General features: G+C 71.1%; 50 protein-coding genes. 28 read left to right on the forward strand and 22 right to left on the reverse strand.

Annotation, left to right across the window (positions count from 1 at the left end; genetic code table 11):
• Both ACWD3I_RS45475 and ACWD3I_RS45480 read right to left on the reverse strand, forming a co-directional pair.
• Window positions 1–570 (reverse strand): maltotransferase domain-containing protein (locus tag ACWD3I_RS45475; protein WP_365414149.1); only part of this gene is annotated, 570 nt, incomplete at its 3' end.
• A gap of 71 nt (window positions 571–641) precedes the next feature.
• The gene (locus ACWD3I_RS45480; RefSeq protein ID WP_365414147.1) at window positions 642–941 is read right to left on the reverse strand and encodes a DUF5133 domain-containing protein; all 300 of its coding nucleotides are present in this window, start codon (window positions 939–941) and stop codon (window positions 642–644) included.
• A gap of 226 nt (window positions 942–1,167) precedes the next feature.
• Between ACWD3I_RS45480 and ACWD3I_RS45485 the strand changes: the two genes are divergently transcribed.
• A complete protein-coding gene (locus tag ACWD3I_RS45485) occupies window positions 1,168–1,653 on the forward strand; it encodes a pep a2 (protein WP_365414145.1) in 486 nt (161 codons plus the stop codon).
• Between the two features lie 26 nt (window positions 1,654–1,679).
• Window positions 1,680–3,797, forward strand: coding sequence for a glycogen debranching protein GlgX (gene glgX / locus ACWD3I_RS45490; RefSeq protein WP_451084392.1), 2,118 nt, complete (start codon window positions 1,680–1,682; stop codon window positions 3,795–3,797).
• Between the two features lie 27 nt (window positions 3,798–3,824).
• Here glgX and ACWD3I_RS45495 read toward each other — a convergent pair whose 3' ends face one another.
• Window positions 3,825–4,628, reverse strand: a complete 804-nt coding sequence (locus tag ACWD3I_RS45495) for a VOC family protein (RefSeq protein WP_365408447.1) — start codon at window positions 4,626–4,628, stop codon at window positions 3,825–3,827.
• A gap of 159 nt (window positions 4,629–4,787) precedes the next feature.
• Between ACWD3I_RS45495 and ACWD3I_RS45500 the strand changes: the two genes are divergently transcribed.
• Window positions 4,788–5,120 (forward strand): ANTAR domain-containing protein, encoded by a 333-nt coding sequence (locus ACWD3I_RS45500; protein WP_365408444.1) that lies wholly within the window; start codon window positions 4,788–4,790, stop codon window positions 5,118–5,120.
• 10 nt (window positions 5,121–5,130) lie between these two features.
• On the opposite strand, the gene ACWD3I_RS45505 is transcribed toward ACWD3I_RS45500, so the two are convergent.
• The gene (locus tag ACWD3I_RS45505) at window positions 5,131–5,922 is read right to left on the reverse strand and encodes a SigB/SigF/SigG family RNA polymerase sigma factor (RefSeq protein ID WP_365408441.1); all 792 of its coding nucleotides are present in this window, start codon (window positions 5,920–5,922) and stop codon (window positions 5,131–5,133) included.
• Between the two features lie 267 nt (window positions 5,923–6,189).
• Here ACWD3I_RS45505 and ACWD3I_RS45510 point away from each other — a divergent pair, with 267 nt between their 5' ends.
• The 4 genes from ACWD3I_RS45510 (at window position 6,190) to ACWD3I_RS45525 (ending at window position 8,975) form a co-directional block, all read left to right on the forward strand.
• Window positions 6,190–6,636: a MarR family winged helix-turn-helix transcriptional regulator gene (locus tag ACWD3I_RS45510; protein WP_365408439.1), complete on the forward strand. Its 447-nt coding sequence runs from the start codon at window positions 6,190–6,192 to the stop codon at window positions 6,634–6,636.
• A complete protein-coding gene (locus ACWD3I_RS45515; RefSeq protein ID WP_365408435.1) occupies window positions 6,633–7,463 on the forward strand; it encodes an ABC transporter ATP-binding protein in 831 nt (276 codons plus the stop codon). The genes ACWD3I_RS45510 and ACWD3I_RS45515 overlap by 4 nt, the downstream gene beginning before the upstream one ends.
• On the forward strand, window positions 7,423–8,268 hold the full coding sequence (locus tag ACWD3I_RS45520) for an ABC transporter permease (protein ID WP_365408432.1): 846 nt from the start codon (window positions 7,423–7,425) through the stop codon (window positions 8,266–8,268). The genes ACWD3I_RS45515 and ACWD3I_RS45520 overlap by 41 nt, the downstream gene beginning before the upstream one ends.
• Before the next feature lie 191 nt (window positions 8,269–8,459).
• On the forward strand, window positions 8,460–8,975 hold the full coding sequence (locus tag ACWD3I_RS45525; RefSeq protein ID WP_365408429.1) for a hypothetical protein: 516 nt from the start codon (window positions 8,460–8,462) through the stop codon (window positions 8,973–8,975).
• 38 nt (window positions 8,976–9,013) lie between these two features.
• Here the strand turns inward: ACWD3I_RS45525 and hemC are convergent, their stop codons facing one another.
• The 6 genes from hemC to ACWD3I_RS45555 all read right to left on the reverse strand — a co-directional run bounded on the left by hemC (window position 9,014) and on the right by ACWD3I_RS45555 (window position 14,752).
• On the reverse strand, window positions 9,014–9,949 hold the full coding sequence (hemC, locus tag ACWD3I_RS45530) for a hydroxymethylbilane synthase (RefSeq protein WP_365408426.1): 936 nt from the start codon (window positions 9,947–9,949) through the stop codon (window positions 9,014–9,016).
• A gap of 48 nt (window positions 9,950–9,997) precedes the next feature.
• Window positions 9,998–10,825, reverse strand: coding sequence for a nucleotide exchange factor GrpE (locus ACWD3I_RS45535; RefSeq protein ID WP_365408423.1), 828 nt, complete (start codon window positions 10,823–10,825; stop codon window positions 9,998–10,000).
• 38 nt (window positions 10,826–10,863) lie between these two features.
• A complete protein-coding gene (locus ACWD3I_RS45540) occupies window positions 10,864–11,883 on the reverse strand; it encodes a questin oxidase family protein (RefSeq protein ID WP_365408420.1) in 1,020 nt (339 codons plus the stop codon).
• A gap of 100 nt (window positions 11,884–11,983) precedes the next feature.
• Window positions 11,984–12,760 carry an NPP1 family protein gene (locus ACWD3I_RS45545; RefSeq protein WP_365408417.1) on the reverse strand — a complete coding sequence of 259 codons (777 nt, stop codon included), beginning with the start codon at window positions 12,758–12,760 and terminating at the stop codon, window positions 11,984–11,986.
• Window positions 12,761–12,904: 144 nt separating this feature from the next.
• Window positions 12,905–13,885, reverse strand: a complete 981-nt coding sequence (gene ligD / locus ACWD3I_RS45550) for a non-homologous end-joining DNA ligase (RefSeq protein WP_365408414.1) — start codon at window positions 13,883–13,885, stop codon at window positions 12,905–12,907.
• 129 nt (window positions 13,886–14,014) lie between these two features.
• Window positions 14,015–14,752 (reverse strand): SDR family oxidoreductase, encoded by a 738-nt coding sequence (locus ACWD3I_RS45555; protein WP_365408411.1) that lies wholly within the window; start codon window positions 14,750–14,752, stop codon window positions 14,015–14,017.
• Window positions 14,753–14,866: 114 nt separating this feature from the next.
• Between ACWD3I_RS45555 and ACWD3I_RS45560 the strand changes: the two genes are divergently transcribed.
• Window positions 14,867–15,547 carry a TetR/AcrR family transcriptional regulator gene (locus ACWD3I_RS45560; protein WP_365408408.1) on the forward strand — a complete coding sequence of 227 codons (681 nt, stop codon included), beginning with the start codon at window positions 14,867–14,869 and terminating at the stop codon, window positions 15,545–15,547.
• Between the two features lie 4 nt (window positions 15,548–15,551).
• On the opposite strand, the gene ACWD3I_RS45565 is transcribed toward ACWD3I_RS45560, so the two are convergent.
• Both ACWD3I_RS45565 and ACWD3I_RS45570 read right to left on the reverse strand, forming a co-directional pair.
• Window positions 15,552–16,220 carry a response regulator transcription factor gene (locus tag ACWD3I_RS45565; RefSeq protein WP_365408405.1) on the reverse strand — a complete coding sequence of 223 codons (669 nt, stop codon included), beginning with the start codon at window positions 16,218–16,220 and terminating at the stop codon, window positions 15,552–15,554.
• Window positions 16,217–17,449, reverse strand: coding sequence for a sensor histidine kinase (locus ACWD3I_RS45570; protein WP_451084390.1), 1,233 nt, complete (start codon window positions 17,447–17,449; stop codon window positions 16,217–16,219). The genes ACWD3I_RS45565 and ACWD3I_RS45570 overlap by 4 nt, the downstream gene beginning before the upstream one ends.
• Window positions 17,450–17,714: 265 nt before the next feature.
• Between ACWD3I_RS45570 and ACWD3I_RS45575 the strand changes: the two genes are divergently transcribed.
• From ACWD3I_RS45575 to ACWD3I_RS45605, 7 genes are all read left to right on the forward strand, one after another.
• Window positions 17,715–18,935, forward strand: a complete 1,221-nt coding sequence (locus tag ACWD3I_RS45575) for a cytochrome P450 (RefSeq protein ID WP_365408399.1) — start codon at window positions 17,715–17,717, stop codon at window positions 18,933–18,935.
• Entirely contained in the window at window positions 18,929–19,612 is a 684-nt protein-coding gene (locus ACWD3I_RS45580; protein ID WP_365408396.1) for a TetR/AcrR family transcriptional regulator, read from the forward strand. Before ACWD3I_RS45575 ends, ACWD3I_RS45580 begins: the two co-directional genes overlap by 7 nt.
• 58 nt (window positions 19,613–19,670) lie before the next feature.
• A complete protein-coding gene (locus tag ACWD3I_RS45585; RefSeq protein WP_365408459.1) occupies window positions 19,671–20,309 on the forward strand; it encodes a response regulator transcription factor in 639 nt (212 codons plus the stop codon).
• Window positions 20,310–20,592: 283 nt separating this feature from the next.
• On the forward strand, window positions 20,593–21,798 hold the full coding sequence (locus tag ACWD3I_RS45590) for a cytochrome P450 (RefSeq protein WP_365408393.1): 1,206 nt from the start codon (window positions 20,593–20,595) through the stop codon (window positions 21,796–21,798).
• Window positions 21,799–21,851: 53 nt separating this feature from the next.
• Window positions 21,852–22,046, forward strand: coding sequence for a ferredoxin (locus ACWD3I_RS45595; RefSeq protein WP_365408390.1), 195 nt, complete (start codon window positions 21,852–21,854; stop codon window positions 22,044–22,046).
• Window positions 22,043–23,212, forward strand: a complete 1,170-nt coding sequence (locus ACWD3I_RS45600) for an NAD(P)/FAD-dependent oxidoreductase (RefSeq protein WP_365408387.1) — start codon at window positions 22,043–22,045, stop codon at window positions 23,210–23,212. The genes ACWD3I_RS45595 and ACWD3I_RS45600 overlap by 4 nt, the downstream gene beginning before the upstream one ends.
• A 130-nt stretch (window positions 23,213–23,342) precedes the next feature.
• Complete coding sequence (locus ACWD3I_RS45605; RefSeq protein WP_365408384.1) at window positions 23,343–23,858, forward strand: MarR family winged helix-turn-helix transcriptional regulator; 516 nt, start codon at window positions 23,343–23,345, stop codon at window positions 23,856–23,858.
• Here ACWD3I_RS45605 and ACWD3I_RS45610 read toward each other — a convergent pair.
• Window positions 23,816–24,985: an MFS transporter gene (locus ACWD3I_RS45610; protein ID WP_365408381.1), complete on the reverse strand. Its 1,170-nt coding sequence runs from the start codon at window positions 24,983–24,985 to the stop codon at window positions 23,816–23,818. The two genes, ACWD3I_RS45605 and ACWD3I_RS45610, sit on opposite strands and share 43 nt — an antisense overlap.
• A 54-nt stretch (window positions 24,986–25,039) precedes the next feature.
• On the opposite strand from ACWD3I_RS45610, the gene ACWD3I_RS45615 reads away from it, so the two are divergent.
• The 4 genes from ACWD3I_RS45615 to ACWD3I_RS45630 all read left to right on the forward strand — a co-directional run bounded on the left by ACWD3I_RS45615 (window position 25,040) and on the right by ACWD3I_RS45630 (window position 29,109).
• The gene (locus tag ACWD3I_RS45615; protein WP_365408378.1) at window positions 25,040–25,789 is read left to right on the forward strand and encodes an AraC family transcriptional regulator; all 750 of its coding nucleotides are present in this window, start codon (window positions 25,040–25,042) and stop codon (window positions 25,787–25,789) included.
• Between the two features lie 71 nt (window positions 25,790–25,860).
• Entirely contained in the window at window positions 25,861–26,241 is a 381-nt protein-coding gene (locus ACWD3I_RS45620; protein ID WP_365408375.1) for a DoxX family protein, read from the forward strand.
• Window positions 26,238–26,705, forward strand: a complete 468-nt coding sequence (locus ACWD3I_RS45625) for a peroxiredoxin (protein WP_365408372.1) — start codon at window positions 26,238–26,240, stop codon at window positions 26,703–26,705. Before ACWD3I_RS45620 ends, ACWD3I_RS45625 begins: the two co-directional genes overlap by 4 nt.
• A gap of 64 nt (window positions 26,706–26,769) precedes the next feature.
• A complete protein-coding gene (locus ACWD3I_RS45630; protein ID WP_365408369.1) occupies window positions 26,770–29,109 on the forward strand; it encodes a SpoIIE family protein phosphatase in 2,340 nt (779 codons plus the stop codon).
• On the opposite strand, the gene ACWD3I_RS45635 is transcribed toward ACWD3I_RS45630, so the two are convergent.
• Both ACWD3I_RS45635 and ACWD3I_RS45640 read right to left on the reverse strand, forming a co-directional pair.
• Window positions 29,110–29,547, reverse strand: a complete 438-nt coding sequence (locus ACWD3I_RS45635) for a cupin domain-containing protein (RefSeq protein WP_365408366.1) — start codon at window positions 29,545–29,547, stop codon at window positions 29,110–29,112.
• A gap of 93 nt (window positions 29,548–29,640) precedes the next feature.
• Window positions 29,641–30,471: an aldo/keto reductase gene (locus ACWD3I_RS45640; protein ID WP_365408363.1), complete on the reverse strand. Its 831-nt coding sequence runs from the start codon at window positions 30,469–30,471 to the stop codon at window positions 29,641–29,643.
• Between the two features lie 98 nt (window positions 30,472–30,569).
• On the opposite strand from ACWD3I_RS45640, the gene ACWD3I_RS45645 reads away from it, so the two are divergent.
• Complete coding sequence (locus ACWD3I_RS45645) at window positions 30,570–31,631, forward strand: LacI family DNA-binding transcriptional regulator (RefSeq protein WP_365408456.1); 1,062 nt, start codon at window positions 30,570–30,572, stop codon at window positions 31,629–31,631.
• Here the strand turns inward: ACWD3I_RS45645 and ACWD3I_RS45650 are convergent.
• Genes ACWD3I_RS45650 through ACWD3I_RS45665 form a run of 4 tightly spaced genes read right to left on the reverse strand, consistent with a single transcriptional unit; the run spans window position 31,594 to window position 36,198 of the window.
• Window positions 31,594–32,979: a glycoside hydrolase family 32 protein gene (locus ACWD3I_RS45650; protein WP_365408360.1), complete on the reverse strand. Its 1,386-nt coding sequence runs from the start codon at window positions 32,977–32,979 to the stop codon at window positions 31,594–31,596. The two genes, ACWD3I_RS45645 and ACWD3I_RS45650, sit on opposite strands and share 38 nt — an antisense overlap.
• Entirely contained in the window at window positions 32,976–33,830 is an 855-nt protein-coding gene (locus tag ACWD3I_RS45655; protein ID WP_365408357.1) for a carbohydrate ABC transporter permease, read from the reverse strand. Before ACWD3I_RS45655 ends, ACWD3I_RS45650 begins: the two co-directional genes overlap by 4 nt.
• Before the next feature lie 14 nt (window positions 33,831–33,844).
• Entirely contained in the window at window positions 33,845–34,792 is a 948-nt protein-coding gene (locus tag ACWD3I_RS45660; RefSeq protein ID WP_365408354.1) for a carbohydrate ABC transporter permease, read from the reverse strand.
• Window positions 34,789–36,198 carry an extracellular solute-binding protein gene (locus ACWD3I_RS45665; RefSeq protein ID WP_365408351.1) on the reverse strand — a complete coding sequence of 470 codons (1,410 nt, stop codon included), beginning with the start codon at window positions 36,196–36,198 and terminating at the stop codon, window positions 34,789–34,791. The genes ACWD3I_RS45660 and ACWD3I_RS45665 overlap by 4 nt, the downstream gene beginning before the upstream one ends.
• 159 nt (window positions 36,199–36,357) lie before the next feature.
• On the opposite strand from ACWD3I_RS45665, the gene ACWD3I_RS45670 reads away from it, so the two are divergent.
• Genes ACWD3I_RS45670 through ACWD3I_RS45680 form a run of 3 tightly spaced genes read left to right on the forward strand, consistent with a single transcriptional unit; the run spans window position 36,358 to window position 39,550 of the window.
• Entirely contained in the window at window positions 36,358–37,914 is a 1,557-nt protein-coding gene (locus ACWD3I_RS45670; protein ID WP_365408348.1) for a glycoside hydrolase family 32 protein, read from the forward strand.
• A gap of 41 nt (window positions 37,915–37,955) precedes the next feature.
• Window positions 37,956–38,528: an AAA family ATPase gene (locus tag ACWD3I_RS45675; protein WP_365408345.1), complete on the forward strand. Its 573-nt coding sequence runs from the start codon at window positions 37,956–37,958 to the stop codon at window positions 38,526–38,528.
• A 50-nt stretch (window positions 38,529–38,578) separates the two neighbouring features.
• On the forward strand, window positions 38,579–39,550 hold the full coding sequence (locus tag ACWD3I_RS45680) for a TauD/TfdA dioxygenase family protein (protein ID WP_365408342.1): 972 nt from the start codon (window positions 38,579–38,581) through the stop codon (window positions 39,548–39,550).
• 48 nt (window positions 39,551–39,598) lie between these two features.
• Here ACWD3I_RS45680 and ACWD3I_RS45685 read toward each other — a convergent pair whose 3' ends face one another.
• The 3 genes from ACWD3I_RS45685 to ACWD3I_RS45695 form a co-directional block, all read right to left on the reverse strand.
• The gene (locus ACWD3I_RS45685) at window positions 39,599–40,300 is read right to left on the reverse strand and encodes a response regulator transcription factor (protein ID WP_365408339.1); all 702 of its coding nucleotides are present in this window, start codon (window positions 40,298–40,300) and stop codon (window positions 39,599–39,601) included.
• A 176-nt stretch (window positions 40,301–40,476) separates the two neighbouring features.
• Window positions 40,477–40,917 (reverse strand): cyclic nucleotide-binding domain-containing protein, encoded by a 441-nt coding sequence (locus ACWD3I_RS45690; protein WP_365408453.1) that lies wholly within the window; start codon window positions 40,915–40,917, stop codon window positions 40,477–40,479.
• A gap of 146 nt (window positions 40,918–41,063) precedes the next feature.
• Complete coding sequence (locus ACWD3I_RS45695; protein WP_365408337.1) at window positions 41,064–42,800, reverse strand: SulP family inorganic anion transporter; 1,737 nt, start codon at window positions 42,798–42,800, stop codon at window positions 41,064–41,066.
• A 206-nt stretch (window positions 42,801–43,006) separates the two neighbouring features.
• Between ACWD3I_RS45695 and ACWD3I_RS45700 the strand changes: the two genes are divergently transcribed.
• The 5 genes from ACWD3I_RS45700 (at window position 43,007) to ACWD3I_RS45720 (ending at window position 46,293) form a co-directional block, all read left to right on the forward strand.
• Window positions 43,007–43,636 (forward strand): DoxX family protein, encoded by a 630-nt coding sequence (locus ACWD3I_RS45700; protein ID WP_365408334.1) that lies wholly within the window; start codon window positions 43,007–43,009, stop codon window positions 43,634–43,636.
• A 149-nt stretch (window positions 43,637–43,785) separates the two neighbouring features.
• The gene (locus tag ACWD3I_RS45705; protein ID WP_451084391.1) at window positions 43,786–44,691 is read left to right on the forward strand and encodes a universal stress protein; all 906 of its coding nucleotides are present in this window, start codon (window positions 43,786–43,788) and stop codon (window positions 44,689–44,691) included.
• A gap of 12 nt (window positions 44,692–44,703) precedes the next feature.
• Complete coding sequence (locus ACWD3I_RS45710) at window positions 44,704–44,865, forward strand: hypothetical protein (protein WP_365414192.1); 162 nt, start codon at window positions 44,704–44,706, stop codon at window positions 44,863–44,865.
• A 5-nt stretch (window positions 44,866–44,870) separates the two neighbouring features.
• Window positions 44,871–45,773 (forward strand): universal stress protein, encoded by a 903-nt coding sequence (locus ACWD3I_RS45715; RefSeq protein ID WP_365414190.1) that lies wholly within the window; start codon window positions 44,871–44,873, stop codon window positions 45,771–45,773.
• A gap of 16 nt (window positions 45,774–45,789) precedes the next feature.
• Window positions 45,790–46,293 (forward strand): flavodoxin domain-containing protein, encoded by a 504-nt coding sequence (locus ACWD3I_RS45720; protein WP_365414188.1) that lies wholly within the window; start codon window positions 45,790–45,792, stop codon window positions 46,291–46,293.
• Window positions 46,294–46,412 lie beyond the last annotated feature (119 nt).

A 46,412-nucleotide genomic window follows, 5' to 3' on the forward strand; every position in this document is an offset into this window, starting at 1 on the left:
CGGCAGCACCTCCGAGACGGTCACCAGATCCCGTAGCGGATACCGCGCCAGCACCGCGTCCACCTCCGGCGTCAACGCCCCCGCAAGCCGCGCCGAGATCGACAGCGAATCCTCGCGCAGCGCCTCCGCGGCGGCCAGTACCAGTCCGCGTCCCGTTTCGTCCGGCACCCCGGCCGCCGCCCGGAAATAGAGGTCGGCGCCCTCTTCCAGCACCAGGCCGACGTCGATGCCGGCCGGAATCTTGATGCCGGCGCGGTGGCGCCAGGTGGCGATCGGGTCGCTCCAGGCCTCCACGTGATACGTCCAGTGGCCCAGGGCGGCGGGGGTGACATCGGCGCCCCAGCGGTCGCTGCCGGGGGCCAGTTCACGCATCGGCGTCCAGGGGCCCGGGCTGCCCTCGGGGTCGGTGAGCACGACGTTGGCGGCGACCGCGTCATGGCCCTCGCGGAACACCGTGGCGGTCACCTGGAACGTTTCCCCGACGACCGCCTTGGCCGGACTCCGGCCGCCGTCGACGAGTGGCTGGACGTCCCGTACCGGGATGCGGCCGATGGTGGTGCTGGCACTCATGGGTCTCACCTCCGCCGTGCTCGAGGCCGGGCCCGTGGCCCGGCCGGGGATCGAAGCTGCGCCGGAAGGGACTACCTCCCCGCGGGGGTACGCACGAGCCTCACCGGCGGACCCCGCCTGGCCGAGGCGGTCGTGCACACCTGCTCGTCCTGCTCGCTGAGGTAGGAGACGGGGTTCGTGCGCAGATAGCGCTCGGCGGCGTCCGCGGCCTCCCGCGCACAGCGCTTCCCCATGAGCACGCACAGGGTGTAGCCCGAGTCCTCGAAGGATGCCCGCGCCCCGAGATCGGCGGGGGAAGCCAGCATCACGCGTTCCCAGGCCCGGTAACGCCGCAGTTGCCGGGCGACTTCGGCCTTGGCCGGTAGCAGCATGGCGCCGTTCACCTTCCATGGAGAGTTTCACTCATGGTGCACGGGTGACGACGCAGCGTCTTGTTGGTTCTTCAACCATCTCGGCGGTCGCTCGTGTTGCACGAATGGCGTAGCACTCCCACAGTTGAGGTGACTCAGAAGCGATCACTGCTCACGCTCCGCTTTCGGGGCTCGTCCCGCCGGGGCGAGGAGGGGCGGGAGCTTCGCCGGTGAGGAGCCAACGACGATGAAGACCGCAGTCCCCCGCTACTACCACCTCGATGTGGAAGTCACCCCGGAACGGGTCGGCCAGGTCAGCCGGATTCTGGCCGCTCACCTCCGGTACTGGGACCTCGACAACCTGGTCGAGCCTGTCTGCCGCGGTGCCGAACTGCTGCTGAAGGCCATCGACGAGCACGCGACCGACAAGTTCACCTCGATCGAGATGTGGTGGAACGGCCAGCACCTCATCACGGCCGTCGGCGACAACGACCGCGATCTGCGCCCGGACCAGGATCTGCGCGGATGTCTGGAGCACATCGCCGCGATGAGCGACGGCTGGGGGTGCTGCGCCACGGACACCGGCAGCAAGGTCATCTGGTTCTCGCAGCGCGCCAGGGCCGGCGGACGTGTGCCGCTGGTGCCGACGGCGCCGGTGCCGAGCGTGCGCGAGGTGCTTCAGGTGCCCCGCGAGGAGCCGGTCGTGGGCGGCGTCCTGGAGGATGCCCGGTGACCGCAGAGCGCCGTCGCAAGGCAGGGGTGCCCGTCTGGAGCGGGCACCCCTACCCGTTGGGTGCCGACTTCGACGGGCAGGGCACCAACTTCGCGCTGTTCAGCGAGGTCGCTGAGTGCGTCGAGCTCGTCCTCGTCGAGGACGACGGCAGCCATCGCAGCGTTCCCCTTGCCGAGGTCGACGGCTTTGTATGGCACTGCTACCTGCCCGGGATCGGGCCGGGGCAGCGTTACGGCTACCGCGTGCACGGGCCCTGGCACCCGGAGCTCGGCCACCGCTGCAACCCGGCGAAGCTGCTGCTCGATCCGTACAGCCGGGCGGTGGACGGGCAGGTGGACGATCATCCCGCGCTGTACGACCCGGCCGCCGACAGCGCCGGACACACCATGCTCGGTGTGGTCACCGACCCGTTCTTCGACTGGGGCGAGGACCGTCCGCCCCGACGGCCCTACGCCGACACCGTCATCTACGAGACCCACGTCCGCGGTCTGACCCGTACCCATCCCGACGTCCCTGCCGAACTCCGCGGCACCTACGCCGGTGTGGCCCACCCCGCGGTCGTCGACCATCTGACGTCCCTCGGTGTGACGGCGGTCGAGCTGATGCCGGTGCACCAGTTCGTGCAGGACGGTGTACTGCAGGGCCGTGGCCTGTCCAACTACTGGGGCTACAACACGATCGGCTTCTTCGCCCCGCACAACGCCTACGCCGCCCGGGGCACCCGAGGCCAGCAGGTCAACGAGTTCAAGTCCATGGTGCGGACACTGCACGCGGCCGGCCTCGAAGTGATCCTGGACGTCGTCTACAACCACACCGCCGAGGGCAACGAGAAGGGGCCGACGCTCTCCTTCCGGGGCATCGACAACGCCTCCTACTACCGACTGGTGGACGGTGACTGGGGGCACTACTACGACACCACCGGCACCGGGAACAGCCTGCTGATGCGGCACCCCTACGTGCTCCAGCTGATCATGGACTCGCTGCGCTACTGGGTCACCGAGATGCACGTCGACGGCTTCCGCTTCGACCTCGCGGCCACACTGGCCCGGCAGTTCCACGAGGTGGACCGGCTCTCGGCGTTCTTCGACCTGATCCAGCAGGACCCGGTGATCAGCCGCGTCAAGCTGATCGCGGAACCGTGGGACGTGGGCGAGGGCGGCTATCAGGTGGGCAACTTCCCGCCCCTGTGGTCGGAGTGGAACGGCAAGTACCGGGACACCGTGCGGGACTTCTGGCGCGGCGGCGAACACACGCTCGGCGACTTCGCCTCCCGGCTGACCGGCTCCTCCGACCTCTACCAGCACAGCCGGCGCCGACCGCGGGCCAGCGTGAACTTCGTGACCGCGCACGACGGCTTCACCCTGCGCGACCTCGTCTCGTACAACGACAAGCACAACGAGGCCAACGGCGAGGGCAACCGGGACGGCGAGAGGGACAACCGGTCCTGGAACTGCGGGGCGGAGGGCGAGACCGACGACGCGTCCGTGCTGGAGCTGCGCGCCCGCCAGCAGCGCAACTTCCTGGCCACGCTCCTGCTCTCGCAGGGCATCCCCATGCTCTGCCACGGTGACGAACTCGGCCGCACCCAGCGCGGCAACAACAACGCCTACTGCCAGGACAACGACGTCTCCTGGATCGACTGGCGGCTGACCGGCGAGCAGCGCGACCTCGCCGACTTCACGCGGTACGTCATCGGACTGCGCGCCGCCCACCCCGTACTGCGCCGCCGGCGCTACTTCCGCGGGGAGACCGTGACGCACGCGGGGCAGCCGCTGCCCGACCTCGTGTGGTTCGCGCCGGACGCACGCGAGATGACCGACGGGGACTGGCTGCGCTCCGACGCGCACTCCGTCGGGGTCTTCCTGAACGGTGACGCCATCGCCGAACCTGACCCCTGCGGCCGGCCCGTGCTGGACGACTCCTTCCTGCTCCTGCTCAACGGCTACTGGGAGCCGGTCGCCTTCCGGCTGCCGGAACCGGCGTACGGCGAGTGCTGGACGACCCTGATCGACACCGCGGAGCCGAAGGGCGTCCCCGACGAGACGGAACACAAGGCGGACTCGACTCTGACGGTCGATCCCCGCAGCCTGGTCCTGCTGTCGCGGCCCCCGGCGAATCCGCCGCGGACCGCAGAAGCTCCGTAGCGACGGGCGAGCGCGCGCCGGTCAGGCTCAGTGCACCCGGCGCGCCGTCACCGTGAACCGCGCGCCGTCAGGATCGCGCAGCACGGCCTCGTCGCCGCCCTTCGACAGGACACTGCCCCCGTGCTGCTCCGCGGCACGGGCGCAGGCACCGACGTCCGAGACGGCGAAGTGCACCTGCCAGTGCGGCCGAATGGTGGGGTCGGGCGCCGCACCCAGCGCGCCCGACTCGATACGGGCCACGATGTCGCCCTCGCTGCGCAGCACGACCTCGCCGCCCTCGTAGCGGACCTCGCAGCAGCCGGGACGGTCCGACGCCCAGTCGAGGATCTCGCCGTAGAAGATGGCGGCGTCGAAGGCATCGCGCGTGTGCAGTCTGATGAAGGTCGGGGCCGCGCGGCGCCATTTCCCCCAGTTGGCGACGAGCTCCCCCTCCCAGATCCCGAAGGTCGCCCCGTCCCGATCGGCCAGCAGCGCCGCCCGCCCGGGCGGGAAGGAGAGCGGTCCGACGGCGGCCGTGCCGCCCCGCTCCTGCACCCGAGCCACGGCCTCGTCCGCGCTGCGCACGGCGAAGTACGGCGTCCACGCCACCGCCATCTGCCACATCGTGGCGACCGCGGCGATGCCGGCCACCGGAGTCTCGTCCACCACGGCCATCCGGAACCGGTCGCCGAGCTTGGCCGGACGCCATTCCCAGCCGAGGACGGCCGTGTAGAACGCCTCGGCGGCCTCCTGGTCCCGGGTGGTCAGGCTCACCCAGCAGGGGGCGCCGAACACGGCGTGCGTGGAGACGACGTCCGTCGTGCCACCGGGTCGTCTGGTGTCGTGATTCATTGCAGTCGCGTCCTGGTCTCGCCGGCCGGCAGCCACCGGTCTCCTAACAGTGTCCAACCGGAACCGCTCCGGGCGCTTGTCGAGTACCCGGCGGACGTGGCCGAAACGAGCGGTGTGTGCCCGGTGGCACTGGGCCGGTCGAGTGAGCAGGATGGTGGGATGACCGCGGGACAGGATGACCCTGGTGACGAGGCGGGCCGCATTTTCGAGCTTCAGGAAGAGGTCGAGCAGCTCAAGGAGGCCGTCGCCTCGCATGCCGTCGTGGACCAGGCCATCGGCATGATGGTGGCGCTCGGGCGCGTGACCCCGGACGAGGGCTGGATCGTGCTGAAGGACGTCTCCCAGCGCACCAACATCAAGCTGCGCAACGTCGCCGATCTGATCCTGATCTGGGGGCGGAACGGGGAGCTGCCCCCGGAGATCTGCGCCGAACTGGAGGCGGCCCTGGACCGCCACGGGCCGGCGCAGATCCCGGAGGCACCGCCGGAGTGACCTTCCGGCATCACCGGATCTCGGCCAGCAGCTCCTCACGGATCCGGTGGAAGCAGCCGCTGAGGAGGCGGGAGACGTGCATCTGGGAGATGCCCAGTTCCTCGGCTATGCGGCTCTGCGTCATGCCCTGGAAGAACCGCAGATAGAGGATGGTCTGCTCGCGCTCGGGCAGGGCCCGCAGACAGGGGCCCACGGCGACGCGGTCCACGACGACGTCGAAGCGGGGGTCGGGGGTGCCGAGCGCGTCGCCCAGGGCGTACCCGTCGGTGCCGGGCATCTCCGCGTCCAGCGACAGCGCCGAGAAGCACTCCAGCGCCTCCATGCCGGTGCGCACCTCGTCCTCGCCGAGCTGGGCGCACTCGGCGATCTCGGCGACGGTGGGGGCCCGCCCCGCCGTGGTCTGTGACAGCTCCTTGAGGGCGGCACGCACCCGGTTGCGCAGATCCTGGACCCGGCGCGGTACGTGCAGCGTCCACATGTGGTCGCGGAAGTGCCGTTTGATCTCGCCGGTCACGGTCGGCACGGCGTACGCCTCGAAGGCGTGGCCGCGCGCGGGGTCGTAGTGGTCGACGGCCTTCACCAGGCCCAGGGCGGCCACCTGGTACAGATCCTCCAGGGACTCGCCGCGGCCCTTGAAACGGACTGCTATCCGCTCGGCCATCGGCAGCCACAGTTCGACCAGCTCGTCCCGGAGCGCCTTGCGTTCCGGGCCCTCGGGCAGCGTGGCGAGGCGTTCGAAGGAAGCGGCGGTGTCGGGGGCGTCGTCGTGCGGATGGTGCTTCGTTCTGGTGGTGACGCGCATCGCGCGCACCTCCCTCAACGGTGCTGGGTGACAGACACCGTGGGAGTCACGCGCGCGGACCTGACGGAGGGCACCGGGGACGACTCCCACGGACGTGCCTCCTGTCCGAAGCACTGACAGGCGAATGCCCGGTGGAGAAGGTTCCAAACAATTCAGGACAATTCACTCGGAAAGCTGCACGGACCGAATCCGTTCGCATTCTCAGCGTGAGAGGCCTTGACCGTTCCTTGGGGCCATTACCTCTGCTACAGAGGTAATCTCCGTGGTGTGGAACAGGAGACCTTCCCGGAAGAGCTCGCCGACGCGCTCGTCGGTGTCCAACGGCTGATCCGGCGCCGGCTGCGCCGCGAGATGCCCGCACCGCAGCTGCGCGGCGCCGAGGTCGAACTGCTGCGGCTGGTCGTGGACCGGCCCGGGATCGGTATCTCGGACGCCGCCAGGGAGCTGTATCTGGCGGGCAATTCGGTGTCGACGCTCGTCAACCAGCTGGCCCGGCAGGGCTACCTGGTCCGCGAGACGGACCCGGCAGACCGGCGTGCCGCCCGCCTGATGCCGACTCCCGCGGCCGAGGCACGGCTCAGCGAGTGGCGCAGACGCCGCGCCGACCTCGTACGACACCAGATGGCCCGGCTCGACGAGGCCGACCTGGAAACCCTGGCGGCGGCGATCCCGGCCCTGCGCCGTCTGGCCGACAACCTGGGGGAGGAACCGTGACACAGGACGCCGTCACCTGCACCCGACTCGTGTACGCCTTCGGTGACACCAACGCCGTCGACGGGCTCGACCTCACCGTGGCCGAGGGCGAGGTCTTCGGACTGCTCGGTCCCAACGGCGCCGGGAAGACCACGGCGATCCGCTGCATCACCACCCTCCTGCCGGTACCGGCGGGCATGGTCCGTGTCTTCGGGCACGACACCGCCGGGGACCGGATGGCCGTACGGCGGCTGCTCGGCTACGTGCCGCAGCAACTCTCCGCCGACCAGGGCCTGACCGGCCGCGAGAACGTCGCCCTGTTCGCCCGCGTCTTCGACGTGTCCCGCCATGAGCGCGCCGCCCGCGTCGCCCAGGCCCTGGGCGCCGTCGACCTCACCGACGCCGCCGACCGGCTCGCCAAGACCTACTCCGGCGGCATGGTCCGCCGCCTCGAACTCGCCCAAGCCCTGGTCAGCGCGCCCCGTCTGCTGATCCTCGACGAGCCGACCATCGGACTCGACCCGATCGCCCGGACCGGTGTGTGGGAGCACATCAACGCCGTCCGCGCGGCCACCGGCATGACCGTGCTGGTCACCACCCACTACATGGACGAGGCCGACCAGTACTGCGACCGGGTCGGCCTCATGCACCGCGGCCGCATCCGCGCCCTCGGCACGTCACAGGAGCTGCGCCGGGGACTCGGTGAGCGCCGGGGCGCCCGGGCCACCGACCCGCTGCCCACGCTGGAGGACGTCTTCCGCGACATCGCCGGCAGTGGACTCGACGACCAGTCAGGAGACTTCCGCGATGTCCGAAGCACCCGCCGTACCGCAGGCCGTGTCGGCTGACCGGATAGGCCTGCTGCTGAAGCCGCCGCAGCCCCGCGCGGGCTGGCGGCTGCTCCCCGCCCGGGTCGGCGCGATGTGCGCCGTCGAGTTGCAGAAGCTGCGCCACGACCGCACCGAGCTCTACACCCGGGCCGTCCAACCCGCCCTGTGGCTGCTGATCTTCGGCCAGACCTTCACCAGGATCAAGGCGATCCCCACCGACGGCATCCCCTATATCGACTATCTGGCGCCCGGCATCATCGCCCAGTCCGCGATGTTCATCGCCATCTTCTACGGCATCCAGATCATCTGGGAACGGGACGCCGGCATTCTCAACAAGCTCCTCGTCACCCCGACCCCGCGCTCGGCACTGATCACCGGGAAGGCGTTCGCGGCCGGGGTGAAGTCCCTGGTCCAAGCCGTCGTCGTGATCCTCATCGCCGCCGTGCTCGGCGTCGCCCTGACCTGGAACCCGCTCAAACTGCTCGGCGTCGCGGCCGTCGTCGTCCTCGGATCCGCCTTCTTCTCCTGCCTGTCCATGACCATTGCCGGCATCGTCCTCAGCCGCGACCGGCTGATGGGCTTCGGCCAAGCCATCACCATGCCGCTGTTCTTCGGCTCCAACGCCCTCTACCCGCTGTCCGTCATGCCCGGCTGGCTCCAGGCCGTCAGCAAGGTGAACCCGCTCAGCTATCAAGTGGACGCCCTGCGCGGCCTTCTCCTCGGCACGCCCGACCATCTCGCGCTCGACTTCGCGGTGCTGTTCGTCGCCGCCGCACTGGGCATCGCCGCGGCCTCGTCGCTCCTCGGCCGTCTCGCGCGCTGATCATGCTCATGGACGTGATGTGCGGCACGCCCGCCGGGCGCAGTGCGCCCCCCGTCGGCGAGTTCTTCCTGCGCACGGCTTGATCACTGATCAAAGGGGGTGAACCCGCTGGCCACAGCGCATTCCGCTCATTTGACAGTGCACTGAGCACACAGATAGGAAGCAGCTCTCTGAGGGACAAGAGGTGGATTGTGTACGAGCCGAACGTGGTCGGGGACTGGCAGGAGTACGACGAGCTTGCCGGCCTGCGTGTCCGCGTCCACGGGCTGGAAGCCTCCGAGCCACCACGCGGCCGGGACGACGCCGCCGAGGGACTCACGTACTTCAGTGTCCGTGTGACCGTCGAGAACCGCGGCGGCCGGAACTCCACCATCCACCTGGAGGACGGCCAGATCGATGTCCGGGTCGGCCCCGACGGCGAGAGCGCGTTCATCGACTGGCGCAACTCGCAGTTCATCGAGGGCTTCGACGTCTACCCGCTGCGCCGGGCCACCGCCGTGCTGTACGCGGCCGGCCCCGAGGCGTCCCTGAGCCTGGTCGACGTGCAGATCCAGCTGCGGGTCGACGACGACTGGGCCGACCGCCGGCTGTGGGCGGGCGGCATCGGTCTGCAGGAAGGCGCCGTCCAGGCGGCGGCCGGCCGGGAGGGCCTGGCCCACCAGGTGAGCAACTTCCTGCGGGACCAGGCCGAAGAGGGCACCGCCTGACGGTCGGTGCCCGTTGCGGGATCAGTGCGGATGTCGCCTCAGTGCGGGATGCCGTCGATGATCTCGCGGGCTCCCTGCCGCAACAGTGCCACCGCGACCGAGGTGCCCAGCGTGGCGGGGTCGAGCCGGCCCGCCCACTCGTGGGCGTTCAGCCGGGTCTTGCCGTCCGGGGTGAACACACAGGCCCGCAGGGACAGTTCGCCCCCGTGGTCCACGCGCGCGTACCCGGCGATCGGGCTGTTGCAGTGGCCCTGGAGCACATGCAGGAACATGCGTTCCGCGGTGGCCTCCCGGTGGGTGTCCGGATCGCCGAGCCCGCTGACCGCGTCGATCAGCTCGGTGTCGCCCTCACGGCACTGCAGGGCCAGGATGCCCGCGCCGATCGGCGGCATCATCGTCTCGGGGGAGAGGACCTCGCTGATGACGTCCTCGCGGCCGATGCGCTCGAGGCCGGACACCGCGAGCAGCAGCGCGTCCGCCTCTCCGGCCGCGAGCTTCGCCAGCCGCCGGTTGGCGTTGCCGCGGAACGGCACGCACTGCAACTCCGGATGGGTGGCCGCCAGTTGGGCGACCCGGCGCACCGAGGAGGTTCCGATGCGGGTACCGGCCGGAAGCTCGTCCAGGGTGAGTCCGCCCGGATGGATCAGGGCGTCGCGGATGTCGTCCCGCTTGAGGAACGCGGCGAACGTCGTCCCCGCGGGGAGCGGCCGGTCGGCGGGCACGTCCTTCACGCAGTGCACCGCGAGGTCGGCCTCCCCGGCCAGCAGCGCGGCGTCGACCTCCTTGGTGAAGGCACCCTTGCCGTCTACCTTCGACAGGTCGCCCATCCACTTGTCGCCGGTCGTCTTCACCGGCACGACCTCGGTGCGCACCCCGGGGTGCAGCGCGGTCAACTCGGCTCGGACACGCTCCACTTGGGCGAGCGCCATGGGCGAGTCGCGGGAGACGATACGGATCAGTTCGGGCACGGACATGCGGACACGATAGACCCTCGCGGTCGAGCGGCTGAGCAGTACCGCGCTTCAGATGCGCCAGTCGAAGGGGAAGAACTCCTCACCCGCCGCGTCCTCGCCGCCCGGCGTGCGCACCAGACAGCGGTGACGCAGCAGTTCACGCCGTTCCTCCGGGGACAGCCCGAGGGCGGTCCAGTCCTCGGCGTCGACGTCTCCGCGCCCGCAGGCGTTGACCTCGTCACCGGACGCGGTTCTCAGGTCCACCCGGAAGTCCGTGCGCCACTGGGAGTTGGACCCCCAGCCCTGCGACAGGTCCACGGTGGGCCGGTGCCGACGCAGATAGGTCCAGTAGAGCGGGGAACGGTCGGCCACGCCGCGCTCGGCGTGCCGGGCGCCCGCGCGCACTCGCACCCCGGCCCGGGAGAACAGCAGGGACCCGAACCACAGTCCGGGCCACACGACATCGCTGATCCGCACGGGTTCGTCCGGGTCCTCGGCCTGCTCGACCTCGACGATCTCGTGCAGGAACGGGTCGAAGACGTCGTTCTCCTCGAACGGTGTCAGGCCCAGGCCGGTGAAGAGCCCGAGATACTCGGTCCTCGACACCGCGGGCCAGACGCCGGCGTGCTCACCGGCCGGCTGGAAGCCGGTCAGCAGCACATCGCTGACCCGGCTGAGCGCGTACAGCTCCCACAGCAGGTCGCCGCAGCGCTCGTCCGGTCCTTCCACCGCCGTCGCGACCAGCAGCTCCACGCCTGTGCTGAGCGCCTCGCGGTAGGCGATCCGGGCCCGGGCGAGCCAGGGTTCCACGACCGTGGTGTACGCGTCCGCCCCGTCGTGGTCGCGCAACGCCTGGAACAGCATCCGTGCGTTGACCCCCGCCTCCTCTTCGTTCATGCGCGCACCCTAGCGGCCGGGAGCGGTGATCCACTCGTTCAGCCGACGAGCGGAACACTCATCTCGACCGAGCGCAGTGCCGCGGCGAGCGCCCGTTCGTCGCCGACGTCCAGCGCCGTGTCGGTCATCTTGATGACGTGCTCGTCGCCGTGGGCGAGGGCACGCTCCATGACCTCCTCGGCGGTGAGCCGGGCGGGTGGCGCGTATTCGACCCCCTCCTCGGGCGCGTACATCGCGGTGACCGCCGCGGACGCGCTCCATGCCGCGTGCAGGCTCGGTGCCCACAGCTCCCGGGGCAGCGAATCCAGGGCGCGCAGCACGGCGTTGGGCGCGGTGGCCGCGTGCACGAGCATGGTGGGCTCGCCGTGGCCGTGGGTGGCGTAGCGGTGGGTCGCGGCGTGGACGAGTTCGGTCAGTCGTGCGCGGGCCGTGTCCGGGTCGGTCACCTCGTCCGCCCATGCGGGCAGTCGCCGCACGGCGGCGAGGCGTTTCCGGAACCCCATGTGGCCGGGGTCGATCGGGGGTACGGCGTCCAGGGACTCCATTGCGGTCGTCGCGCCCGGCAGCTCGGCGACGCCGGTCACCGGCTGGTGCCGGGCCGCCCAGTAGCCCAGCGCGTGGGCGAGTTCGGTGGTGCGGGGCGCGTTCTCACCGGTTTCCAGGGCGCGTACGGCGTGGCCGACCCGTATGACGGTGTGGGTGGCGCCGCCGTAGAGGCCGGACAGCAGGCGCGGCCACCACTCGGCGAGGACGTCCCGCCACGGGCGCTCGGCCAGGGTGCGGGAGAAATGGTCGGTCCAGTCCGCGATCCGGCGTGGATCGCCCAGCGCCTCGGGCCAGTTGCGGTCGGTGACGGGGGCCACGCGGTCGGGGAAGTCCTCCAGCTTGTCCCGGTAGAGGTCCACCCAGTGGTGCACCGCCCCCGCCTGTCCGTGGGCGGCGAGCGCCTCGACGACCATGGGGGCGTGGTTGGACAGCCAGCCGTCGCGTTCGGGGCCGGAGGTGTGGAGGCGTTCCAGGGCTTCTTCGAGCTGTCCGCTCGTGTCGCTGTCGTCCATGAGCGGGACGTTATGCCTCATGCGCGGGTGCCGGGATCGGGCGCGGGACGGAAGCCGCGGGGTGCACGGGTCCTAGGTCCCGCGCCCGATGCGCGCCGGATCAGGCGTTGGGGTCGAAGGAGATCCCCGACGGCTTGGCCTTCGACAGGTCGGAGGCGAAGTTCGCGTCCTTCAGGGCGAAGTTGGCGCTGCCGAAGTCGTACGCGACCAGCTTGTCGCGGACGCCCGACGGGTAGCCGTTCCAGCCGACGAGCGGCGGGTACTGCCAGGTGCCCTTGGCGTTCTCCGGCGGCTCGTCATTGGAGTTGGCCAGCCGGAAGGCGTGGGTACTGACGCCGTCCTTGTGGTAGACGATCTTCGCGTGGGTGCCGTCGAATCGGACACCGGAGGTCGCGGTCGTCGTGTACGCGCCGTGGGCGGACGTCGAGACGTACTGGATGGTGCCGTTCTGCACCCAGATCACGACGTGTTCCCAGTCGTGCCGGTGTCCGCCGATGCTGCTGTTCGCCAGGGCCTGGTCCTTCTCGAAGTACAGGCCGTACATATAGGCGCACCAGCCGTTGTTGCACTTGTAGCGCGAGTACGAGTTGGTGTTGTTCAGGTCCGAGAGGTCGTGGCACTCGCCGCTGAGCGAACCCGTCGGGTTCAGACCGCCGTTGACCGTACCGTCGGGACCGATGGCGGGCGTGGGGTAGCAGCCGTCGGTGTCGTAGTCCCAGGCCGGCTGGTAGGTGTACTCGGCCGACTCGGCGTTGGTCGGCAGGGCCGCGGGCGGGGCCGCGAAGGCGGCGCTGGGGAAGGCGACGACCAGGGCGGCGGCGCCGGCCAGGCCGGTGAACAACCTCGCGCGATGCTTCTTGAACGACGGAGACGACACTGCGTCCTCCTCATGTTCCGGGCGCAGCCCAACGGCTGTGGGGGAATGGGAGGTTCAGCTTCCCGATTTTTCATGTCCGCGCCAAGATGTCGTAAGCGACTCTCTGGTAACAACCGTCCGAACAGTGGGATCTTGTTCGGGATGTCAGACAAGGTCGTCCGGAAGGTCGGCCGCCGACTCCTCCGGTGCGAGGTCGGGGCGCAGTCGCAGCCAGGACGGCTGGCGCAGCAGTCCCGCCCGGGTGCGGGTGCTGTAGCGGACCTCGCCGACGAGTCGGGGCAGGACCCAGTGCGCGCCCGCGACCGGCGGCGGGGTGTCGAAGGGGCACACGTCCGTCGCCGCGGCCCCGAGGAGGGCGGCGAGTTGGGTCCGTTCGGTCTCGCTCCAGCCGGTGCCCACGTTGCCGACGTACCGAAGGCGTCCGGCGGTGCGCTGTCCGACCAGCACGGCGCCCGGCAGGCCCGTCAGCCGTCCCTTTCCGGGCAGCCAGCCGCCGACGACGACGTCCTCGCTGCGCATGTTGCGGATCTTGATCCAGGCGCGGGAGCGCACCCCGGGCTCGTACACCGAGTCGAGCCGCTTGCAGACCAGGCCTTCGAGGCCGTGGTCGCGGGTGGCCTCCAGCGCCTGTCGACCGTGTCCGACGATGGCGCCCGGGGTCGACCAGAAGGGTCCGTCCAGGCCCAGTTCCTCCAGCTTTCCGCGCCGTCGGACATAGGGAAGTGCGGTCAGGGAGTGCCCCGCCAGATGCATCACGTCGAACAGCACCAGATGGACGGGTGCTTCGGCGGCCTTCCGCGCGGCCTTGCCCGGGGCGTGGGCCAGCCCCATGCGGGACTGGAGCAACTGGAAGTCGGCGCGACCCTGTTCGTCGAGCGCCAGGACCTCGCCGTCCAGTACGGCGGGCAGCGTGCCGAGCGTGCCGCCGAGTGCCCCCAGTTCGGGATAGGCGGCGGTGATGTCCTCCCCGGAACGGGCGCGCAGCAGCACGCTTCCGTCCCCGGCGAGGTACACCACGGCGCGCTGGCCGTCCTGCTTGGTCTCGTAGGCCCAGTGCGCGTCCTGAGCGGCCGACGGCAGGGTGCCGGAGGTGGCGAGCATGGGTGGGATCAGGGGGAGGCTCACGGGTCAGTTGTCGACGGGCCCCGGCGTCGGCACGCGCGCGTGGGAGCGGTTTCGCCTGAACGGCGGTGTCCCGGAGGAGGGCAGGGGCACCTCAAGGGGCTCGCGGCCCCGTCGGCCCGGTCGGATCCCTCAGATGATCCCGCCGTTGGCCCGCAGCACCTGCCCGTTGACCCAGTGCCCGCCCGGACCGACCAGGAAGGAGACCACGGAGGCGATGTCCCGCGGTGTTCCGAGACGCTCCAGCGGCGGCTGGGCGGCCAGCCGGGCGACGGTCTCCTCGTCCTTGCCGTCGAGGAAGAGGTCGGTGGCGGTCGGGCCGGGCGCGACCACGTTGACGGTGACGTCACGGCCCCGCAGCTCCCGGGCGAGGACCAGCGTCAGCGCCTCGACCGCCCCCTTGCTCGCGGAGTACGCGCCATAGGTCGGAAAGGCGAGGCCGACGACCGAGCTGGAGAAGTTCACCAGCGCCCCGCCCGGACGCAGCCGGCGGGCGGCCTGCTGGCCGACGGCGAACGTGCCGCGGATGTTGGTGCGGTACAGGGCGTCGAGCTCGTCGAGATCAAGCTCCGCGACGGGAGCGAGGAGCATCCGCCCCGCCGCGTTCACCACGGCGTCCACCCCGCCGTACGTCGCCTCCGCCAGGTCGAACAGGGCGGCCACCTCGGCCTCGTCGCCGACGTCCGCGCGGGCGGCGACGGCGGAGCCCCCGGTGGCCGCGATGTCGCGCACGACCTCGTCGGCCGCGTCCTTGTTGCCCGCGTATCCGACGAGGACGGCGAACCCGTCGGCGGCCAGCTGCTGGGCGACCTGGCGTCCGATGCCGCGCGATCCTCCGGTGACGATCGCGACGCGCTGCTGTGTGGTCATGTCCGCTCCTTGTGTTAGCGACGCTACGTGCATCACGTAACGACGATAACACGGGTCCGTAGCGCTGGTATTCCCCGGCTCGTATCGGCGCTACGAATGTCGTACCGTGCAGGCATGGACGCGAGGGAAAAGATCCTGGAAGCCGCCGCGGAACTGCTCGCCACGGCCCCGGCCGCAGAGGTCTCCACACGTGCCGTGTGCGAGGCGGCCGGCGTGGGCGCGCCGATGCTCTACCGGCTGTTCGGCGACAAGGCCGGGCTGCTCGCCGCCGTGGTGGACCGGGGATTCGAGCAGTACCTCGCCTCCAAGCGCGCGGCCCGGCCCGGCGAGGACCCCGTCGCGGACCTGAAGAGCGGCTGGGACAACCACATGCGGTTCGCGCTGGAGCACCCCCACCACTACCGCCTGATGTACTCGCCCGAGCTGACGGTCCCGCCCGCCGCCGCGAGCGAGGCGCACGCCCTGCTGCACGCGATCCTCGAACGCTGCGCGGCGGCCGGCCGGCTCACCGTCCCGCCCGTCCTCGCCACGCAGATCATCATGTCCGCCAACGTAGGCGCGGCCCTGTCGATGCTCACCAGACCGGAGCAGTACCCGGATCCGGGATTCTCGGCCCGCCTGCGGGACGCGGTGATCGACTCCCTGACGCGCCCGGCCGGAGCCGCACAGGGGGACGGTGTGCCCGTCGCGGCCGCCACCCTCGCGGCCCGGCTGCGCGCGGAGCCGCACGAGTCCTTCACCCCGGCCGAGTCCGGCCTGTTGCAGCAGTGGCTGGAGACGCTCGCCGGGAACTGACCTCTCAGGGCGCCTGGACGAGCCCCGACTGGTAGGCGATGACGACGAGTTGCGCGCGGTCCCGGGCGCCCAGCTTCGTCATGGCGCGGTGCACATGGGTGCGTACCGTCAGCGGGCTGACGAAGAGCTTCTGAGCGATCTCCTCGTTGGAGTGGCCCTCGGCCACCCACGCCATCACCTCACGCTCACGCGCGGTCAGCGCCACGAGGTCCCCCGGCACCGCGAGGCGGGCGCCGCGCGCGGGCGCGGCCAGGAAGCGGGCGATCACGGTGCGGGTGGCGACGGGGGACAGGAGGGACTCGCCCGAGGCCACGGTCCGTACCCCGGCCAGCAGCACGTCGGCGGTGACGTCCTTGCCGAGGAAGCCGCTCGCCCCGGACCGCAGCGCCTGGGCGACGTACTCGTCGATCTCGAACGTCGTCAGGATCAGCACCCGGGTGTCGGCCAGGTCCGGGTCGGCGCAGATGGCGGCGGTGGCGGCCAGTCCGTCGGTGCCCGGCATCCGGATGTCCATCAGGACGAGGTCCGGGCGGTGCGCGCGGGCGAGGGAGACGGCCTCGGAACCGTCGGCCGCCTCGGCGACCACCTCCATGTCCTCGCAGGAGTCGATGAGGATCCGGAAGGTGGCCCGCAGCAGGGCCTGGTCGTCGGCGAGCAGTACGCGGATGGTCATGGGTTCCGTTCTTCCCGGTCCGGAGCGATGGGGTACAGCGGCAGGCGGGTCGTCACCTCGAAGCCGCCCTCGTCGCGGTGCCCGGCCTTGAGCGCGCCGCCCATGGACCGGGCCCGCTCCCGCATGCCGATCAGACCGAAGCCCTGCCCCGGTTCCGCGGCGGCGGTCGAGGTTCCGTCGTCGGTGACGGTGATCGTCAGATGATCGGTCGCGTACCCGAGGCGCACATACGCCATCCTGGCCGCAGCGTGCTTGGTCACGTTGGTCAGCGCCTCCTGCACGATGCGGTACGCCGTCAGGTCCACGCCCGGCGACAGCGGCCGGGGGGTGCCCTCGGTGTCGACCCGGACGGGAAGCCCCGCCGCCTCGAACGAGGCCGTCAGCTCGTCGAGCTGGGCGATGCCCGGGCTGGGGGCGAGCGGCGCGTCGGGGGCGTCACATTGGCGCAGCAGGCCCACGGTCGCCTTCGTCTCACGCAGCGCCGCCGACGTCGTACCGGCGAGCTCGGTGAGGATCCGGTGCACCTGATCGGGGTGGGTGCGCGACAGGTGGGCCGCCGTGCCCGCCTGGGCGTTGGCCAGGGCCAGATGGTGGGCGACGACGTCGTGCAGCTCCCGGGCGATGCGCATGCGCTCCTCGGCCACGCGGTGCCGGGCCTCCTCCTCCCGGCTGTGTTCGGCGTACTCGGCGCGGGCCTGCACGGCCTCCACGTAGGCGCTGCGCAGCCGGACCGCGTTGCCGGTGGCGACCGGGAGCAGCAGCCAGGCGGCGGGGCCGAGCGTGGTCATGGGCCATGGATGACCGACGGGATCCGCCAGGCAGGCCGTCGTGATCAGCAGTGCCAGGGCGACGAGGAAGGCGAACTGTGCGGCTCGGCGGCCGGTGTGCACGGCCAGCCGGTACAGCCCCAGCATGAGCGGGGCCATCAGGAGCGGTGTGAGCAGCATGCCCAGCGCGGATGCGGCGGCGGTGCACATCGCCGTCACCATGACGACGGTCCGGGGACGGGTGCGCTGCCAGAAGAGGGAACCGCAGGCGACGGTGGCCAGGGCGATCGTGGGGCCCACCGGGTCGGGCTGCTTCACCTGCGGGAAGTTGATCTCGCTGCCGAACAGGAAGCACGCGAACAGCAGCGCGGCCGTCATCGTGTCGACGGTGCGGGCGTGGTCGTCCGCGTATCGCTGCCAGGGGATGCTCATCGCCGCTTTCCGGTCGGTGCCTGAGGACATGGTCGGTGAAACCCGCCGGGAACGATGGGCGAGGGTCGCCCGTCGTGGGTGCCGCTCCAGGCTGCCGGGCGAGGTGCCCTCACGTCGTCGTGCGCCCGGCGGTCATCGCGGCTACTGAGTACGCAGTACGCGGACCTGCCCACTCATCCCCGGGCACGAGCACGGCCGGCCGGAGTTCGACGATCTTAAGTCAACTGCTTGACTTGGTTGGATCTCCCGGGATTGCCTGACCGTGCGGCAATGGCGCCGGACCGGAGGAGGGCTCATGTCCCGGAGTTTCGAGAAGCAGGCGCTGACCTATCCGATGTACGGCGGTACGGCGCTGGAGCCGCCCGCCGAGTGGGAACTGCTGCGCAAGGAGTGCCCCGTGGCCCGGGTGACCCTGCCCAGCGGGGACGAAGCGGTCCTGCTGACCCGCTACGACGACGTCCGGCAGGTGCTCTCCGACCCGCGGTTCGCCGCGGTGCTGGACTCCGAGGACGCCGCCCGCATCGCCGACGACGGGACGGGCGGCGTGTTCAACACCGACATGGCCAGGTTCATCCCGCAGCAGGGGGAGTCCCACCAGCGTTGGCGGCGGATGGTGGGCCAGTGGTTCACGGTCACCCGCATGGCGGCGCTGCGGCCGGGGATCGAGGCGATGGCCGAACGTCTCGTCGACGAGATGGTGGCGCACGGCGGGCCCGCGGATCTACGGACTCACCTGGCCTTCCCGCTGCCGGTATGGGTGATCTGCGGCCTGCTCGGCGTCCCCGAAGCGGACCGCGACCGCTTCTCCCACTGGTCCGACGCCCTGCTCAACCTGACCCGGTACACCCAGGAGCAGGTCGACACCGCGCAGGACGACTACGTCGACTACATGGCCGCACACGTCGTCGCCAAGCGGGAGGCGCCGGGCGACGACCTGCTCGGCGCACTCATCGAGGCCGTGGAGCCCGACGGCCACCGGATGTCCGAGCGGGAACTCGTCTACACCGGCCAGTCCCTGCTGATCGCCGGGCACGAGACCACCGCGAACATGATCGGGAAGACGGTCGCCCTGCTGCTCGCCGACCGTCGACGCTGGGAGCGGCTGCTCGCCGATCCCTCCCTGGTGCGGCCGGCCGTCGAGGAGGCGCTCAGGATCGACGCCGACCCCGGCATCGGCATACCGCGCTACCTGACCGAGCGGACCGAGGTCGGCGACACCGTCCTGCCGGCCGGCACGACCGTGCTGTGCAGCATGGGGGCGGCCAACCGGGACGAGACCACCTTCGACGCCGCCGACGAGATGAGGCTCGACCGGCAGCCCAACACGCATCTCGCCTTCGGGGTGGGACCGCACGCCTGTCTGGGCCGGGCGCTGGCCCGTGTCGAGCTGCAGACCGTCCTCGACGTGCTGTTGCGTAGGCTTCCGTCCTTGGAACTCGCCGTTGCGGCGGAGGACCTGCGACGGCTCGAGGGGCTGGCCGTCGGAGGGCTGAGGGAAGTCCCGGTGCGATGGTGACGATGGCGGCAGGCAGGGCGGTACGGGCGGAACAGGTCAGCGCGACCCGGGAGCTGATCCTGACCGCGGCCGAACGGCTGTTCGCCGAGCGCGGGGTCTACGCCGTCTCCAACCGCCAGGTCAGCGAGGCCGCGGGACAGGGCAACAACGCCGCGGTCGGCTACCACTTCGGCACCAAGGCCGACCTCGTCCGCGCCATCGTCCGCAAGCATGCCGAGCGCATCGAGGAGATCCGCGCCCGGCTGCTGGCGGGGATCGGCGACTCCACGGACCTGCGGGACTGGGTGGACTGTCTGGTCCGCCCGGTCCCGGAGCACCTCGCGGCCCTGGGCGGCCCCACCTGGTTCGCGCGGTTCTGCGCGCAGGTGATGACCGACCCGGCACTGCACCGGATCATGGTGGAGGAGTCCCTTGCCTCCCCGTCCCTGCGGCAGATCGTCGACGGGATGCACCGGTGTCTGCCCGAACTGCCCCCCGAGGTCCGCGCCGAACGCGGCGACATGGCACGCCATCTGCTCATCCATCTGCCCGCCGAACGGGAGCGCGCCCTCGCCGAGCACCGGCCCACCGCTCGCTCCAGCTGGCACGACTACGCCACCGGGCTCGCCGACGCGGTCGTCGGCATCTGGCGGGCACCGGTGACACAGGGGAAGGAGCAGCCCGCGCGTGATCGGTGAGAGGCCGGCGCTCGCGCGTGGCTCCGGGCAGCACGTGCTGGTCGTCGGTGGGCCGGAGATGGCCGAACTGCTCTCCGTCACCCTGGAGTTGGCGGGCTATCGCACCACCGTGGCAGGCACCGGGACCGAGGCGCTGACGCGGGCCGCGGAGCACCGCTACGACCTCGTCGTCCTCGACACGACCCTGCCCGACGTGCCCGACCTCGGCAGCCGGCGCCTGCCGCCCGTCACCCACCGACCGCCGGTCCTGTTCCTCACCGCGGACGACTCGTTGGACAGCCTCCTGCCCGAACTCGGCCTGGGCGAGAAGGACTACGTCTCCAAACCCTTTCGGGTGGCCGAAGTCCTGGCCAGGATGCAGGTGTTACTGCGCGGCCCGGTCCCACGCCACGAGGGCGGACCGCGCTACCGCGACCTGGTGCTCGACGACGCCCTCTGCCAGGCACGGCGCGGAACGCTGGCACTGGACCTCACGCCCGCGGAGTACCGGCTGCTGCGCCATCTCCTCGTCAACGCCCACCGGGTGCTGTCCAAGGACCAGATCAGCCGGTACGTCTGGGGCGACTTCCGAGGCGACAACGCCATCGAGCAGCTCGTGTCCCGGCTGCGGCGCAAGGTGGACCGGGACGCCCCGGCCCTGATCCACACCCGGCGGGGCTTCGGCTACTGGCTGGGACAGGCCGAGGCAGAGGCCTGAGGCGCGGTAGCAAACGCCGGGAGCGCTCGTTCCTCGCGGCGTCGGCCGAGGTGTCCTCGACCGCTCGCGCCACTCGTTGATGGGGTCAACTCGTGGAGAGTGCAAGCGAGTTGTGAACCCATCTGGCAAGAGTTCAGCATGTGATCTGGGTCACGTCAGCTTTCTGTCAGGGAACTGACCGGAGCCCGTCAGGCCCGTCTGTTTGCATGTGCTCATCGAGGCCTCGCCCCTTCCCCCCGGCGCTCCGACTCTCGACCGGAGCCCCCCACCACCGAGGAGAACCATGGCCGACGCACTGGCTGTTCCCGAGTTCCCCATGCCGCGGGCCGCCCGCTGCCCCTTCGACCCGCCGCCCGGCCTCAAAGAGCTCCAGGACCAGGGTCCGTTGGCGAAGGTGCGGCTGTGGGACGGCAGCGAACCGTGGCTCGTGACCCGCTACGCCGAGCAGCGCGCCCTGCTGGGTGACGCCCGGGTCAGCTCGGACATCGACCGCCCCGGCTTCCCGCCCAAGGCCAGCTCCGAGGGCGGCGAGGGCAAGCTCAGCTTCATCATGATGGACGACCCCGAACACGCCCGGCTGCGCCGGCTGGTGACGGCCCCCTTCGCCATCAAGAAGGTCGAGGCCCTCAGGCCCGCCGTGCAGCGGATCGTGGACGGCCTGATCGACGACCTCCTCGCGGGCCCGCAACCGGTCGACCTCGTCGAGGCGTTCGCCCTGCCCGTCCCCTCGCTGGTGATCTGCGAACTGCTCGGGGTGCCTTACGAGGACCACGGGATGTTCCAGTCCAGCACCAGGACGATGGTGAGCAGCACCGCGACACCCGAGCAGCGCAATGTCGCGACCCGGGAGATCGCCGGTTACCTGGCCACGATGATCGGCAAGCGGCTCGCCGAACCCAGGGACGACCTGCTGTCGAGCATCGCCGGACGGATCGCCACGGGCGAACTCGACCATCAGCAGGCCACGGAGATGGCGCTGCTCCTGCTGATCGCCGGACACGAGACCACCGCGAACATGATCGCGCTCGGCACCGCAGCCCTCCTCGAGCACCCCGACCAGCTCGCCCTTCTGCGCGAGAGCGACGACCCCAAACTGGTGGCCTCGGCCGTCGAGGAACTCCTGCGCTACCTGAACATCACGCACCAGGGGCGCCGCCGCGCGGTCACGGAGGACATCGAGATCGCCGGAGAGGTCATCAAGGCCGGCGAGGGCATCATCGTGGTGAACGAGATCGGCAACCGCGACCCCGAGGCATTCGAGGACCCCGACCGCCTCGACATCACCCGGGACGCCCGCCGCCACGTCGCCTTCGGCTTCGGCATCCACCAGTGCCTCGGCCAGCCCCTGGCCCGCATGGAGCTCCAGGTCGTCTACGGCACCCTCTACAAGCGCATCCCCACCCTCAAGCTCGCCTGCGACGTCCAGGACGTGAAGTTCAAGCACGACGCGTTCATCTACGGCGTCCACGAACTGCCGGTGGCCTGGTGACGGCTCCCCGTCCCGCGAACGAACAAGCAACACGCGACAAGAAGGGCAATCCCATGAAGGTGGAGCTGGAAGCCGACAAGTGCGTCGCCTCGGGGCAGTGCGTGCTCGCCGCGATGGACGTCTTCGACCAGGACGACGACGGCATCGCGATCCTGCTGGCGGAGGAGGTCGGCGACGAACTCGTCGACGACGTCGAGGAGGCCGTCGCGGTCTGCCCGGCCGCCGCGATCCGACTGGTCCGGCAGTGAACCGGATCGTCGTCGTCGGAGCCTCGGCCGCCGGACTCGCGGCGGCCGAGACGCTCCGCCGGGAGGGCTACGACGGCCCGCTCACCCTCGTCGGCGACGAACCCCTTGCGCCGTACGACCGCCCGCCGCTGTCCAAGCAGGTGCTGTCGGGCGAGTGGCGGCCCGAGCGGCTGGACCTGCGCGCCCCCGCGGACCTGACCGCGCTCGGCCTGGACCTGCGCCTCGGTGTCCGCGCGACCGGCCTCGACCTCACCGAGCGCACGGTGCGGCTGGCCGACGGCTCGACGGTGCCGTACGACGGACTGATCCTGGCCACCGGCGTCCGGCCGCGTCGGCTGCCCGGCGAGGGCGCACATGTGCTGCGAACCCTGGACGACGCCCTGACCCTGCGCGACCGGCTGGGCCCGGGGTTGCGGCTGGTCGTGGTCGGTGCCGGATTCCTCGGCGCGGAGGCCGCCGCGGTGGCCTGGCGTCTCGGCGCCGAGGTGACCCTGCTCGAACCCGCCCCGGTGCCGCTGGCGCACGCCGTCGGCACGGAGGTCGGGCGGGTGCTCTCGCAGGCGCATCTCGACCGGGGCGTGGACCTGCGCTGCGGGGTCACGGTCACCGAGGTGACCGAGGACGGGGTGCGGCTCGCGAGCGGCGAAGTGGTCGAGGCCGACGAGGTGCTGGTGGCCGTCGGCTCGCTGCCCAACACCGAGTGGCTTGAGGGCAGCGGTCTGGCGGTCGGCGACGGAGTCATCTGCGACGAGTACTGCGAGGCCGCGCGGAACGTGTACGCGGCCGGTGACGTCGCCCGCTGGTACAACCCGCTGTTCGGGACGTCGATGCGGATCGAGCACCGCACCAACGCCGCCGAACAGGGCATGGCGGCCGCCCGCAACCTCCTCGACCCCGAGGCGCGCAAGCCGTTCGCGCCGGTGCCGTACTTCTGGTCCGACCAGTACGACATGAAGATCCAGGCGTACGGCTTCCTGCGCGGCCACGACGAGGTCGCCGTGGTGGAGGGCGACGTGGCCGACCGGCGGTTCGTCGCCGTGTACCGCACCGGCGACCGTGTGAGCGGTGCCCTCGCGGTCGGCATGCCGCCCAAGGCGATCCGGCTGTGGCGACAGTCGATCGTGACCGGCGCGGCATGGAGCGAGACCGTACGGGCGGCGGTCTGAAGCCGGGGTGTCGAGGAGAGCGGTCCTCGGCACCCCACCCGCTCGGCGGGCCTACTCTCGGCGCAGTAGTCCGCGTAAACGTACGCAGTAGATTACTTGAGTTACGCAACAAGATGGTAAAGTGGCTCGCATGGCCACCCCATCGCTCCCCGAGCTCCCCGAAGGCCCCGCGTCCTCCGAAGTGATAGAGATCGAGCGGGCGCTGACGCGCATCACGTACCTGAGCACGCGCGCCCGGCAGCACGACCGGCTGATGGCCCTGGCCGGAGTGCCGCTGGACCGGGCCGCCGTGGCACTGCTGCGCCAGGTCGCCGACTCCGAGCCGCTGCGCCCGGGGGAGCTGGCCAACCGGCTCGGCGTGGAGGCCTCGCACGTGACCCGTACCGTGCAGCAGCTCCAGAAGACCGGGTACGTCACCCGGGTCCCGGACCCCGACGACCGGCGCGCCCAGCGCATCGAGCTCACCGAGGCGGGCCGGCAGGCCATCGACCGGGTCCGGGACGCCGGCGCGCGCGGCATGCAGCTCGCCCTGTCCGAGTGGGCTCCGGAGGAGCTGGGGCAGCTGGCCACCCTCTTCCACCGCATGGTCGACGACTTCCTGGCCTACGCCGTCGACGACGACACGGAGCCGGCGACCACCGTCTGATCCTCGGCGGCGGGTTCGCGCAGCCCGCACATCAGGAGCCGGCCCACCGCGGGCAGGGCGACGAGCGGGAGCAGCGCGATGTGCAGAGACGTGGCGTCGGCGAGTGCCCCCAGGGCGGGCGCGGCCAGCCCGCCGACGCTCACCGTCAGCCCCAGCGTGACACCGCTCGCCGTGCCGACCCGCCGCGGCAGATAGTCCTGGCCGAGCGTGACATGCAGCGAGAACGGCACATACAGGCCGGCCGAGGTGAGCGCGACGAACGCAAAGACGAGCGGTCCCGGTACGAGCACCAGCCCCGCGACGGCCAGGACGGTCAGCACGTACGACCGGCGCACGACCGTCAGCCGCCCGTACCGGTCCGCGAGCCGCCCTCCGGCCACCGTGCCCACCGCACCCCCGGCGTAGAGCACACACAGCGCGATCGTGCCGGCCACCTCCCCGCCCCCGGTGCGCTCACGGACGTACAGCGAGACGAACGCGCTCAGCCCGACGAACACGACCGACCGGCAGACGATCGCCCCCGACAGCCGCAGGAACGACGGCCAGTCGTCGCGGCCGGCACCGGCGGACATACGGCCGGACACGGAACGGCGTCCGGCCGCGCGGACCGCCGCCGCGCACAGGACCGCCCCCGCGAGGGCGGGGACGATCAGCAGGGGAGAAGCGCCCAGACCGCCGATCCCGACCACGGCCATGACGAGCAGCGGTGCCGCCGCGAAGCCGAGGTTGCCGCCCAGGGCGAACCAGCCCATCGCCGTGTGGCTGCCGCCCGCCGCGGCCCGGGCCGCCCGGGCGGCCTCCGGATGGTAGGCGGCGACCCCGACCCCGGACACGGCGACCGCGGCGAGGGTCAGCGCGTACGAGTCGGTGACCCCGCTGAGCGCCACCCCGGCCCCGGCGGTCAGCGCGCTCAGCGGCAGCAGCCAAGGCATCGCCCACCGGTCGGTGAGCGCACCGAACAGCGGCTGCACGACGGACGACAGCAAGGACGCGGCGAGGACGACGCCCGAGGCGGCGGCGTAGGTGTAGGCGCGCTCGGCGACGAAGTACGGCACCAGGGCGGCCACCGCTCCCTGATAGACGTCGACGCAGGCGTGCCCCGAGGACAGATGGCGTATCGCGGTCATACCGAGATCGTCGCGAGAGCGAGGTCTGGCGCGCTTTCGATAAACTGCCTACTTGTGTCGGACATCCGCCATACGCCGAAGGCCCCGACCCGTGCCCAGAGCCTGGCCGCCGGGGAGCGCATCGACGCGCACCGGCACGACGACCACCAGATCGTCTACGCAGGCTCCGGCGTCCTGGCCGTCACCACCGACGCCGGCACCTGGTTCGCCCCCGGCAACCGCGCCATCTGGGTCCCCGCGGGCACCGTCCACGCGCACCGCGCCCACGGCCACCTCGACCTGCACCTGGTGGGTCTGCCCGCCGACGACAACCCACCCGGCCTGGACGCCCCCACCGTCCTCGCCGTAGGACCGCTCCTGCGCGAACTGATCGTCGCCTACACCTGGGCCCCCGACGACGACAGCCCCGAACGCCACCGACTGCTCGCCGTCCTCCGAGACCAGCTGCGCGCCTCGCCCCAGCAGCCCCTGCACCTGCCCACCGCCACCGACCCGCGCCTGACCGCGGTCTGCGAGATCCTGCACGCCGACCCCGCCGACCCGCGCACGCTCGCCGCCCTCGGCACCGTGACCGGGGCGAGCGAGCGCACCCTCAGCAGGCTTTTCCGCAGCGAGTTCGGCATGACCTTCCCGCAGTGGCGCACCCAGTCACGCCTTTACCACGCCCTGCGGATGCTGGCCGACGGAGCACCCGTCACCACCGTCGCCCACCGCTGCGGCTGGTCGTCCACGAGCGCGTTCATCGAGGTCTTCCGCCGCTCGTTCGGGCACACGCCCGGGACCCACAACCGCCGTTCCCCTTAGGTGAAGAGGCCGCCGTACGACCTGCTTGTACCGTCCAGTAATATCGCGCGGCAAGCCCCCTAGGAGGAACCGTGCCCCGGTCCCAACGCTCACCCCTGCTGCTGGCCGGTCTGCTGGCCGGCGTAGGGGTCACCCACTTCGCCGCGCCGCGCTCGTTCGACGCGACCATCCCGAAGTTCCTGCCGGGATCGCCCAGGACCTGGACCTACGCGAGCGGCGTCGCCGAGTTCGCGCTGGCGGCCGGTCTCGTGGCGCCCCGCACCCGCAAGGCCGCCGCCCTGGCCTCAGCCGCCTTCTTCGTCGGGGTCTTCCCGGCGAACGTGAAGATGGCCGTGGACTGGCGCCACCGCCCCACCCCGCAGAAGGCCGCCGCGATCGCACGGCTGCCGCTTCAGGTGCCCCTCGTCCTGTGGGCCCGCAACGTCGCACGGAACACGGAGGGTCAGGCATGAGCGCGCGCATGGACGTCGGCGACAAGATCGAGGACTTCGAACTGCCCGACGAGACCGGCACCCCGCGCAGCCTGACCTCGCTGCTCGCCGACGGGCCGATCGTCCTTTTCTTCTACCCCGCGGCGATGACCGCCGGCTGCACCGCCGAGGCCTGTCACTTCCGTGATCTGGCGGCCGAGTTCGAAGCCGTCGGCGCCCGCCCCGTCGGCATCAGCGGCGACTCCGTGGAGCGCCAGCAGGAGTTCTCCGGCAAGCACACGCTCGGCATGCCGCTGCTGTCCGACGCCGACGGGGCGATCCGGGAGCGGTTCGGGGTGACCCGCGGGTTCTCGCTGGCCCCGACCAAGCGGGTCACCTTCGTCATAGCGCAGGACCGCACCGTGCTGGAGGTCGTCCGCAGCGAGCTGCGGATGAACACCCACGCCGACCGGGCCCTCGCCGCTCTGCGCGACCACCGCAAGTGACGTACGAGTCCTGGTAGCCGTACCGAGGTTGTTGCGGTGCGGCAAAGGGACCATCCTGGACGATATGGAGCACGCCTCGGCTGCGGCGATCATCGACGCGCGCGGCATGGTGACGGGGTGGAGCGACGGTGCCCGGCGGCTGACCGGATACCCGGCCGAGGAGGCCGTGGGACTCCCGGTGCGTGAGCTGCTCGCCGAGGTCCCGTCGCCCGACGTCCTGGCGGCCCGGACCGGGACCGTCGTCCTGCGGCACCGGGACGGTACCCCCGTCGCCCTCCCGCTGCGGGCGTGCGAGGTGCTGGGCCCGGACGGCTCACCCGGCGGGTTCGTGATCACCGCGGAGCAGCCCGGCGGGGCGGAGCCGACCCTCGCCGGGCAGGCCTTCCAGCAGGCCTCCATGTCCATGTCGGTCTTCGATCCGCAGCAGCGCTACCTGCGGCTGAACGACGTCGCCTGCCAGGTCATGGGGGTGCCGGAGGAGGCCCTCCTCGGCCGGTTCTTCCCGGAGACCGTGGAGGAGGCCGAGCACAGCCGGGGCTTCAACTGGCATCTGCGACAGGTCGCCGAGACGGGCGAGCCCCTCCACTACGAGAGCTACACGCGCGCCCCGTCCGGCAGCCGCTACCACGCCTGGAACATCGAGATGTGGCCGGTCCGCAACGGCGTCGACGACGTGGTCGGGGTCGCCCTGGCCGCCTTCGACAGTACCGAGCAGCACTGGGCCCGCCAGCGCCTGGCCCTGCTGAACGAGGCCGCCGACGCCATCGGCACCACCCTCGACGTGGTCCGCACCGCCGAGGAACTGGTGTCGCTCGTGGTCCCCCGGTTCGCCGACTTCACCAGCGTCGACCTCCTCGAATGGGTCCTCGGCCCGGACGAACCGCCCAGCGCCATGCCGCAGGACGTCGTCCTGCGCCGCGTCGCCCACGGCTCCGCCCACGAGGGCACCCCGGAGGCAGCCGTCCGCCTCGGCGCGCTGGACGTCTACCCGCCGTACTCGCCGCCCGCGCGGGCCCTGCGCGAGGGCCGGGCCGTGCTCAGCCGGGTCGGTGAGCCGTCCTTCGACCGCTGGGTCCGCGAGCGCAACGCCCGCGCACCCAAGGGCCGGCCCTTCCGGGAGGGCACCCACTCGATGCTGGCCGTACCCCTCAGGGCCCGCGGCATCACGCTGGGTGTCGCCGTAGCCGTCCGTATCGGCCCCTCGGACCCCTACGTCCAGGACGACGCCGCCCTCGCCGAGGAGCTCGCCAGTCGCGCCGCCGTCTGTATCGACAACTCGCGCCGCTTCGCCCGTGAGCGCACGACCGCGCTCGCCCTCCAGCACAGCCTGCTGCCTCGGGGACTGCCCGGCCAGGCCGCCGTCGAGGTAGCCCACCGCTATCTGCCCTCCGGCTCCCTCGCGGGCATCGGTGGCGACTGGTTCGACGTCATCCCGCTCTCCGGCAGCCGCGTCGCCCTCGTCGTCGGCGACGTCGTCGGGCACGGCATCGCCTCCTCGGCGACGATGGGCCGCCTCTGCACGGCCGTCCGCACGCTCGCTGACGTGGACCTGCCGCCCGACGAACTCCTCACCCACCTCGACGACCTGGTCACCCACCTGGCGGCCTACGACAGCGACGACGACATCGCCGAACTCGGCGCGACCTGCCTCTACGCCGTCTACGACCCCGTGTCGCGTCGGCTCACCCTCGCCGCCGCCGGTCACCCGCCGCCCGCCCTCGTCCTGCCCGACGGCAGCGCGGAGCTCATCCCCATGTCCGCGGGACCCCCGCTAGGCGTCGGCGGACTGCCCTTCGAGGCCACCGAGGTGGAACTGCCCGAGGGCGCCGTCGTCGCCCTGTACACCGACGGCCTCATCGAGGACCGCGACCGCGACATCGACCACGCCACCGATGAGCTCTGCCGCGCCCTCACCGCACGCGCCAGCTCCCTCGACGCCCTGTGCGACACCGTCCTGAAAGCCGTGCTCCCGGAGGAGCCGAGCGACGACGTCGCACTCCTGCTGGCCCGTACCCGCGCGCTCGGCGCCGACCGGGTCGCCACCTGGGACATCACACCCGACCCCGCCCGGGTGGCCGACGCCCGCCAGGCCGCCACCGAGCAACTCACCACATGGGGCCTGGACGAGGCCGGCTTCGTCACCGAACTCGTCGTCAGCGAACTGGTCACCAACGCCATCCGCTACGGAGCCCCGCCCATCCAGCTGCGGCTGATCCGCGACCGCACCCTCATCTGCGAGGTCTCCGACGGCAGCTCCACCTCGCCGCATCTGCGCCGCGCCCACGCCTACGACGAGGGCGGGCGCGGACTGCTGCTGGTCGCCCAGCTCACCCAGCGCTGGGGCAGCAGACAGACCGGCGCCGGCAAGACGATCTGGGCCGAACAGCCGCTGCCCCCGCACTGATCACTCGAAGTCGCAACCGGGGTTCGGCACGTCCTCGGAGAAGGCCGAACCGTGCGGCAGCACGTACAGCACCTCGAGGACGAGCGGAGTGTCGCCCAGGTTCCGGCCGAGATGGACGTCGCTCGGCCCGCCCGGCTCCCGGACGACGGTGCCCTTCGGGTAGACCCCGTCCGTGGCGCAGTCGGAGTGGTAGTGGGTGAGCGTGCCCTGCTTCACGTACCCGTACACGGGGCCGCCGTGGTAGTGCCAGCCGGTGGCCTGGCCGGGCGGAACGGTGATCTCTCTGACGGTGTAGTCGGTGCCCCCGACGGTGACCTGGCTGATCAGCTTGGCCGTGACGCCGGGGCCCGGCGGGGTCGCCTGGGCGGTGGTGCCACAGGTGAGGGCGGTGGCCGCGGCCACCGCCCCGGTTATGCCGACGCGGAGCGAGGTGCGCATACGGGGCCTCCTGACGCTTGAGCGGAAGATCGATGATGTTCCGCAGCGAACATAGAGGCAGAGATCGGTAGTCGGGGCCGGATTCGGCAGAACTCAGAACTCCTCGTGCACCTCCGGATCTCCGCCCCGGCGCTCCTGGGCCCGGTCGGCGATCGCCGCCATCTGGTCGGGCCCGAGCTCGAAGCCGAAGATCTCCAGGTTGGCGCGCTGCCGGTCGGGGTTCGACGACTTGGGGATCGGAACCGAGCCGAGCTGTGTGTGCCAGCGCAGGACGGCCTGCCCCGGCGTCACCCCGTGGGCCTCGGCGACCGCGGCGACGACGGGGTCGTCCAGCAGCGTGGAGCCGGGGGCCAGTGGGCTCCAGCTCTCGGTGCGGACGCCCTTGGCGCTGTGGAAGGCACGCAGCTCGTCCTGCCGGAGGAAGGGGTGCAGCTCGATCTGGTTGACGGCGGGCAGCACCCCGGTCTCCTTCTCCAGCCGCTCGATGTGCTCCGCCGTGAAGTTGGAGACGCCGACGGAGCGGACCAGGCCCTCCTCGCGGAGCTTGATCATGGCCCGCCAGGAGTCGACGTACTTGTCGACGCGGGGGAGCGGCCAGTGGATGAGGTAGAGGTCCAGGTAGTCCAGGCCGAGGCGGCGGCGGGACTCCTCGAAGGAGGCCAGGGTCTCCTCGTAGCCGTGGTGCCGGCCCGGGAGTTTCGTCGCGACGACGATCTCCTCGCGGGGGACACCGCTGCGGGTGACACCGAGACCCACTCCGGCCTCGTTGCCGTAGTTCGTCGCCGTGTCGACCAGGCGGTAGCCGAGCCGCAGGGCCTGCGCCACCGCCCGCTCCGCCTCCGCGTCGTCCATGGGCCAGGTGCCCAGGCCGATGGCCGGGAACGTCGTACCGTCGTTGAGTGTGTGTACCGGGCTGTCGATCACTGTTGGACCTTTTCCCTCGACCGTGTCGTCCCCCCAGCCTCGCCGATAAGGTGAGCCGTGATCAACCGGACGGGTGGGGGATGAAGGCGGCGGACGGCATGGGCGGCACCGAGGAGACCCGGCAGCCGGGCGGACGTCCCACGTCGAAGGATGTCGCCCGGCTCGCCGGGGTCTCCCACACCGCGGTCTCCTTCGTGTTCAACGGCCGCGCCGAGGGCAATCTCTCGCCCGCCACCCAGGAACGCATCCGGCAGGCCGCCGACCGGCTCGGCTACCGCCCCGACCCCGTCGCCCGCGGACTGCGCCGCCGCCGCACGGCCGTGATCGGCCTGGTCACCGACGAGATCGCCACCTCGCCCTTCGCGGGCCGTCTGCTGCGCGGTGCGATGGAGACCGCCTGGGACAGCGAGCACCTCGTTCTGACCGTCGACTCCGGCGGCGACCCCGCCAAGGAGGACGCGGCCGTCGCCGAGCTCCTCGACCGGCGTGTGGACGGCATCATCTACGCGGCCATGTCCCTGCGCCGGGTCCGCGTCCCCGAGGGTCTGCACCGCACCCACTCCGTCCTTGCCAACTGCGTCCCCGATGACGACTCGCTGCCCGCCGTCATCCCCGCCGAGCGCGCCGGGGGCCGGACGGCGGCCCGGCTGCTGCTGGACGAGGGGCACCGCAGGGTCGCCATGGTGGGCGGCCAGGACGACATGGCCTCCGCCGACCGGCTGCGCGGCTTCCGGGACGCTCTGCGCGCCGAGGGCATCACCGTCCCCAAGGAGTGGGTGGTGCGCAGCGGAGGAGAGATCAGCAGCGGGTACGAGGGCGCGCTGCGTGTCCTCGACGGCATCGCCGCCGACCGGCGGCCCACCGGGGTCTTCTGCTACAACGACCGGGTCGCGGCAGGTGTCCTGCACGCCGCGACCCGGCTCGGTATCGCGGTCCCCGAGGAACTGTCGGTGGTGGGCTACGACGACCAGGAACACATGGCCGCGTACCTCACCCCGGCCCTGACCACGGTCGCGCTGCCCCACCGGGCGATGGGCGAGGCCGCCGCACGGCTCCTCCTCGACTCCATCGACACCGGCAGGACCTCGCCCGCGACGGTACGGCGGCTCGCCTGCCCGGTGATCAGTCGTGCGTCGGTGGGACCAGCTCCCAGCCGGTGACCGTGGCCCCGGTGCCCGTGACGACGAGCTCGGGCACATCTCCCGGCCGCCGGTAGACCCGCTCGGTCACCGTGGCCCTGCGGTCGACGAACAGCTCGAACAGCGAGCCGTCGACGAGGATCCGCACCTCTGCGGCGGGGGCCCGCACCACGATCGGCGCCGAGCCGTCGGGCCGTGTCCGTGGCCAGTCCGCGCGGTCGAGCGTCACCGTGCCCTCGTCCGGGTCGAGCAGGACCGTCAGCCGTGCGCCCGAGGCGGACCGCAGCAGGCTCACGGTGGTGCGAGTCGATGCGGTCACGGTCAGGTCGTACGCGTCCGGCAGCGTCGTGGGACGGTCCGGTGCCGTGGTGAACGGCTCGTCCGCACGCAGCAGTTCGAGCTCCGGAGCCGGTACGACGCTCAGGGCGCCGTCCGGACGGACATCGACGACCCTCGGTGCGCTGAGGACCCCGGCCCACCCGGCGCGATCCACTTCGCGCTGCTCGCGGGCCTCCCAGGACCAGCCCCACATCAACGCCCGGTCCGGTTCCTGGAGTACGGCGGGCGCGTAGAAGTCACGTCCGTGGTCCAGCCGACCGCCGGCGCGGGTCTCGAAGCGCAACTCCCCGTCCCCACAAGGTTGGAGACGCCCCGTCAGATAGCCGGTGGAGCAGGGGTCCCCGTCCCACAGCGACACCACGAGCACCCACTCCCCGCTCGCCGTCGCATACAGCTGAGGGCACTCCCAGCCGACGGCCTTGTCCCCGAACACGTCCACCGCGACCGGGTCGTCGCCGTCGAGCAGCACCCCGGCGAACCGCCAGTCGGTCAGATCGTCGCAGTCGTACACGAGCACCGACGGAGTCCCGTCGGCGTGCCCCGCGCCGACCAGCGCCCACCGTCGGCCGTCGCTGCGGAACACGAACGGGTCGCGGAACATCACCACGTCCAGGCCGGCCGGCGGGCCGGTCACCACCGGTGCGGGCAGCGGCTTCCAGTCGGTCAGGGTCTCGTCCTGAGGCACCAGCGCACGTGCCAGACAGATCGAGCCGAGCCCGGTGTGGTGCCGGTCGACACCGGTGTAGACGGCAGTCGGCACGCCCTCGTTGTCGACCACGCACCCCGACCAGCAGCCTGCCTCGTCGGGGCCGCCCGGGGTCGGGGTGAGGGCGACCGGATGATGTTCCCAGTCGGCGAGATCGGGGCTGGAGACATGACCCCAGTGGACGTTCGCGTGGACCGGGGCATCCGGGTTGTGCTGGAAGAACAGGTGGTAGCGGTTCCGCCAACGGAACGGCCCATTGGGGTCGTTGACCCAGTTCGCGGGCGGCCGGACCCTGAACCGGGGGGCGTCGGGGGTGTGGCTCAACGGTTGACTCCTGCGGAGGTGATGCCCTCGCGCAGAGGGCGCTGGCCGACGAGGAACACGGCGACGGCGGGGAGCATGGAGAGCACGACACCGGCGAGCACCACCGAGATGGAGCCGGTGCCGAGGTTGCCCTGGAGGGAGACCAGCCCCAGCGGGAGGGTGTAGTTCTGGCCGGAGGTCTCCAGGATCAAGGGTCGGAAGAACTCGTTCCAGTGGTAGTTGAAGGCCAGCACGCCTACGATCGCCAGGCCGGGCGCGGCCAGCGGCGCGTACACGGACCGGAAGATCCGCCAGGGCCCGCAGCCGTCCAGCATCGCCGCCTCGCCCAGGTCCTTCGGCATGCCGAGGAAGTACTGGCGCATCAGGAAGGTGCCGAACGCGGTCGGGAAGGCCGGGATGATCAGCCCGAGCAGGGTGTCGGTCAGGCTCATCGACTTCAGCACCAGGAACACCGGCACGATGGTCACCTGCAACGGCACCATCATGGTGGCCAGCACCAGGCCGAACAGCGGCTTCTTGAACCGGAACTCGAGGCGCGCGAAGGCATATCCGGCAAGACCGGCCGTGATCATCTGGCCGACGGCGATCAGCGCGGTCACGAGCGTGGAGTTGAGCGCCAGCAGCCAGACGTCGATCTGGTCGAAGACCCCGCGGTACGACTCCGCCGTCGGATTCGTCGGGATGATCTTCGGTGGCAGGTCGAAGGACTCGGCCGGGGTGCGCAGGGATGTGGAGACGGTCCAGATCACCGGACCGAGGGTCAGCAGGGCGCACACGGCGAGGGCGGCGATCCGCGCCCAGGGGGCGAGCGAGTAGCGGGCACGGCTCAGATTCAGGGTCGCTTGGCTCATGGAGGTCACCCGGCTCACTGGTAGTGGACGAAACGCCGGCTGAGCCGGAACTGGAGGGCGGTGACCGCCATGATCAGCACGAACAGCAGCACACCCACCGCAGAGGCCTCACCGAAGCGCAGCTGTTCGAACGCGCTCTCGTAGATGACCATCACCACGGTCCGGGTGGAGTCACCGGGACCGCCGTTGGTGAGGACGTAGGGCTGCTCGAAGACCTGGAGGGCGTTGATGATCCCGACCACCGATGCGACCAGCAGGGTGGGGGAGAGCAGGGGCAGGGTGATGCTCAGGTGCTTGCGCAGGCCGGTCGCGCCGTCGAGGGAGGAGGCCTCGTGGATCTCCTTGGGGATGTTGTTGAGGCCCCCGACGAACAGGAGGAACGAGAACCCGAACTGCTGCCAGACATAGACCAGGACGACCGTCGTCATCGCCGCGTTCTCCGACGTCAGCCACGGCACCGGAGCGATCCCGACCGTCCCCAGCAGCCAGTTCACGACCCCGAAGTCCTGGTTGAACAGGTACTTCATCACCACCGAGATCGAGGCGGCGGACAGCACCAGCGGGAAGAAGAACGCCGAGCGGAACACCGAGCGCAGCCACACCGGCATCCGCCCGTTGACGGCCAGAGCCAGGACCAGGGCGATCAGCAGTTGCAGCGCGACCGCGAACACCATGAACACGAGCGTGTTGCGGAACGAGACCAATACGGTCGAATCGCCGAACACCTCACGGTAGTTGGCGGCCCCGGCGAAGCTCGGGTCGTCGATCACGTTCCAGTGGAACAGGCTCAGTATCACCGAGCCGACGATCGGCACGACGGTGAAGACGACGATGCCGACGATCGTGGGTGCCAGGAAGAGCGTGGCCAGCAACCGGGTGCCGCGGTCGCGCGCCGAGGGCCGTGAGGCGGTCACGGGCGGGGCGAACTCCTTGACCGGCGCGGGTGTCTGAGTGCTCGTCATACCTCACGCTCCATGGCCTTCTCCAGATCGCCCTGCATCCGGCGCAGCGCGGGGGCCACCGCACGCCGGGAGGCCAGCGCGGTGCCGGTGTGCTTGAGCAGTACCTGTTCGACCTCGGCCACTTGCGGCGGGGCGGGGATGGGCCCGGTGTCGGGGAACTTGTCGAGGGTGTCGTAGAAGACCTGCCAGTGCTTCGGGCCGATCTCCTGGTAGCGGTCCGCGGTGAGCATCGAACGGCGGGCGGGGGTGGTCTGGTTGGTCTCGAACAGCCGCATCAGGGTGTCCCTGCGAGCGGCGTACTTGATGAACTCCCAGGCCTCGTCCTGCCGCTTCGAGGTGCGCAGCAGCGCGTAGCCGGCGGCGCCGAACTGCATGCGCTGAGTTCGCCAGCGCGGGAAGTACTGCACGTCGAAGCTGTCGGGCTCCATGCCCGCCAGATGCAGACCGCCCGCCCAGAAGCCGCCGGCGGGCGTGACGCCGACCCGGCCGGTGGAGAACACACCGATCAGGTTCTGGCCGTTGCCGCCCTCGGGCCGGCTGCACAGGTCCTCCTGGATGAGGGAGGCGAGATAGTCGTACGTCTCTTCCACTCGCTCATGAGTGGCCTGCGGGGTCGTCCACCGGAACCCGCCCCCGCGCCCCCGTCGCTCGGCGGCGGGGTAGAAGGAGTCCCACAGCCAGTCGCCGCCGGGCGCCTTGGACTCGGTGAGCAGATTGGTGCCGTTGGCGAAGAGCCACGGCACCACACCGCCCCACAGCCGGTTCGTCCAGAAGTACGGTGTGAACTGGGAGCCGCTGGACTTCTTCATGTCCCGCAGCAGGGCGGTGAAGTCGTCGCGGGTCCAGTCGGGGGCCGGGAAGTCCGCGCCCGCCCGCTTGAGCACCTGGTCGCTGAGGTACATGTCGGCGGCGTTGAACTCGACCGGCAACTGGTAGAGGCTCCCCTCGTACATCATCGACTCCACCAGCGAGGGGTGGACGTCGGCGAAGTACTCGCGCAGCTCCTCGGCGTCCCGCTTCACCCAGTCGTCCAGCGGGACCCCGAGGCGCTGCGCGAACAACTGCACGCCCTCGGTGGCGACGTACACGAGATCGGGCGCGGTGCCCGCCGCGATCTGGGTGAGGATCTTCGCGAAGAAGTCCGACCAGTCGACGGCCTGCACGGCGTTGATCCGGAGCTTGATGTCGGGGTGGATCTGCCGGAAACCCTCGGTGAGGGTGCGCACGGCCTCCGGTCCGTAGGCGGGGCCGAGCGTGGCGACGACGAGCGAGCCGTCGTCGCGTCCGGGGATGTCGGCTCCGGTGAGCCGGTCCCAACTGGCGGCGGTACCGGCGAGCGCGGCGGCGCCCGTGCCGTAGGCGCCGTACCGCAGCAGCGTGCGGCGGGTGAGGTGCGAGTCGGTCATCCAAGGGCCTAACTCGTGTTAGTTCAGGGTTGACGCCCCAGATGATGGGAAGTGGCGCACGGTGCTGTCAAGAGTCGTGCACCCCTTGACCTTTAACGAGTTAGGTCCCAGAGTCCTGGACCCATGAGCCGCCGTTTCCGACGAGAGGAACGATGTGTGATGCGTGGGTTGTCCAGGAGAGCGCTGTTCGCGGGGTCCACGGCCGGCGCGGCGGCCGTGCTGCTGCCGGTCGCCGCCGCTCCGGCTGCCGCGAAGCCCGAGGCGACCACCGCGTGCGCCGGGTACCGGGCCGCCTACCACTTCACGGTCCCCGACCAGTGGAAGAACGATCCGCAGCGACCGGTGTGGATCGACGGCGAGTACCACTACTACTACCTGTACAACGCGGACTACTTCACGGGCGGTACCGAGGCGGGGACCGCCTGGCGGCTGGCCACCAGCCGGGACCTGGTCTCCTTCACCGACCGGGGGATCGCCGTGCCCAAGGACACCACCGTCAACGGCGATGTCTGGTCGGGCTCGGCGGTCGTCGACACGGACGGCACCGCGGGATTCGGCGCGGGCGCGGTGATCGCGCTGGTCACGATGTCACCGGGCGGCGGGACCGAACAGCAGGAGCAGTTCCTGTACTACTCCACCGACGGCGGACGCACCTTCCGCCCGCACGGCAGCGACCCGGTCCTGGCCAACCCCGGCGTGCGCGACTTCCGCGACCCCAAGGTCGTCCGCGACGAGGAACGCGACCGCTGGGTGATGACCCTCGCCGAGAACGACAAGGTGGGCTTCTACCACTCGGCGGACCTCAAGTCCTGGACCTACGTCGGCGGATTCGTCAAGGGCGGTATCGGCGTCCTGGAGTGCCCCGACCTGTTCCGCATCACCGCGGACGACGGCACGGCGAAGTGGGTGCTGGGCGTGAGCGCCAACGCCAAGGGGGCCGGGCTGCCCAACACCTACGCCTACTGGACCGGCTCCTTCGACGGCACCGCGTTCACGGCCGAAGCGGACGCCCCGCAGTGGCTCGACCACGGCTGGGACTGGTACGGCGCCGTCACCTTCGAGAAACGGGCCCAGGACGGCACCCTCGACGAGGGCGCCCGGTACGCGATCGGCTGGCTGAACAACTGGGACTACGCGAACACCACGCCCACGATCGACTCCGACGGCTTCAACGGCACCGACTCGATCGTCCGCGAGGTCACCCTGAAGCGCGCGTCCTCCGGCGGGTACTACCTGGCATCACGGCCGGTGGCCGCGCTGGACTCCTATGTGTCGCGGACGGTGAGCCTGGGCGACCTGGAGGTGAGCGGCACCCGCCTCCTGGACTACACGGGGACGGCCTACGAGCTGACCTGCCAGATCACCTGGGACCAACTCACGGGAGCGGGCGTCCAGTTGCGCCGCTCGGCCGACGGCGGCCGGCACGTCGACGCCGGGATCTACGCCGACTTCGCCTTCCTCAACCGCCGGACCACGGTGAACCCGGACGCCTCCGGCCGCTGGCAGGAGAGCCACAGCCCCTTCGACCCGGGCGCCCGCACGGTGAAGCTGCGGATCCTGGTCGACCGTACGTCCGTCGAGATGTTCGTGGACGACGGCCGGTACGTGCACTCCTCGGAGGTCTTCCCCTATCTGATCGACACCGGCCTCGCGCTCTTCACGATCGGCGGGACGGCGGTCTTCCGGGACGTGCTGATAAGGGAGTTCGCCGTGTGAGGCCGTGAACTCACGCGCCGAAGCTGTCTAGAGTCGGTGATGTGCGCGTAGTGCTGATCGGGGGAACCTCCCACACAGGCAAGTCGACCGTGGCCCAGGCGGTCGCGGAGCGGCTCGGGTTCGCGTTCCGCTCGACGGACCTGCTGGCCCGGCATCCGGGGAGGCCATGGGGGCAAGTGCCGCCGCATGTCGTCGAGCACTACGAGATGCTCGCCGTCGACGAGCTGATCCGCTCGGTGCTCGACCACTACGAGCGCCTGTGGCCGCGCATCGAGGAGCTGATCACCGAACGTGCGAAGGGCGACGGGCCGGGGCTCGTACTGGAGGGCTCCGCGCTCTGGCCGGACCGGGTCGCGAGGCTGAGCGTTCCGCGCACCGAGGCCGTCTGGCTCACCGCGGACGACGCGGTGCTCGGTGCGCGCGTGCGGGAATCCGCGAGGGGGGAGGAGCGGCGGCACCCGGTGGACAAGTTCCTTGCCCGCAGCGTGCGTTATCAGCAACTGATGGTCGAGTCGGTCGACGCGCACGGTCTGTGCCGCATCGACACGGGTGGCCGTCCCGTGGCCGAGCTGGTGGACGTGATCCTGGAGAGGCCCTGTCGCCAGGACCCGTGATCGCTGACACGATCTTCGGGGAGCGGCCGCGGACGACCAACGGAGTGCGGATGACGACGAACACGGGCACGGCGGAGGCGGAGCACATCCCGGGGATCGAGGTGAAACCGGTCGCCGGGCACATCGGGGCGGAGATCACGGGGGTCGACCTCGCCGGGGAGCTCGATGACGCCGTGGTCGCCGCGATCCGGTCGGCGGTGCTGCGCTGGAAGGTGGTGTTCTTCCGGGAGCAGCGGCTGGATCACGCCGGGCATGTGGCGTTCGCGAGCCGGTTCGGCGAGCCGGTGGTGCTGCGGAAGCGGGGCAGTGCCTCACCGCCGGGCTTTCCCGAGGTGGAGACGACCGCCGACCGGCTGGAACTGGGCGGCAAGTTCGGCATGGAGCACGACGAGTGGCTCCAACGACGCCGGCACACCCTGCTGCGCGGCTGGCACTGCGATCACGGCGCCCGTATCGACCCGCCTGCCGCGACGATCCTGCGGGCCGAGACCGTACCGCCGTACGGCGGCGACACGACCTGGTCCAACCTGGCCGCCGCGTACGCAGGACTCTCCGCGCCGGTACGGGAGTTCGTGGACGGACTGCGGGTGGAACACCGGCTCGGCGTCGGCTATCAGTCCCGTCCCGGTGACGACTCCTACGTCCGCCATCTGCTGGACCACCAGGTCGCCTCGCTGCACCCGCTGGTGCGCGTCCACCCGGAGACGGGGGAGCGGATCCTCTACGTCAACGGCTACTACGTCGAGCAGATCGCCGACATCGCCCGGGCCGAGAGCACCGCGATCCTGGAGATGCTCCTGGAGCAGGCCGTCCGGCCCGAATACACCGTCCGCTTCCGCTGGGAGCCGGGCAGCGTGGCCTTCTGGGACAACCGTGCCACCATCCACCTCGCCCCCGGCGACAACGCCCACCTCGGCTTCCCACGGACCATGCACCGGGTGATGCTCGCCGGGGACGTCCCGGTGGGCGTGAACGGCAAGCCGTCGGAGCCGATCGTCGGCACCGAGACCGGTCGTTGGTGAGACGTGGGCAGGTGCAGGAAGGCGTGTTCCGGGTGGTCCTGCCGGGGCTCACCTTCCGGGGCGCCCGCCGGGGTTCGGCCGGTCCAAGTGGGAGGCGATCACGGCCGCTTGGACGCGCCGCTGGACGCCCAGCTTGGCCAGCAGTCGGCTGATGTGGTTCTTGACGGTCTTCTCCGACAGGTAGAGCTTCTTGCCGATCTCCCGGTTGGTGAGCCCCTCCCCGATCAGGGCGAGGATGTCCCGCTCGCGCGGGGACAGGCTCGCCAGCTCGGGGGACATGCCCGGGGTCTCGGCGGGGTCGGCGCGCAGCGAGCGCATCAGCCGGGCCGTGGTCGCGGGGTCCAGCATGGACTGGCCCGAGGCGACCGTGCGGACGGCCGAGACCAGGTCGGAGCCCCGGATCTGCTTGAGGACATAGCCGGAGGCCCCGGCCATGATCGCGTCGAGCAGGGCGTCCTCGTCGTCGAACGAGGTCAGCATCAGACAGGCCAGTTCCGGCATCTGGCTGCGCAGCTCCCGGCAGACCGAGATGCCGTCGCCGTCGGGGAGCCGTACGTCGAGCACGGCGACGTGCGGGCGCAGCGCCGGGCCGCGCGCGAGTGCGTGCTCGACGGTGCCCGCGTCGCCGACGACCGAGATGTCCGGCTCGGAGTCGAGAAGGTCGGTCAGACCCCGTCGTACGACCTCGTGGTCGTCCAGCAGGAACACACGGATGGGGTCCTGTTCGCTGAAGGTGTGTGCCTCGGTCATGACGACCCCTCGTTCCCCGGCGGTGGACGGATCGCGGGCTGTCCGTCACGACGATCATTGCTCTCCGGGACCGGATGCACTAGGGCCGTCCGGCCCCAGTCGGCTCGGAGACTCTCGGCGGGGCCATCGGGGGTGATCGGATCCCGACTCCTTCTCGGCACGTGGCGCGGACGCGGTCACACAGTGCTGCCGGCGCCGTACGGGGCGTAGAGGTCCAGCAGCCGGATCCGGGCGGAGCGCAGGCGGTGGGCGAGTACGTCGCCGACCCACTGGGCGATGGTGTGGCCCATGGCCGGGTCCTCCTGGCACATCATGCGGACGGCTGTGGCGTCGAACTCGTACGCCCGCACCGGCGTCGTCGCCGTGGCGCCCAGATGCCAGGCGTGCGGGGTGAACAGCCAGGACCAGCCGACGAGTTCGTTGTGCCGGAGGATCTCGATCACGGCCGCGCTGCGGCCGGGCACGCGCATGTCGAGCTCGACCGTGCCCGTGCGGATGATCCAGAACCGGTCAGCCTTGCCGCCCTCCTCGAACAGACGTGTTCCTTGCGGGAACGAGACTTCGCGGGCGACGCGCATGAGCCGCTGCCGGTGCTCGGCGGGCAGGGCCCGCAGCATGCTGGGTGTGGGGGTGATGGTGGTCACGGCGTGCCTCCCGACGGGTGTGGGAACTGCCATGACCAGGCTCCGTCCGCCGACGACGCCGGGCCATGGGCCACCCGGCCCTGGACCGGGCCACCCGGCCCCGCACGGCCCTGCCTCCGCTACCTCGCCGTGGTCTCCTCGGGGTTCGCCTCGCTCCACTCCCGGTAGGCGGTCACCGCCGTCGGAAGGGTGGGGAAGATGTGGTCGGTGCCGACGGAGTCCGTGAGGCCGTACGCCTCGAGGTCGTCCATGAGGTCCTGCTTGACCCGGGCCAGGGCGAACACGATGCCGCGTCCGGCGAGTTCGCGGCGCAGTTCGTCGACCGCGTCGAGTGCGGTGATGTCGACCTCCACATTGGCCTCGGTGTTGAGGACGAACCAGCGGACGGGCCGGGTCTGTTCGTCGACGGCGGCCAGGGCGCGGCGGCGGAAGTTCTCGGCGTTGGCGAAGAACAGCGGTGAGTCGTAGCGGTAGACCAGCAGGCCGGGAATCGTGCGGGCCTGTGGGTAGTCGTCGATGTCGTGCATGCCCGCGATCCCGGGCACCAGGCCTTCGACGGCGTCGTGCGGACGGGCCACCCGGACCAGCAGCTCCGCCACCGACAGACCGACGGCGACGAGCACGCCGTAGAGGATGTCGAGGGCCAGCACCCCGGCCAGGCAGCCGAGAGCGAGCAGGAGTTCACGGCGGCGGAAGGACGCCAGGCGGCCGAAGCCCGCGAGGTCGATCATGCGGACGGCGGCGTAGACGACGAGCGCGCCGAGCACGGCGGACGGCGTGCGGGCGAGCAAGGGGCTGAGGAACAGCAGGACGGCGAGGACCACGGCGCCGGCGACCAGGGAGTACGCCTGACTGCGGGCGCCCGCCGAGGAGGCGAGCGCGGTGCGGCTGGCGCTGCTGCTGACGGGGAAGCCGTGCAGGAAGCCCGCGCCGAGGTTGGCCGCGCCCAGCGCCAGGAACTCCTGGTCGGCGTCGAGGCCGGGGCCCTTGCCCTCCTCGCGTCCGGCGAACGCCCGCGCGGTGAGGATGAAGTCGGTGTACGCGACCAGGAGCACACCGAGGGCCGGCAGGACGAGATGCGGCACCTCGCTCCAGTCCGGCCACGCGAGGCCGGGCAGGCCCGACGGGACCTCGCCGATCACCTTGATGCCGTACCGGTCGTCGAGATCGAACACCACCACGGCCGCCGTGCCCAGGACCACGGCGAGCAGGGGACCGGGCACGGCGCGGAGATATGCGGCCGCCACGAAGAGGAACGCGAGCACGGCGGCCGAGAGGACCACTGTGGGCAGATGGGCGTCGGGCAAGTTCCCCGCGAAGGACCACAGTTGAGGGAAGAACTTGGTTCCCGTCGCCCCCGCGCCGGTGAGTTTCGGCAGTTGGTCCACGATCATGATCAGCGCGACGCCCGCCAGGTAGCCGATCAGGACCGGCCGGGAGAGCAGGTCGGCGAGGAAGCCCAGCCGCACCGCCCGGGCCACCAGGCACAGGAGGCCGACCGTGACCGCGAGAGTGGCCGCCAGGGTCGCGTAGCGCCCGGGGGCGCCGGCCGCCAGTGGGGCGACCACGGTGGCCGTCATCAGCGCGGTCGTGGACTCGGGGCCGACCGAGAGCAGCCGCGAGGAGCCGAGGAGCGCGTACACGCCGAGGGCGGGCAGGATCGCCCACAGCCCGGCGACCGGCGGCAGTCCGGCGACGCCCGCGTACGCCATGACCTGCGGCACCAGATAAGCGGCCACGGTGACGCCGGCCAGCAGATCGCCTCGCACCCAGGCACGTCGATAGCCGATCAGTGGCGCGATCCCGGGCACCGTACGGCGCCACCCCGGAACGTGTCCGCCCGTGCTCCGGGACATGGGCCGCCTCTCTTCGTCCGACACAGGGTGCACCGGTGGTGTGGCGCCGGTGCGCCGAGCCCGATCATGCACCCCGACGGGCCCTGTGGACAGGGTCGTTCAGCCCTACGAGTACGGACCTCCGGCATCCGGCGGTCACCCCTGCACGAGACGAGAGTGAGGGATGTCGGACACGGAACGGACTCGCCCCTGAAGGGATCACCACCATGGCCGTCCACGAGCACCCGCACCGGAGTCCCGGCTTCCGTCTGCCGACCTTCCGCAGGCACCGGACCGCCCCGGCATCCGAGTCCGCCGTGTCCGCATCCAGCGACACGCACACCGCGCAGGCCTACGTCTTCGCATCCCTGCGTCTGCTGACGGGGTTCGTCTTCCTGTGGGCCTTCCTCGACAAGACCTTCGGCCTCGGCTACGCCACCCGGTCCGGCAACGGCTGGATCGACGGTGGCTCGCCCACCAAGGGCTTCCTCGGCGGGGTGGCCGCCGGACCGATGGAGTCGACCTTCCACTCCTGGGCCGGGGACTCCTGGGCCGACTGGCTGTTCATGCTCGGTCTGCTCGGTATCGGCGTCGCGCTCGTCGCCGGTGTGGCGCTGCGGTTCGCGGCCGTCGCGGGCACGGTGATGACGGCGCTGATGTGGGTCGCCGAGTGGCCGCCCGCCCGGCACATCGCCGACGGTTCGCCGAGCATGTCGACGAACCCGTTCGCGGAGTACCACCTCGTCTACGCGGTCGTCCTGATCGCCCTGGCGGCCGTCTCCGCCGGGGACACCCTCGGCCTCGGCAAGGCCTGGGCCAAACTCCCGCTGGTCCACCGCAACCGCTGGCTGCGCTGACCGAGGGAGGGGCGCGACGGGCCCGCGCGCTCGGCACCGGTCTGGGCCGGTCGGCCCCGGGTGGGGGACATACGGCCCCTGCCGGGAGCCTCAGCTGAGGACGACGCTCGCATCAGGACCCGATTCAGCGGATTCGGAAGGTGGACCTCATGACCCGCACGATCACCGTCGGTCTGGACGGCTCGGCCGAGAGCCGCGCCGCGGCCGAATGGGCGGCCCGCGAGGCACGGTTGCTCGGCCTGCCGCTGAAGCTGGTCCATGTCTGGGAGCCCGTGCCGGAGCCCATGTCACAGGCACCGCTCCGCTCCGCGGAGACGCAGGCGCACTGGACCGAGCGGATCCCGCGTGAGGCGGCCGCGGGCCTCCGGCTGCGCCACCCCGGCCTCGATGTGACCACCGAGCAGCTGTCCGGTCACCCCGCGGACGTCCTGGCGAGCGCGGCGAAGGACGCCGAGCTGTTGGTGCTGGGCTCGCGCGGACTGAGCGGGATCGGCGGGTTCATGGTCGGCTCGGTCGGGCTGTCGGTCGTGGCGCACGCCGAGCGGCCGGTCGTCCTGGTCCGGGCCGGTGAGCAGGCCTCCGACGAGCACGAGATGGATCCCGTCGGCATCCCGTCCGCCGCGACCGCTTTCCGGCCCGTCGTCCTCGGCCTCGACATCGAGAACCCGGACGAGGAGCTGATCGGGTTCGCGTTCGCCGCAGCGGCTCGCCGTGGCACGTCCCTGCGGGTCGTCCACGGCTGGAACCCGCCCCCGTACTACGCCTACGGGCTCGCCTCGGACCTGGAACTCCACGGAGAACTGGCCCGACGCGAGACCACTGCGCTGACCGAGGTCCTTGCGCGATGGCGCAAGAAGCACCCGGACACCGAGGTCATCGAGGAGTCCCGCTACGGCACCCCCGGCAACCATCTCGTCGACGCCGCCCGCGGGGCCTCCCTGGTCGTCGTCGGCCGCCGCATCCGCCGTAGCCCGTTCGGCGCCCACATCGGTCCTGTCGCGCACACCGTCCTGCACCACTCCGCCGCCCCCGTCGCCGTCGTCCCCCACCCCTGAGGAGCAGTAGCCATGAAGGCAGCGGTCGTAGAAGCCTTCGGCGTGCAAGTGGCCGGACGCACCCGAGCGAACCAGGAGACCCACAGGCCGACGTCGGTCGGCGAGTCCATGGACGAGATGCGGCGCGAAGAGGTCGAGACCCGGATCGTCCTCGACCTCGGTACGGGAAGGTGAGGGCGATGGACCTGCCGGTCGTCGTCGGAGTGGACGGCTCCGAACCCAGCCTGCGAGCGGTCGACTGGGCCGCCGACGAGGCCGTCCGACGCGGGGCGCCGCTGCGCCTCGTGTACGCCTCGCTGTGGCAGCGGTACGAGGGCGACCGGCTCGCCGAGGACCAGGGCGAGCCGGATGAGCGGTCGCGTGCCGAGGACATCGTCGGGACGGCGGCCCGTCGCGCCCACGGTCGCCGGCCCGACCTGAAGATCTCCACCGAGGTGCTGGCCGAGGAGCCCGAGTACGTGCTGGTGAGGGAGAGCAGGAGCGCCTCCCTGCTGGTGACGGGCACCCGAGGCCGCAGTGGCATCGCCGAGGCTCTGCTGGGTTCCGTGAGCTTGACCGTGGCGGGTCACGCGCACTGCCCGATGATCATCGTGCGGGGCAGTCATGACAACCAGGCCCGGACCGGCACACGCGGTCGTGTCGTCGTCGGGGTCGCGGAGAAGGCGGCGGGCTCGGCAGCGGTGGGCTTCGCCTACGACGAGGCTCGGCGACGTGGGGTGCCGGTGGAGGCGGTACGGGCCTGGCGGTGCCCCACGCACGAGACCACCGACCATCCCCTGCTCGCCGGAGAGCCCGCCAGGCTGCACGAACAGCGGGCGGCCGAGGAACTCGAAGCGGCACTCCAGGACGCCCCGGCCGATGTCGAGCTGCACCGCCGTACCGTCGAGGGCCACACCCGGACCGCACTGGTCGACGCCTCGCACGACGCCGACCTCCTGGTCATCGGAGCCCGGCGCCATCAACGCCACTTCGGGCTCCAACTGGGCCGGGTGGCCCATGGAGTACTGCACCACTCCGCCTGCCCGGTCGCCATCGTGCCCGAACGGGTGGGTGCGGCCGAGGACCGGCCGCACAGCATGTGAGAGGAGGTGGACCACCATGACGGGCAAAGTACTGGTGGCCTACGGGACGACGAACGGCTCCACCGCCCGGATCGCCGAGACCATCGCCGAAGTGCTGTGCAAGGAAGGGCTGAGCGCCGAGGCCCGTCCCGCCCGATCGGTGGCCGGCGTCGAGCAGTACGACGCCGTCGTGATCGGGGGCGGCCTGTACGCCGGACGCTGGCACAAGGACGCCCGCCGTTTCGTCCGGCGGCACCGCAGGGCCCTCGCCGAACGCCCGCTCCGGTTCTTCAGCAGCGGACCGCTCGACGCGTCGGCCGCCGAGCGGGACATCCCGCCGGTGCCCGGCGTGCAACGCGCCATGACACGGCTGGACGCCGACGAGCACGTCACCTTCGGCGGCTGCCTGGAAGAGGGCGCGAAGGGGTTCGTCGCCCGGATGATCCTCCGCTCCGGAAAGGGCGGGGACTTCCGGGACTTCGCCCGGATCGAGGCGTGGGCAGCTCGTACGGCAGGGGAGTTGGCGGAGCGTCGGAGGTGAGGAGTCCTCATCGCAGCGGCCCAGGTGCGTGATCAGGTGCTTGGAGTAGTCGATCCGCAGATCGCCGACGCGTACCACGTACCGCTCCGCGCGCCCCGGATCCGTCGCGAACAACTCCC

It is taken from the genome of Streptomyces sp. NPDC002817, assembly GCF_053592055.1.

Bases quoted from the DNA above. Each gene is read 5' to 3' on its own strand.
- ACWD3I_RS45500 (WP_365408444.1), top strand. From the start codon at position 4,788: ATGACCGCGGGACAGGATGACCCTGGTGACGAGGCGGGCCGCATTTTC.
- ACWD3I_RS45485 (WP_365414145.1), top strand. From the start codon at position 1,168: ATGAAGACCGCAGTCCCCCGCTACTACCACCTCGATGTGGAAGTCACC.
- ACWD3I_RS45685 (WP_365408339.1), bottom strand. From the start codon at position 40,300: ATGACCGAGGCACACACCTTCAGCGAACAGGACCCCATCCGTGTGTTC.
- ACWD3I_RS45520 (WP_365408432.1), top strand. From the start codon at position 7,423: ATGTCCGAAGCACCCGCCGTACCGCAGGCCGTGTCGGCTGACCGGATA.
- ACWD3I_RS45665 (WP_365408351.1), bottom strand. From the start codon at position 36,198: ATGACCGACTCGCACCTCACCCGCCGCACGCTGCTGCGGTACGGCGCC.
- ACWD3I_RS45645 (WP_365408456.1), top strand. From the start codon at position 30,570: ATGGGCGGCACCGAGGAGACCCGGCAGCCGGGCGGACGTCCCACGTCG.
- ACWD3I_RS45700 (WP_365408334.1), top strand. From the start codon at position 43,007: ATGGCCGTCCACGAGCACCCGCACCGGAGTCCCGGCTTCCGTCTGCCG.
- ACWD3I_RS45690 (WP_365408453.1), bottom strand. From the start codon at position 40,917: ATGCTGCGGGCCCTGCCCGCCGAGCACCGGCAGCGGCTCATGCGCGTC.
- ACWD3I_RS45630 (WP_365408369.1), top strand. From the start codon at position 26,770: ATGGAGCACGCCTCGGCTGCGGCGATCATCGACGCGCGCGGCATGGTG.
- ACWD3I_RS45670 (WP_365408348.1), top strand. From the start codon at position 36,358: ATGCGTGGGTTGTCCAGGAGAGCGCTGTTCGCGGGGTCCACGGCCGGC.
- ACWD3I_RS45605 (WP_365408384.1), top strand. From the start codon at position 23,343: ATGGCCACCCCATCGCTCCCCGAGCTCCCCGAAGGCCCCGCGTCCTCC.
- ACWD3I_RS45540 (WP_365408420.1), bottom strand. From the start codon at position 11,883: ATGGACGACAGCGACACGAGCGGACAGCTCGAAGAAGCCCTGGAACGC.
- ACWD3I_RS45580 (WP_365408396.1), top strand. From the start codon at position 18,929: ATGGTGACGATGGCGGCAGGCAGGGCGGTACGGGCGGAACAGGTCAGC.
- ACWD3I_RS45480 (WP_365414147.1), bottom strand. From the start codon at position 941: ATGCTGCTACCGGCCAAGGCCGAAGTCGCCCGGCAACTGCGGCGTTAC.
- ACWD3I_RS45715 (WP_365414190.1), top strand. From the start codon at position 44,871: ATGGACCTGCCGGTCGTCGTCGGAGTGGACGGCTCCGAACCCAGCCTG.
- ACWD3I_RS45705 (WP_451084391.1), top strand. From the start codon at position 43,786: ATGACCCGCACGATCACCGTCGGTCTGGACGGCTCGGCCGAGAGCCGC.
- ACWD3I_RS45505 (WP_365408441.1), bottom strand. From the start codon at position 5,922: ATGCGCGTCACCACCAGAACGAAGCACCATCCGCACGACGACGCCCCC.
- ACWD3I_RS45695 (WP_365408337.1), bottom strand. From the start codon at position 42,800: ATGTCCCGGAGCACGGGCGGACACGTTCCGGGGTGGCGCCGTACGGTG.
- ACWD3I_RS45660 (WP_365408354.1), bottom strand. From the start codon at position 34,792: ATGACGAGCACTCAGACACCCGCGCCGGTCAAGGAGTTCGCCCCGCCC.
- ACWD3I_RS45680 (WP_365408342.1), top strand. From the start codon at position 38,579: ATGACGACGAACACGGGCACGGCGGAGGCGGAGCACATCCCGGGGATC.
- ACWD3I_RS45720 (WP_365414188.1), top strand. From the start codon at position 45,790: ATGACGGGCAAAGTACTGGTGGCCTACGGGACGACGAACGGCTCCACC.
- ACWD3I_RS45610 (WP_365408381.1), bottom strand. From the start codon at position 24,985: ATGACCGCGATACGCCATCTGTCCTCGGGGCACGCCTGCGTCGACGTC.
- ACWD3I_RS45495 (WP_365408447.1), bottom strand. From the start codon at position 4,628: ATGAATCACGACACCAGACGACCCGGTGGCACGACGGACGTCGTCTCC.
- ACWD3I_RS45590 (WP_365408393.1), top strand. From the start codon at position 20,593: ATGGCCGACGCACTGGCTGTTCCCGAGTTCCCCATGCCGCGGGCCGCC.
- hemC (WP_365408426.1), bottom strand. From the start codon at position 9,949: ATGTCCGTGCCCGAACTGATCCGTATCGTCTCCCGCGACTCGCCCATG.
- ACWD3I_RS45595 (WP_365408390.1), top strand. From the start codon at position 21,852: ATGAAGGTGGAGCTGGAAGCCGACAAGTGCGTCGCCTCGGGGCAGTGC.
- ACWD3I_RS45555 (WP_365408411.1), bottom strand. From the start codon at position 14,752: ATGACCACACAGCAGCGCGTCGCGATCGTCACCGGAGGATCGCGCGGC.
- ACWD3I_RS45535 (WP_365408423.1), bottom strand. From the start codon at position 10,825: ATGAACGAAGAGGAGGCGGGGGTCAACGCACGGATGCTGTTCCAGGCG.
- ACWD3I_RS45570 (WP_451084390.1), bottom strand. From the start codon at position 17,449: ATGTCCTCAGGCACCGACCGGAAAGCGGCGATGAGCATCCCCTGGCAG.
- ACWD3I_RS45625 (WP_365408372.1), top strand. From the start codon at position 26,238: ATGAGCGCGCGCATGGACGTCGGCGACAAGATCGAGGACTTCGAACTG.
- ACWD3I_RS45560 (WP_365408408.1), top strand. From the start codon at position 14,867: ATGGACGCGAGGGAAAAGATCCTGGAAGCCGCCGCGGAACTGCTCGCC.
- ACWD3I_RS45565 (WP_365408405.1), bottom strand. From the start codon at position 16,220: ATGACCATCCGCGTACTGCTCGCCGACGACCAGGCCCTGCTGCGGGCC.
- ACWD3I_RS45585 (WP_365408459.1), top strand. From the start codon at position 19,671: ATGGCCGAACTGCTCTCCGTCACCCTGGAGTTGGCGGGCTATCGCACC.
- ACWD3I_RS45635 (WP_365408366.1), bottom strand. From the start codon at position 29,547: ATGCGCACCTCGCTCCGCGTCGGCATAACCGGGGCGGTGGCCGCGGCC.
- ACWD3I_RS45655 (WP_365408357.1), bottom strand. From the start codon at position 33,830: ATGAGCCAAGCGACCCTGAATCTGAGCCGTGCCCGCTACTCGCTCGCC.
- ACWD3I_RS45575 (WP_365408399.1), top strand. From the start codon at position 17,715: ATGTCCCGGAGTTTCGAGAAGCAGGCGCTGACCTATCCGATGTACGGC.
- ACWD3I_RS45710 (WP_365414192.1), top strand. From the start codon at position 44,704: ATGAAGGCAGCGGTCGTAGAAGCCTTCGGCGTGCAAGTGGCCGGACGC.